Annotated in this window: 57 protein-coding genes (2 of these 57 cut by a window edge); 25 read left to right on the top strand and 32 right to left on the bottom strand. The window is 61.9% G+C overall.

All coding sequences use genetic code 11. The features are described from left to right. On the top strand, positions 1–1255 hold the 3' portion of the coding sequence (gene polA / locus ACX3VQ_RS08065; RefSeq protein WP_462580357.1) for a DNA polymerase I. The gene continues 1577 nt to the left of window position 1, outside the view; only the last 1255 of its 2832 coding nucleotides appear in the window; the start codon falls outside the window, past its left edge; its stop codon occupies positions 1253–1255. A gap of 64 nt (positions 1256–1319) precedes the next feature. Next, positions 1320–2414, top strand: a complete 1095-nt coding sequence (locus tag ACX3VQ_RS08060; RefSeq protein WP_462580356.1) for a mechanosensitive ion channel family protein — start codon at positions 1320–1322, stop codon at positions 2412–2414. Between the two features lie 24 nt (positions 2415–2438). Here the strand turns inward: ACX3VQ_RS08060 and ACX3VQ_RS08055 are convergent, their stop codons facing one another. Continuing rightward, positions 2439–4784, bottom strand: coding sequence for a CDC48 family AAA ATPase (locus ACX3VQ_RS08055; RefSeq protein ID WP_462580355.1), 2346 nt, complete (start codon positions 4782–4784; stop codon positions 2439–2441). A gap of 584 nt (positions 4785–5368) precedes the next feature. Here ACX3VQ_RS08055 and ACX3VQ_RS08050 point away from each other — a divergent pair. Genes ACX3VQ_RS08050 through ACX3VQ_RS08030 form a run of 5 tightly spaced genes read left to right on the top strand, consistent with a single transcriptional unit; the run spans position 5369 to position 9548 of the window. Continuing rightward, complete coding sequence (locus ACX3VQ_RS08050) at positions 5369–6091, top strand: CoA transferase subunit A (RefSeq protein WP_462580354.1); 723 nt, start codon at positions 5369–5371, stop codon at positions 6089–6091. After that, positions 6091–6966: a 5'-nucleotidase, lipoprotein e(P4) family gene (locus ACX3VQ_RS08045; RefSeq protein ID WP_462580353.1), complete on the top strand. Its 876-nt coding sequence runs from the start codon at positions 6091–6093 to the stop codon at positions 6964–6966. The genes ACX3VQ_RS08050 and ACX3VQ_RS08045 overlap by 1 nt, the downstream gene beginning before the upstream one ends. Beyond that, a complete protein-coding gene (locus ACX3VQ_RS08040; protein ID WP_462580352.1) occupies positions 6966–7622 on the top strand; it encodes a CoA transferase subunit B in 657 nt (218 codons plus the stop codon). The genes ACX3VQ_RS08045 and ACX3VQ_RS08040 overlap by 1 nt, the downstream gene beginning before the upstream one ends. 53 nt (positions 7623–7675) lie before the next feature. Next, positions 7676–8344, top strand: a complete 669-nt coding sequence (locus tag ACX3VQ_RS08035) for a ferritin-like domain-containing protein (protein ID WP_462580351.1) — start codon at positions 7676–7678, stop codon at positions 8342–8344. Positions 8345–8384: 40 nt separating this feature from the next. Further along, positions 8385–9548, top strand: coding sequence for a CaiB/BaiF CoA transferase family protein (locus tag ACX3VQ_RS08030; RefSeq protein WP_462580350.1), 1164 nt, complete (start codon positions 8385–8387; stop codon positions 9546–9548). Here the strand turns inward: ACX3VQ_RS08030 and metK are convergent. From metK to hisS, 6 genes are all read right to left on the bottom strand, one after another. Further along, a complete protein-coding gene (gene metK / locus ACX3VQ_RS08025) occupies positions 9545–10786 on the bottom strand; it encodes a methionine adenosyltransferase (RefSeq protein ID WP_462580349.1) in 1242 nt (413 codons plus the stop codon). The genes ACX3VQ_RS08030 and metK overlap by 4 nt on opposite strands. A gap of 42 nt (positions 10787–10828) precedes the next feature. Further along, positions 10829–12421 (bottom strand): apolipoprotein N-acyltransferase, encoded by a 1593-nt coding sequence (gene lnt / locus ACX3VQ_RS08020; protein ID WP_462580347.1) that lies wholly within the window; start codon positions 12419–12421, stop codon positions 10829–10831. A gap of 45 nt (positions 12422–12466) precedes the next feature. After that, positions 12467–13093 carry a DUF4167 domain-containing protein gene (locus tag ACX3VQ_RS08015; protein WP_462580346.1) on the bottom strand — a complete coding sequence of 209 codons (627 nt, stop codon included), beginning with the start codon at positions 13091–13093 and terminating at the stop codon, positions 12467–12469. Positions 13094–13321: 228 nt separating this feature from the next. Then, positions 13322–14143 (bottom strand): peptide chain release factor N(5)-glutamine methyltransferase, encoded by an 822-nt coding sequence (gene prmC, locus ACX3VQ_RS08010; RefSeq protein ID WP_462580345.1) that lies wholly within the window; start codon positions 14141–14143, stop codon positions 13322–13324. 108 nt (positions 14144–14251) lie between these two features. Continuing rightward, on the bottom strand, positions 14252–15319 hold the full coding sequence (gene prfA / locus ACX3VQ_RS08005; RefSeq protein WP_462580344.1) for a peptide chain release factor 1: 1068 nt from the start codon (positions 15317–15319) through the stop codon (positions 14252–14254). Positions 15320–15422: 103 nt separating this feature from the next. Continuing rightward, a complete protein-coding gene (gene hisS, locus ACX3VQ_RS08000) occupies positions 15423–16685 on the bottom strand; it encodes a histidine--tRNA ligase (protein ID WP_462580343.1) in 1263 nt (420 codons plus the stop codon). Positions 16686–16873: 188 nt separating this feature from the next. Between hisS and ACX3VQ_RS07995 the strand changes: the two genes are divergently transcribed. Together ACX3VQ_RS07995 and ppa are read left to right on the top strand one after the other, a co-directional pair. Further along, entirely contained in the window at positions 16874–18814 is a 1941-nt protein-coding gene (locus ACX3VQ_RS07995; protein WP_462580341.1) for a M61 family metallopeptidase, read from the top strand. Positions 18815–18871: 57 nt separating this feature from the next. After that, positions 18872–19399: an inorganic diphosphatase gene (ppa, locus tag ACX3VQ_RS07990; RefSeq protein WP_462580340.1), complete on the top strand. Its 528-nt coding sequence runs from the start codon at positions 18872–18874 to the stop codon at positions 19397–19399. Between the two features lie 3 nt (positions 19400–19402). Here ppa and ACX3VQ_RS07985 read toward each other — a convergent pair whose 3' ends face one another. Next, positions 19403–20776: a mechanosensitive ion channel domain-containing protein gene (locus ACX3VQ_RS07985; protein WP_462580338.1), complete on the bottom strand. Its 1374-nt coding sequence runs from the start codon at positions 20774–20776 to the stop codon at positions 19403–19405. Between the two features lie 56 nt (positions 20777–20832). Further along, complete coding sequence (locus ACX3VQ_RS07980; RefSeq protein WP_462580337.1) at positions 20833–21213, bottom strand: hypothetical protein; 381 nt, start codon at positions 21211–21213, stop codon at positions 20833–20835. Between the two features lie 163 nt (positions 21214–21376). Here ACX3VQ_RS07980 and lptB point away from each other — a divergent pair, with 163 nt between their 5' ends. Then, positions 21377–22162 carry an LPS export ABC transporter ATP-binding protein gene (gene lptB / locus ACX3VQ_RS07975; RefSeq protein WP_462580336.1) on the top strand — a complete coding sequence of 262 codons (786 nt, stop codon included), beginning with the start codon at positions 21377–21379 and terminating at the stop codon, positions 22160–22162. Positions 22163–22173: 11 nt separating this feature from the next. After that, a complete protein-coding gene (gene rpoN / locus ACX3VQ_RS07970; protein WP_462580335.1) occupies positions 22174–23631 on the top strand; it encodes an RNA polymerase factor sigma-54 in 1458 nt (485 codons plus the stop codon). Between the two features lie 66 nt (positions 23632–23697). On the opposite strand, the gene ACX3VQ_RS07965 is transcribed toward rpoN, so the two are convergent. Then, a complete protein-coding gene (locus ACX3VQ_RS07965) occupies positions 23698–25137 on the bottom strand; it encodes a hypothetical protein (protein WP_462580334.1) in 1440 nt (479 codons plus the stop codon). 84 nt (positions 25138–25221) lie between these two features. Then, a complete protein-coding gene (locus tag ACX3VQ_RS07960; RefSeq protein ID WP_462580333.1) occupies positions 25222–25809 on the bottom strand; it encodes a TetR/AcrR family transcriptional regulator in 588 nt (195 codons plus the stop codon). 749 nt (positions 25810–26558) lie between these two features. Between ACX3VQ_RS07960 and ctrA the strand changes: the two genes are divergently transcribed. Beyond that, the gene (ctrA, locus tag ACX3VQ_RS07955; RefSeq protein ID WP_462570560.1) at positions 26559–27254 is read left to right on the top strand and encodes a response regulator transcription factor; all 696 of its coding nucleotides are present in this window, start codon (positions 26559–26561) and stop codon (positions 27252–27254) included. A gap of 80 nt (positions 27255–27334) precedes the next feature. Beyond that, positions 27335–28036, top strand: a complete 702-nt coding sequence (trmB, locus tag ACX3VQ_RS07950) for a tRNA (guanine(46)-N(7))-methyltransferase TrmB (protein ID WP_462580332.1) — start codon at positions 27335–27337, stop codon at positions 28034–28036. A gap of 43 nt (positions 28037–28079) precedes the next feature. Here trmB and ACX3VQ_RS07945 read toward each other — a convergent pair whose 3' ends face one another. Both ACX3VQ_RS07945 and ACX3VQ_RS07940 read right to left on the bottom strand, forming a co-directional pair. Beyond that, positions 28080–28685, bottom strand: coding sequence for a carboxymuconolactone decarboxylase family protein (locus tag ACX3VQ_RS07945; protein WP_462580331.1), 606 nt, complete (start codon positions 28683–28685; stop codon positions 28080–28082). 48 nt (positions 28686–28733) lie between these two features. After that, positions 28734–29216: a MarR family winged helix-turn-helix transcriptional regulator gene (locus tag ACX3VQ_RS07940; RefSeq protein WP_462580330.1), complete on the bottom strand. Its 483-nt coding sequence runs from the start codon at positions 29214–29216 to the stop codon at positions 28734–28736. A 138-nt stretch (positions 29217–29354) separates the two neighbouring features. Here ACX3VQ_RS07940 and ACX3VQ_RS07935 point away from each other — a divergent pair, with 138 nt between their 5' ends. Then, positions 29355–31490 (top strand): TonB-dependent receptor, encoded by a 2136-nt coding sequence (locus ACX3VQ_RS07935; RefSeq protein ID WP_462580328.1) that lies wholly within the window; start codon positions 29355–29357, stop codon positions 31488–31490. A 10-nt stretch (positions 31491–31500) separates the two neighbouring features. Here the strand turns inward: ACX3VQ_RS07935 and ACX3VQ_RS07930 are convergent, their stop codons facing one another. Then, entirely contained in the window at positions 31501–32028 is a 528-nt protein-coding gene (locus ACX3VQ_RS07930) for a glycine cleavage system transcriptional repressor (protein ID WP_462580327.1), read from the bottom strand. A gap of 6 nt (positions 32029–32034) precedes the next feature. Next, on the bottom strand, positions 32035–34296 hold the full coding sequence (locus ACX3VQ_RS07925) for an NADP-dependent malic enzyme (RefSeq protein WP_462580325.1): 2262 nt from the start codon (positions 34294–34296) through the stop codon (positions 32035–32037). Positions 34297–34405: 109 nt separating this feature from the next. On the opposite strand from ACX3VQ_RS07925, the gene mutS reads away from it, so the two are divergent. From mutS to ACX3VQ_RS07910, 3 genes are all read left to right on the top strand, one after another. Further along, complete coding sequence (gene mutS / locus ACX3VQ_RS07920; RefSeq protein WP_462580324.1) at positions 34406–37081, top strand: DNA mismatch repair protein MutS; 2676 nt, start codon at positions 34406–34408, stop codon at positions 37079–37081. A 77-nt stretch (positions 37082–37158) separates the two neighbouring features. Next, entirely contained in the window at positions 37159–37485 is a 327-nt protein-coding gene (locus ACX3VQ_RS07915; RefSeq protein ID WP_462570570.1) for a hypothetical protein, read from the top strand. A 25-nt stretch (positions 37486–37510) separates the two neighbouring features. After that, positions 37511–37843, top strand: coding sequence for a YidH family protein (locus ACX3VQ_RS07910; protein WP_462570571.1), 333 nt, complete (start codon positions 37511–37513; stop codon positions 37841–37843). Positions 37844–37854: 11 nt separating this feature from the next. Here the strand turns inward: ACX3VQ_RS07910 and ACX3VQ_RS07905 are convergent, their stop codons facing one another. The 4 genes from ACX3VQ_RS07905 to gluQRS form a co-directional block, all read right to left on the bottom strand. After that, the gene (locus tag ACX3VQ_RS07905) at positions 37855–38724 is read right to left on the bottom strand and encodes a 3-hydroxyacyl-CoA dehydrogenase NAD-binding domain-containing protein (protein WP_462580323.1); all 870 of its coding nucleotides are present in this window, start codon (positions 38722–38724) and stop codon (positions 37855–37857) included. A gap of 61 nt (positions 38725–38785) precedes the next feature. Next, entirely contained in the window at positions 38786–39361 is a 576-nt protein-coding gene (locus ACX3VQ_RS07900) for a cob(I)yrinic acid a,c-diamide adenosyltransferase (RefSeq protein ID WP_462580322.1), read from the bottom strand. Positions 39362–39381: 20 nt separating this feature from the next. After that, positions 39382–39612 (bottom strand): hypothetical protein, encoded by a 231-nt coding sequence (locus ACX3VQ_RS07895; RefSeq protein WP_462570575.1) that lies wholly within the window; start codon positions 39610–39612, stop codon positions 39382–39384. Between the two features lie 9 nt (positions 39613–39621). Next, positions 39622–40452, bottom strand: coding sequence for a tRNA glutamyl-Q(34) synthetase GluQRS (gluQRS, locus tag ACX3VQ_RS07890; RefSeq protein WP_462580732.1), 831 nt, complete (start codon positions 40450–40452; stop codon positions 39622–39624). Between the two features lie 159 nt (positions 40453–40611). Here gluQRS and ACX3VQ_RS07885 point away from each other — a divergent pair, with 159 nt between their 5' ends. After that, on the top strand, positions 40612–41202 hold the full coding sequence (locus ACX3VQ_RS07885; RefSeq protein ID WP_462572522.1) for an HNH endonuclease: 591 nt from the start codon (positions 40612–40614) through the stop codon (positions 41200–41202). Positions 41203–41382: 180 nt separating this feature from the next. On the opposite strand, the gene kynU is transcribed toward ACX3VQ_RS07885, so the two are convergent. The 7 genes from kynU to dksA form a co-directional block, all read right to left on the bottom strand. After that, entirely contained in the window at positions 41383–42600 is a 1218-nt protein-coding gene (kynU, locus tag ACX3VQ_RS07880; RefSeq protein WP_462580321.1) for a kynureninase, read from the bottom strand. Continuing rightward, positions 42593–43240 carry an arylformamidase gene (gene kynB / locus ACX3VQ_RS07875; RefSeq protein ID WP_462580319.1) on the bottom strand — a complete coding sequence of 216 codons (648 nt, stop codon included), beginning with the start codon at positions 43238–43240 and terminating at the stop codon, positions 42593–42595. The genes kynU and kynB overlap by 8 nt, the downstream gene beginning before the upstream one ends. Continuing rightward, the gene (locus ACX3VQ_RS07870) at positions 43237–44028 is read right to left on the bottom strand and encodes a tryptophan 2,3-dioxygenase (protein WP_462580318.1); all 792 of its coding nucleotides are present in this window, start codon (positions 44026–44028) and stop codon (positions 43237–43239) included. Before ACX3VQ_RS07870 ends, kynB begins: the two co-directional genes overlap by 4 nt. Before the next feature lie 35 nt (positions 44029–44063). Further along, entirely contained in the window at positions 44064–44480 is a 417-nt protein-coding gene (locus tag ACX3VQ_RS07865; protein WP_462570581.1) for a DUF4112 domain-containing protein, read from the bottom strand. An 18-nt stretch (positions 44481–44498) separates the two neighbouring features. After that, positions 44499–45887: an ABC transporter substrate-binding protein gene (locus ACX3VQ_RS07860; protein WP_462570582.1), complete on the bottom strand. Its 1389-nt coding sequence runs from the start codon at positions 45885–45887 to the stop codon at positions 44499–44501. 207 nt (positions 45888–46094) lie between these two features. Beyond that, the gene (locus ACX3VQ_RS07855; RefSeq protein WP_462570583.1) at positions 46095–46367 is read right to left on the bottom strand and encodes a PilZ domain-containing protein; all 273 of its coding nucleotides are present in this window, start codon (positions 46365–46367) and stop codon (positions 46095–46097) included. Between the two features lie 130 nt (positions 46368–46497). Further along, positions 46498–46956 carry an RNA polymerase-binding protein DksA gene (gene dksA, locus ACX3VQ_RS07850; protein ID WP_462570584.1) on the bottom strand — a complete coding sequence of 153 codons (459 nt, stop codon included), beginning with the start codon at positions 46954–46956 and terminating at the stop codon, positions 46498–46500. Positions 46957–47257: 301 nt separating this feature from the next. Between dksA and ACX3VQ_RS07845 the strand changes: the two genes are divergently transcribed. After that, positions 47258–47587 carry an SEL1-like repeat protein gene (locus ACX3VQ_RS07845; RefSeq protein ID WP_462570585.1) on the top strand — a complete coding sequence of 110 codons (330 nt, stop codon included), beginning with the start codon at positions 47258–47260 and terminating at the stop codon, positions 47585–47587. On the opposite strand, the gene ACX3VQ_RS07840 is transcribed toward ACX3VQ_RS07845, so the two are convergent. From ACX3VQ_RS07840 to ACX3VQ_RS07820, 5 genes are read right to left on the bottom strand one after another with little or no spacing between them, the layout of a single operon-like run. Then, positions 47588–48736 (bottom strand): GNAT family N-acetyltransferase, encoded by a 1149-nt coding sequence (locus tag ACX3VQ_RS07840; RefSeq protein ID WP_462580317.1) that lies wholly within the window; start codon positions 48734–48736, stop codon positions 47588–47590. Beyond that, positions 48733–49461 (bottom strand): glycerophosphodiester phosphodiesterase family protein, encoded by a 729-nt coding sequence (locus tag ACX3VQ_RS07835; RefSeq protein WP_462580316.1) that lies wholly within the window; start codon positions 49459–49461, stop codon positions 48733–48735. The genes ACX3VQ_RS07840 and ACX3VQ_RS07835 overlap by 4 nt, the downstream gene beginning before the upstream one ends. After that, positions 49454–49915 (bottom strand): RidA family protein, encoded by a 462-nt coding sequence (locus tag ACX3VQ_RS07830; protein ID WP_462580315.1) that lies wholly within the window; start codon positions 49913–49915, stop codon positions 49454–49456. The genes ACX3VQ_RS07835 and ACX3VQ_RS07830 overlap by 8 nt, the downstream gene beginning before the upstream one ends. Further along, the gene (locus tag ACX3VQ_RS07825; RefSeq protein ID WP_462580314.1) at positions 49912–50541 is read right to left on the bottom strand and encodes an HAD family hydrolase; all 630 of its coding nucleotides are present in this window, start codon (positions 50539–50541) and stop codon (positions 49912–49914) included. Before ACX3VQ_RS07825 ends, ACX3VQ_RS07830 begins: the two co-directional genes overlap by 4 nt. After that, a complete protein-coding gene (locus ACX3VQ_RS07820) occupies positions 50538–50819 on the bottom strand; it encodes a DUF3572 family protein (RefSeq protein WP_462580313.1) in 282 nt (93 codons plus the stop codon). Before ACX3VQ_RS07820 ends, ACX3VQ_RS07825 begins: the two co-directional genes overlap by 4 nt. Positions 50820–50864: 45 nt before the next feature. On the opposite strand from ACX3VQ_RS07820, the gene ACX3VQ_RS07815 reads away from it, so the two are divergent. The 3 genes from ACX3VQ_RS07815 (at position 50865) to spt (ending at position 52835) form a co-directional block, all read left to right on the top strand. After that, positions 50865–51233: a response regulator gene (locus tag ACX3VQ_RS07815; RefSeq protein WP_462580311.1), complete on the top strand. Its 369-nt coding sequence runs from the start codon at positions 50865–50867 to the stop codon at positions 51231–51233. A 125-nt stretch (positions 51234–51358) separates the two neighbouring features. Continuing rightward, positions 51359–51601, top strand: a complete 243-nt coding sequence (locus ACX3VQ_RS07810; protein WP_462570593.1) for an acyl carrier protein — start codon at positions 51359–51361, stop codon at positions 51599–51601. Positions 51602–51614: 13 nt separating this feature from the next. Beyond that, a complete protein-coding gene (gene spt / locus ACX3VQ_RS07805; RefSeq protein ID WP_462570595.1) occupies positions 51615–52835 on the top strand; it encodes a serine palmitoyltransferase in 1221 nt (406 codons plus the stop codon). A 38-nt stretch (positions 52836–52873) separates the two neighbouring features. On the opposite strand, the gene ACX3VQ_RS07800 is transcribed toward spt, so the two are convergent. Continuing rightward, positions 52874–53530 (bottom strand): YqaA family protein, encoded by a 657-nt coding sequence (locus ACX3VQ_RS07800; protein ID WP_462580310.1) that lies wholly within the window; start codon positions 53528–53530, stop codon positions 52874–52876. A 248-nt stretch (positions 53531–53778) separates the two neighbouring features. Between ACX3VQ_RS07800 and ACX3VQ_RS07795 the strand changes: the two genes are divergently transcribed. The 3 genes in view from ACX3VQ_RS07795 to ACX3VQ_RS07785 are tightly spaced (at most 18 nt apart) and all read left to right on the top strand, a layout consistent with a single transcriptional unit that may run on beyond the window. After that, positions 53779–54258 (top strand): hypothetical protein, encoded by a 480-nt coding sequence (locus ACX3VQ_RS07795; protein ID WP_462570598.1) that lies wholly within the window; start codon positions 53779–53781, stop codon positions 54256–54258. Further along, positions 54248–55576, top strand: a complete 1329-nt coding sequence (locus ACX3VQ_RS07790) for a DNA-packaging protein (RefSeq protein ID WP_462580309.1) — start codon at positions 54248–54250, stop codon at positions 55574–55576. The genes ACX3VQ_RS07795 and ACX3VQ_RS07790 overlap by 11 nt, the downstream gene beginning before the upstream one ends. Positions 55577–55594: 18 nt before the next feature. Further along, positions 55595–56025 carry the beginning of a phage portal protein gene (locus ACX3VQ_RS07785; RefSeq protein WP_462580308.1) on the top strand. Its footprint extends 727 nt past the window's final position, so 431 of the gene's 1158 nt are visible here — the first part of the coding sequence; it begins with the start codon at positions 55595–55597; its stop codon lies beyond the right edge, outside the window.

The following is a 56025-nucleotide window of genomic DNA, read 5'->3' as shown; positions in this document are numbered from 1 at the left end:
AAAGCCGCGCCTTGCCGAAGAGGCCGCGACACGCGTCTACGAACGGGTCGACCGTCCGCTGATCCCGGTGGTGGCGCAAATGGAGCGGCACGGGATCAGGGTTGACCGCGCGCGGCTGGCCAGGCTGTCAGAGGAATTCGCCAAAGAGACCGCGCGGCTGGAGAAGCAGATCCACCAGCTAGCAGGCGAGGAGTTCACCGTTGGCAGCCCCAAACAGCTGGGCGACATCCTGTTCGACAAGCTGGGTTACAAGGGCGGCAGGAAGGGCAAGAGCGGCCAGTATTCGACCGACGTATCGGTGCTGGAAAAACTAGCGGCAGAAGGCGCGGAAATCGCCAGGCAGGTGCTCGAGTGGCGCCATATGACCAAGCTCAAGTCGACTTATACCGACGCGCTGCAGGAAGCGATCAATCCCGAAACCGGGCGGGTGCACACCAGCTACAGCCTGGTCGGCGCACAGACCGGGCGGCTTTCCTCGACCGATCCCAATCTGCAGAACATCCCGGTGCGCACCGCAATCGGGCGACAGATTCGCGAAGCATTTGTGCCCGAAGAGGGCAACGTGTTGCTGGCGGCTGACTATTCGCAGATCGAGCTGCGGCTGGCGGCGCATATGGCCGATGTGCCAACCCTGAAGGAAGCCTTCGCCAATGGCGAGGATATCCATGCCCGAACCGCGCGCGAAATGTTCGGCGAAGTGACGCGCGACACGCGCGCGCGCGCAAAAACAATCAACTTCGCGATCCTGTATGGAATCTCGCGCTGGGGCCTGGCGGGAAGGCTGGAAGTCGAGCCCGACGAAGCGCAGGCCATGATCGATACCTATTTTCAGCGTTTTCCCGGCATCCAGGCCTATATCCATTCCACGCTCGAAACAGTGCGTGAGCGCGGATATTCGCAGACCCTGTTTGGCCGAAAAACCTGGTTTCCGCGGATCAATTCAAAGAACCAGGCCGAGCGGCAAGGCAGCGAGCGCGCGGCGATCAACGCACCGCTCCAGGGCACCAGCGCCGATATCATCAAGCGGGCGATGGCGCGGATGATGCCCGCTCTCGCAGATGCTGGGCTGGGGCATGTCCGCATGCTGCTGCAGGTGCATGACGAGCTGGTATTCGAACTGCCCGAAGCCGACGTAGCGGCCGCCTCGCCAGTGATCGAACGGGTTATGGCGGAAGCGGCCAGCCCTTCGGTCAAGCTCGACGTTCCGCTTGGCATCGACATCGGAACAGGCCTGAGCTGGGACGCCGCGCATTAGCGCCGCACCTGCGCAGCCAGGCTTCGCCTTGAAAGCCAAGCGCTTCCCGCATAGGTGAGGCGAGATGCTTGAACAATTCAATCCCGCAAACTGGCGGATCGCCTGGGACCAGGTGATGCTCACGGCGATCTCGGTACTCGTGGCCGTAGCAATCGCCTATGCTCTTTACCGGCTCGTCTTCTCGGTGGTCGCGCGCCTGACCCGGTTTTCGGAAACCAAGGTTGACGAAATGGTGGTGGAGCGCGTCCGCCGCCCGGTCAAATGGGCATTCATCGCGATCGGCGTGACCGTTGTCGCCCAGGCAGATCCGCAGCTGCAAGGGATCTGGGAGCCGATCGCGCGCTTCGTCCGCCCCGCGCTGCTCGGCTGGATTGTCTTTACGCTGGTCAAGGCCTTTACTGCCGCGCTCGAATACCGGCTGGAGATTTCCGAAGATCCAGTGGCCATGCGCAGCCGCCGCACCCGCATCGCGATCCTTTCGCGCACCGCCACATTCGGCATCATATTTATCACGGTCGGCCTGATGCTGATGGGCATACCCGGCGTGCGCGATATCGGCACCACGCTGCTGGCCTCGGCCGGGCTTGCCGCACTGGCAGTGGGCGCAGCAGCGCAGCCCGCGCTCAAATCGCTGATAGCAGGCCTGCAAATGGCCCTGACAGAGCCTTTGCGGATCGGCGATCTCGTCAAGGTTGATGGCCAGGTCGGACGGGTCGAGGAAATCCGCATGAGTTTCGTCACGGTGCGGACCTGGGACGAGCGCGTTCTGCTCGTGCCGACCAGTCAATTCATCGACGAGAGCTTTGAGAACTGGTCGCGCAAGAGCGAAAGGCTGACCGGGCCGGTAATGCTGCATCTCGATCCGATCACCGATGTCGAACCGATCCGCACCGAATTCGAGCGCTTCGTCAAGGCGCATGAATTGTTCGATGGCCGCAACATGGCGCTCTTGATGACTGAAGCCTATCCCGAGAGCATCGAGCTGCGGCTGTCCGTCAGTGCGCAGACGATCGGCGATCTGTGGCAGCTCCGCTGCGACCTGCGCGAACATATGCTCAAGTGGCTGCGCGAGAACCAGCCCGAGGCGCTGATCCGTCACCGGCTCGAACTGCCTGGCGGCCATAGCAAGGCGGGCGAGCCAGCAGCCCCTGGCGCCTGATCCGGCTGGCGCGGCTAGTCGCCGCTATTCGATCCCGGTTTCCTCCGGCCCGCCATGCTTGCGATCGCGGACCGGCTCCAACATGCCTTCGTGGATGAAGCCGATCGGGTGGATTTCAGCTGCGCGTTTCTTCAATTCGCCGCGCATGTTGCGATATTCCTCTTCCATCTGCTCGGTCACCGTCGCGCGCGAATCCTTCAGCGCTTCGGCAAAGTCCTGTGCCGCAACTTCGCTCACCTCGTCGCCAACCCGGCGCATCGCGCTCATTCCAGCGCGCCGGACGACGTCCTCCAGATCAGCCCCGGTGAAGCGCTCTGTCTTGGCTGCGATATCGTCCAGGTCGACATCGCTCGCCAGCGGCATGGCCTTGGTGTGGATTTCAAGGATGTGCTTACGGCCACCCTTGTCGGGCGTGCCGACATAAACCAGCTCGTCAAACCGGCCCGGCCGCAGCAGCGCCGGATCGACCAGCGCGGGCCGGTTGGTCGCGCCGATCACCACCACCGATTGCAGTTCCTCCAGCCCGTCCATTTCCGCCAGGATGGTGTTGACCACGCGCCCGGTCACCTGCGGCTCGCCCTGCCCGCTGCCGCGCGCAGGCACCAGGCTGTCGATCTCGTCAATGAAGATCACGCAAGGCGCCACCGACCGCGCGCGTTGGAACATGCGCGCGATCTGCTGCTCGCTTTCGCCATACCATTTGCTGAGCAGATCAGAGCTCTTCATCGAGATGAAGTTGGCTTCAGCCTCTTTCGCTACCGCTTTGGCCAGCAAGGTCTTGCCGGTGCCGGGCGGGCCATAGAGCAGGAAGCCCTTGGCCGGGCGAATGCCCAGCCGCGCGAAGGCATCCCGGTTCTTGAGCGGCAGTTCGATACCTTCCTTGAGCTTGTCGATCGCGTCTTGCACCCCGCCGATATCGCTCCACGAGACATTGGGCATCTGCACCATCACTTCGCGCATCGCAGAAGGCTGGATGCGCTTGAGTGCCGAAAGGAAATCGTCGCGCTCGACGCACAGATCCTCAAGCACCTCAGGCGGAATGGTACGCTCATCAAGGTCGAGCCTGGGCATGATCCGGCGCACCGCGTCGATCGCGGCTTCGCGCGCCAGCGCAGCGATATCCGCACCGACGAAACCATGCGTGACACGCGCCAGCTCCTTCAGATCAACCTTTTCACCCAGCGGCATTCCGCGAGTGTGAATGCTGAGGATCTCGCGCCGGCCCATTTCGTCGGGCACGCCCAACACGATTTCACGGTCGAACCGGCCCGGTCGCCGCAGCGCCTCGTCGATCGCATCGGGCCGGTTGGTGGCAGCGATCACGACCAGATTGGCGCGGGATTGTAGCCCGTCCATCAGTGTCAGTAGCTGCGCCACCAGCCGCTTTTCCGCTTCGCCCGTCACCTGGGTGCGCTTGGGCGCGATCGAATCGATTTCGTCAATGAAGATGATCGAAGGTGCGGAACGCGCCGCTTCCTCGAACACTTCGCGAAGTCGCTTTTCACTCTCGCCATAGGCCGAACCCATGATCTCAGGCCCGTTGATGGTGAAGAATTCGGCATCGCTTTCATTGGCGACAGCCTGCGCCAAACGGGTCTTGCCAGTCCCCGGCGGGCCGTGCAGCAGCACGCCCTTGGGCGGATCAACGCCCAGCCGGGTAAACAATTCGGGATAACGCAGCGGCAGCTCCACCATCTCGCGCAATTGCTGGATGGTATCCCCCATGCCGCCGACATCGTCATAATTGACAACCGCGCGCCCATCGCGCGGCTCCTCGAATTCGGCGCGCAGTTCAACCTCGGTGTTCTCGTCGATATGCACGATGCCTTTGGGCGCGGTCGACACCACCGAAAGGCGGATTTGCGTCAATGCATATGCGGGCGCACGCAGCAGCTGCCGCACATCGGGCGGCATATTCTGCACCGGTTGCTGGCCGGTGGTCGCAACCAGGTCACCCGCCAGGACCGGGCGGCGGAAGAAGTTGCGCTTCAACGCCTGGCCCGGCCCCTGCAGCCGCATTTCGCGCTGCGCCGGGGCGAAAACCACGCGGGTCGCCGGGCGTGACTGGGCCACTGCAATGGTCACATGCTCGCCCGAACCAACCTGGGCATTGCCGCGCTGCAAGCCGTCAAGCCGCACCACGTCCAGCGCTTCGTCTTCGTCATAAGCTGCCATGGCAATCGCCGGTGTGCTGCGCTTGCCGGTAATCTCGATCACATCGCCCTCGGTGATGCCAAGCGCCTGAAAGGCCGATCGCGGCATGCGCGCGATGCCCTGCCCCGATTCCTCCTGCCGCGCAGCTGCAACCTGAAGGCGCACGGTCGCAGCTTCCTTGCTGACCTTTTTCGAAGGGGCATCGGCATCAGCCATGGGAAATCTCTCCGTCCGCAGCGGGGAATAGTAGAAGAATGTAAGCTAGGAAGCCTGAACCCGATGTGCAAACTTTGTTCGCCGCGCGGCCGCCCGATCAGCCCCGCAGCACCTGGTCGGGCGTGCCAAAAGAAAAAGGCCCGACCATGACGGCCGGGCCTGAAAGTCTTTGGGAGAGGATGCCTGAAAGGCAGGCTCTAAGTGCGGCGGAAGGGATTTTTGTGCAAGTGCGAAAAGAACATTGTCTGTTGCATGAAATGCAACTCTGAGCGGGTGATGTTATTTATCGCATTGTATTTGCTAAATTATGTTCCTTGCTTCATTCATTCCTGTTTGACCGTAAAGGTTGCTTTGGCGATCATTTTCGCTGCATCGCAGCAAAATGGGTTGCCGAAATAGCCTGTACTCCGCTCGGCCGCGTCAACTGCCACCATGTCAACGGCCCGGCCATCAGCGCCCTGCCGTAGCTTCGCGGATCTCGAGCGGCACGGGCAGGCAGGCAGAAACAGTCCGATACAGCGGATGACAGCCGCCCGGTGACACGCTATGCGGCGCGCATCTCTCCCTGCCTCCACGAGGAGCCGATGCAAAAGCTATTTCCAGATGCCGCCGCCGCCCTTGAGGGTTTGCTGCATGATAACATGATGATCGCAGCGGGAGGCTTCGGCCTGTGCGGCATTCCCGAACGCCTGCTTGACGCGATCCGAGACAGCGGGGTCAAAGGCCTCACCTTTGCCAGCAACAATGCCGGGATCGACAATGAAGGGATCGGCAAGCTGCTGCGCACGCGCCAGGTGAAGAAGATGATCAGTTCCTATGTCGGGGAGAACAAGGAGTTCGAGCGGCAATTCCTCTCCGGCGAGCTCGAAGTCGAATTCTGCCCGCAAGGCACGCTGGCAGAGCGCATGCGCGCCGGCGGTGCGGGCATTCCCGGCTTCTACACCAAAACCGGCGTCGGCACCCAGGTGGCCGAGGGCAAGGAACATAAGGAATTCCCCAATCGCGACGGGGTGATGGAAACCTATATTCTCGAGCACGGCATCTTTGCCGACCTCGCGATCGTCAAGGCGTGGAAGGCGGACGAGACGGGCAATGTGATATTCCGCAAGACCGCGCGCAATTTCAACGTTCCGGCCGCCACTTGCGGCAAGGTATGCGTGGCCGAAGTGGAAGAGATCGTACCCGCCGGCAGCCTCGATCCCGATTGCATCCATTTGCCCGGCGTGTTCGTGAACCGCATGATCCTGGGTGCGCCCTACGACAAGAAGATCGAGTTCCGCACGGTTCGCGAGAGGGAGACGGCGTGATGCGCACTTTGACACTGACGCTTGGCCTGCTTCTCGCTGGTTGCGCGAGCGCGCAAGGCGAGCCGCTGGCGGTTTCGCCGCCACCTCCGGCTCAAACCAGTGAAGCCGCAACGCCGCCAGCGCCGCTGCAATATCTCTATGGCTCTGCCGAAGCCGTAATCGCGGTGCGTGCGACCTACACCCGCATCGCCGACTTTGCGGCCTTGCGTATCACGCAGCGGCCACAGGACAGTGTTATCCTGACGGCCGAAGCCAGCATGGATGCCCCGCGCTTCGAGCCCTGCGGTGACAAGCCCTATGCCGCTATCTTCGATGCCGACGAGACGCTGATCTGGAACCTCGGTTCGATGCGCTGGTTTGCGCAGCGGGGTATCTCGTTCGATCCCAAAGTCTGGGACCAGTGGGAAAAGACCGGCGCGGGCAAGGCCGTGGCGATGCCCGGCAGTGTCGAGCTGGTGAACACATTGCGCGCCGCAGGCATCACCGTCATCGCCAACACCAACCGCAGCGCCGCCAATGCCAAGGGCAGCGAGGATACGCTGCGCGCAGCCGGGCTGGGCGAGTTCAGGCATGGGGAGACATTGTTCCTGCGCGGCGACGATGCTGGCGGATCGAGCAAGGATCTGCGCCGCGCCACTATCGCGTCGAGATATTGCGTTATCATCATGGCCGGCGACCAGCTCGGCGATTTCAGCCAGCAGTTCAACGAGCGCAGCCTGCCCGCCGCCAGCCGCATGAAACTGGCGACCGGCCCTGCAGCGAGCGCGCTGTGGGACAATGGCTGGTTCCTGTTTCCGAATCCCGTCTATGGCCCATGGGAAAGCCTGGGCTGGGACGACACCTTCACCACTGGCAGCGAATGGGAGCCGAATTGATGGCCGAGGCAACCAGCGGCTGGACCCGCGACCAGATGGCCGCCCGTGCGGCACGCGAACTCGAGGACGGATATTACGTCAACCTGGGCATCGGCATCCCCACGCTGGTCGCCAACCACATCCCCGAAGGGATGCAGGTGACGCTGCAGAGCGAGAACGGCATGCTGGGTATCGGGCCCTTCCCGTATGATGACGAGGTCGATGCCGACCTGATCAATGCCGGCAAGCAGACCATCAGCGAATTGCCGCATTCGGCCTATTTCGACAGCGCCACCAGCTTCGGGATGATCCGCGGCGGCCATATCGACCTGACGGTTCTGGGCGCGATGGAAGTGGCCGAGAATGGCGACATCGCCAACTGGATGATCCCGGGCAAGATGATCAAGGGCATGGGCGGCGCGATGGACCTCGTCGCCGGGGTCAAGAAGATCATCGTGGTGATGGACCACACCAGCAAGGATGGCAGCCCCAAGTTCATCCCATCCTGCACACTGCCGCTGACGGGCACCAATGTGGTCGACATGGTGATCACCAATCTCGCCGTATTCAGGCGCAAGGACCATTCCAGCCCGTTCCAGCTGATCGAGCTGGCGCCCGGCGTTACTGCAGACGAAGTGGCCGCAAGTACCACCGCCAGATACGAAGTGGCGCTTTAGAGACCCTGATGACGGAATTTGGTGCGACTCGCGTGCACGTGCAATAAAAGCGCATGGGTTTGCACGCCGCCTTTCGTGCCCGCTTTCTCGACGTCCTCGCGTCAATCTACATCTATAACGAACATCGCGGCTACACCTCGCTCGACCGGGTGCTGGAGGCGGTGCGTGCACGCTGCCCCGAAGACACCGGCTTCATCGGCGCAGTCGAAAAGCACCGCGCGGACGAAGAAAAGCATTATCGCATGTTCCGCCGCTGGTTCGAACTGCAGGGCCGAATGCCGCTCAAGGTCGATCGCACCTGCGGGCATATCGACCATTTCATCGAAAGCGTGTTCGGCTGCACGATCGAGGATCTGGACACTGACGGCGTGGTGACCGACACTGACGCGTTCGAGAAATTGTGCCGGGTGATCATGATCACTGAACAGCGGGGCATGAATCAGGTCGAAATCCTGCTCAGGAACCGGCACGTCCTTTCGGACCGGGGAATGACCAGCATTTTCAAGGTGGTCGAGCGTGACGAACCCAGCCATTGGATGCCCTATGAAGCCTGGCTACGAGCCAATGGTCGCCGCCCGCGGCCGCGCTGGCGCGAGTTGTGGACCGATTTCTGGATTCACAAATCGCTGATGCTGGCGAAATTACCCTCCGTCTTCCTCAATCGGCATTCACCGCGCCTCGCTGCCTGGCCGGACGAGAATCCGGCGGCTTACGCCATGTGAGAGCTTGACCTTGCTCGCCCGCTGCCGCAGCAGCGCGGTCATGTGGCTGAATGAACCCCGCAATCCCCACGCCCCACTGGCCGGGCTCAAGGTTGTCGAGCTTGCCCGGGTTCTGGCCGGTCCCTGGGTCGGGCAGATCCTTGCTGATCTTGGCGCCGATGTAATCAAGGTCGAAAGCCCTGACGGCGACGGCACGCGGCAATGGGGCCCGCCCTGGGTCGAACGCGCCGGGCCTGGCGGCGAAACGCTTCGCGAGGCGGCCTATTACCACGCCTGCAACCGGGGCAAGCGCGGGATCGTGGCGGATTTCGGAAACCCGCAGGATCTGGACCGGGTCAAGCAGCTGATCGCCGATGCCGATGTCGTGGTGGAAAATTTCAAGACCGGTTCGCTGGCGAAGTTCGGGCTCGACTATTCGGCGCTGGCCCGCGCCAACCCCGGCCTCGTCTATTGTTCGATCACCGGCTTCGGTCAGACCGGGCCGCGTGCGCACGAAGCGGGGTATGATTTCGTGATCCAGGCCATGAGCGGCTTCATGGCACTGACCGGCGAGCCTGACGGCGCGCCGATGAAGATGGGCATTTCGATCTCCGATCTCGTCTGCGGCCTCTATGCAGTGATCGGCATCCAGGCGGCGCTGACCATGCGCGAGCGAACCGGAACAGGCCAGCATGTCGACATGGCACTGCTCGATTGTTCGGTCGCACTGCTCGCGAGCCAGGCGCTGCATTACCTGACGACCGGCACCAATCCGCCGCGCATGGGCAATGAACATGCGCAGGTCAGCGCCTATGGCGTTTTCCCGACGCTGGACGATCCGATCATTCTTGCCCCCGCCAATGACGGGCTGTTTCGCAAACTGCTGCACGTGCTCGGGCGCGACGATCTGCTAGGTGACGCGCGCTTCGCCAGCAACGAGGCTCGAATCGCCAACCGGGGCGCACTCGATGCCATGATCGCAGCGGAAACCGGCCAGCACACACGCCAATGGCTGCTCGAACAGTGCCACGCGCACGGCATCCCGGCCGGGCCGATCCACACCATCGATCAGGTCTTTGCCGATCCGCAGGTGGTCGCCCGCGGTTTGCAGATCGAGCTCGATGGACTGCCAGGCGTGCGCAGCCCGTTCACCTTCTCCGGTGCCGAACTGGCGCTTGACCGGCCCTCACCCAGGCTGGGCGAGGACCAGGGCGATCTGGATTAGGCCAGCGCAGCCTTGAGATCATCGACCAGATCGGTGCGTTCCCAGGGGAAAAAATCGCCATCGGGCTTGCGGCCGAAATGGCCATAGGCCGCGCTCTTGCGATAGATCGGCTTGTTGAGGCCCAGGTGCGTGCGGATCGCGCGGGGTGTAAGCCCGCCAAGCTTCGCGATCGACTTGATCGCCGCCTCAAGCCGGTCGTCACCCACTGTCCCCGTGCCATGCGTATCGACATAGAGCGACAGCGGCTGCGACACGCCGATGGCATAGGCGATCTGGATCGTGCAGCGCGTGGCCAGGCCCGCCGCGACCACATTTTTCGCCAAATAGCGCGTGATATAGGCGGCCGAGCGGTCAACCTTGGTCGGGTCCTTGCCGCTGAACGCGCCGCCGCCATGCGGCGCTGCGCCGCCATAGGTATCGACGATGATCTTGCGGCCGGTCAGCCCCGCATCGCCATCCGGCCCGCCGATCACAAAGCTGCCGGTGGGATTGATGTGCCACATGGTTTCATCGGTCAGGAAGCCTTCGGGCAGGATTTCGGCCACGACGCGCTTCACATAGGCTTTGAGTTCGGCCTCTTTCTCGCCCTGGTCATAACCCTCCGCATGCTGGGTGCTCACCACCAGAGCGGTGCAGGCGACCGGCTTGCCATCCTTGTAGCGCAACGTAACCTGGCTCTTCGCGTCGGGTTCCAGGAAGGGCGCCGCACCGGAATGGCGGTCAGCGGCAAGTCGCTGCAGGATCTTGTGGCTGTAGTCCAGCGTCGCGGGCATCAGGTCAGGCGTTTCGTCGCAGGCGAAGCCGAACATGATACCCTGGTCGCCCGCGCCTTCATCCTTGTTCGACCCATCCTTGCCGGCATCGACCCCTTGCGCGATATGCGCGGACTGGCCGTGCAAGTGGTTTTCGAAATCCAGCGTCTTCCAGTGGAAGCCTTTCTGTTCATAGCCGATCTCGCGCACAGTGCTGCGGACAGCCTGTTCGATCTCTTCCTTGGCGCCGGGAGCCCATCCGCCATTGACCGCCCACTCTTCATTGTTCTCGTCATACATCGGCGCGCACCGGATTTCGCCCGACAGGATGACGCGCTGGGTCGTCGTCATGGTTTCGCAAGCGACGCGGGCTTCAGGGTCCTTCGCCAGCATCAAGTCAACGACGGCATCCGAAATCTGATCGGAAACCTTGTCTGGATGCCCTTCGGAAACGCTTTCGGAAGTAAACAGGTATTCGCTGCGCATGCTACCTCGATATAAAGAGTTCTTTATGTGTAAAACTGGCTCCTAGACGCGGCGGCGGCGCATGGCAACCAGAGATGCTGCCAATAACAGCATGGCCCACACGATCGGCAGGAAATTCCCCAGCTTTGCGAACAGGGTTGCAGCGTGCGGCGCGGGAATCATCCCATCAATCCTTCCGGCAACTCCGCTTCCCACATGCTGGCGCACCACGCCGTTGGCATCAATCACCGCGCTGATCCCTGTGGTGGTGGAGCGCAGCACCGGCAAACCCTCTTCGATCGCACGCATTCTTGCCTGCGCAAGATGCTGCGGCGGCCCCCAGCTTCCGAACCAGCCATCGTTCGAGGGGTTGAAGATATAGTCTGGCCGGTTGGTGCGGTCGACCACCTGCCCGGAGAACACGATTTCATAGCAGATCTGGATTCCGGCCTGCCCGAGCCTGCCAAGGTCGATAGTTTGCGGGCCCGGCCCCGGCAGATAGTCGATAGATCCCGGCACCAACCGCGACAGGCCCAGCGGCTCCAGAATCGGACGCATCGGCAGATATTCGCCATAGGGCACCAGATGCGCCTTGGCGTAATTGGCGAAAATACGCCCCTCGCCATCGATCGCGCTCACCGAATTGCGCGCGCTGACGGCCCGGACAATGCCGCCCGCCTGACCCATATCGAGATGGGCCAGGCCGGTGAGCAGCACCGACTTTTCGCCGATCAGCGCCCCGATCCTTTGACGCGCAAAACCGGGATCGGCGCCGGCGGTGCGCGCGCTGTAGTAACGCTGGGGATAGCCATCCTCGAGATAGTCAGGGATCGCCGCTTCGGGCCACAGCACCAGCCGTTCCTGCTCGTTGCCGGGCATGGTCAACTGCGCGGTGCGGATGAACTGTTCTTCGAACCTGGTCGGATCCTCGCGCTCTTCCTGCGGGATCAGCGGCTGGATAAGGGCATAGCGGATCGTCCCTTCGGCATTGGAAATGCTTCCAAGCGGAACATTCATCGCGGCCACCAGAGCAGCCGCAAGCACCGCTTGCCCAAGAATGCTGCGCCGCTCGACCGTAAAAATCGCCAACCCCGCGATCAATATCGCCAGGCCGGAAAGCGCATAGGTGCCCAGCCACGGCAGCAGCAGCGCGATGCCCGGGCTGTCAAAATCACCCAGCAGCATCAATCCCAGCGGAGGCCAGGGATATCCGGTGAAAACCCAGCTGCGCAGCCATTCTGTGACGATCCAGACCGCGGCAAAAAGCGCCGAAAAAGGCAGGATCGCTGCATTGCGCACCGCCAGATGCGCTGCGAGCGCCGCCAGAGCCGGATAGATCGCGAGATAGAGGCACACCAGCGGCACCGCGAACCAGCCGAGGATTGGCGGCATTTCCACCTGAAATGTAAAGGCGGTCGCGATCCAGCTATTCGCGACGGTCAGATGCGACAGGCCAAACAGCCATCCCAGCAGCGCAGCCGATTTCCAGCTTGGGGTTTTGCGGAGTAACGCGATGAACAGCGCCAGCGCGAACAAGCCAATCGGCCATAGGCCCAGCGGCGGGTATCCCGTCGCTCCAACTGCGCCGAACAGGGCCGCGGCCCAGCGCGGATGCGCCAATAACCATTGCCACAGCCTGACGACTTTATCGCTCATGCTGCGACCTGGCTTCCTGGTTGCGCTGGTTCGGCCCCCGGCGGGTTAACCGACGGCTTGCACGCCGTCATCGCTATTGTCGCTAATCTTGCGGCGGCGGCGCGGCTTGGGTGCTTCCTCGCCATCCTTCCGCGCCGAAATTGCGGGCGGCAGCACGGCAGCGTCGATTTCGCCGGACTGTTTGCTTGCTTCTTCGCGCGGCTTGCGGCGAGGGCGGCGCGGCTTGCGCGCTTCATCCGAATCTCCGCCGCTGCCAAACGATCGGTCATCCCTGTCGCGCTCTGTCTCACGCCTGCCTTCAGATGCCTCTGGCGCATCATCATCGCGGTGGTCCTGCGGCTTGCGATGACGGCGGCGATCCTCGCCCTCATCCTCATCGTCATCATCGTAGTTCGACTGGGAGCGTTCATCCTGCCGCTTGGTCCGACCATCGTCCTGGCGGGCCTTGTTGTCGGCGATCACACGGAAATAGTGGTCCGCAAACTGCAGATAGTATTCCATCTGCACCCGGTCACCATTGTGCTGCGCGTCCTGGGCCAGCTTCTTGTACTTGTCGAGCAGCTGCGGAGCGTTGCCCCTTGCGCGGCTGTCAATCCGGTTGGCGTTATTGCCGCCACCGCTCTGATTGCGGCTGCCGCGACCGCGGCGACGATTAATGCGATTATTGTTCAAGGAATGTCATCCTCATTGGAGTTGCCGCGCCGCCAGTTTCCGGCACCGGGCCATCTCACCCCTTTGCTTGAGCTTCGCCACAGGGCGGAGCAGTCCTATCCACATGATCTGGCGAGCGTTGCTGCGCTGCCTGGAAAACTGAAAATGCGGAGCTTTGCTTGTGGTTTGCACGCTGGCGAACCGGAAGCTGATTCGGAACTAGACTCCGAAATGCACTTTGCCAAGTGTTTATCTCAATATCAGGGCGCGCGGGTGGCCGCCAAGGTCATGGCGCAATGCAACACAAAACCCTGCTTCTTGCGAGAGTTGCGTAATATTATCCGCCTGAGTGGAACCGATTTCGAGCACAGCGCCACCTGAATCTGTCAACAACTGGCGCAATTGCGGGATGATGAGGCGGTAATCATCAAGCCCGTCAGGACCCGCGAACAGCGCCGAGGAGGGCTCGAAATCGCGCACATCGGGTTCAAGCGCGGCATCCTGTTCGACATAGGGCGGGTTGGCGATGATGAGCTCGAATTTTCCCAGATCCTCGGCCCAGCCAGCTGTGTGCCAGTCGCGGTGCAAAATCTGCGCCCGCTCCGCCACGCCCAGCATTTCCGCATTTGCCGCGGCGACAGCTACCGCGCCCAGCGAGAAATCGATGCCCACCCCCTTGAGGCCGGGCCGCTCCGCCAGCAAAGTCAGCAGCAAAGCGCCGGAACCGATACCCAGATCGAGCACGCGGCCTTCCTGCGGCGCTGCCTCGAGCGCGGCTTCGACCACGGTTTCGCTGTCGCCGCGCGGGATAAGGACGTCGGGGGTGACCGTGAAGGTGCGCCCGAAAAACTCCGCACGTCCCAGGATATAGGCCACGGGTTCATGCCGCGCGCGCCGCCCTGCCAGCGCGGCAAACTCCGGCGGCGCGGGCGCATCCATATGCCGCAAAAGCATATCGGAACGCGAAACCCCCAGCGCATGCGCCATCAGCAGTTCGCCGTCGAGCCGCGCGGTGTCGCTGGTGCCGGAGAGCTGCCGGGTCGCGGCGCGGATGGCTTGGGCGACTGTCATGAAATCACCGTCTGCGACTGTCCTTCGACAAGCTCAGGACGAGCGGAGTTTTCCACCACACACGCTCACCCTGAGCCTGTCGAAGGGTAGTCACAACGCCTTCCCCACTCATTCACTGAGCGCCGCCAGCCGCTTGGCCTCGTCCTCGGCAGTCAGCGCGTCGATGATCTCCCCAAGCCCGGGTCCAGCCAGCACTTCCTCAAGCTTGTGCAGCGTCAGGCCGATGCGGTGATCGGTCACGCGCCCTTGCGGGAAATTATAGGTGCGGATGCGTTCGGAACGGTCGCCCGAGCCGACCATGGCCTTGCGCGCCTCGGCCTCGGCCCCCTGCGCCTCGTCACGCATTTTTTCATAGAGCCGCGCGCGCAGCACCTGCATCGCCTTGGCGCGGTTCTTGTGCTGGCTGCGCTCATCCTGGCAGATCACCACCAGCCCGCTGGGCAGATGGGTGATGCGCACCGCGCTATCGGTGGTGTTGACGTGCTGCCCGCCCGCGCCCGAAGCGCGGTAGATGTCGATCTTCAGGTCCTTGTCCTCGATCTGGACATCGACCTCGTCCGGCTCGGGCAGCACCGCCACGGTCGCCGCCGAGGTGTGGATGCGCCCGCCGCTTTCGGTCACCGGCACGCGCTGGACGCGGTGGACCCCGCCTTCGAACTTGAGCTTGGCGAACACGCCCTGCCCGCGCACATTGGCGACCACTTCCTTGAAGCCGCCGACTTCGCTGGCGTTCATGCTGACCGGCTCTACCTTCCAGCCCTGCTCCGCGGCATAGCGTTCGTACATGCGGTAAAGGTCGCCCGCGAACAGCGCGGCTTCATCACCGCCGGTGCCGGCGCGAATTTCCAGCATCGCTGGGCGCATGTCGGCGCTGTCGCGCGGCAGCATGGCGATGGCGAGCTGCCGTTCGGCCTCAGGCAGCTTCTGGCGGATTTCCGCCAGTTCCGCCTCTGCCATTTGTTTCATCTCAGGGTCCGCGAGCATCTCTTCGAGGCCCGCGATCTCATTGCGCATTTCCCGCACTTCGCGCGCGGCCTTGGCCACCGGCTCGAGCTCGGCATAGTCGCGGCTCGCCTGGACGAATGCCTCGCCCTCGAGCGTGCCCGAGGCCATGCGCGCCTCAAGCTCGGCGAAGCGATGGGTGATCTGGTCAAGGCGGGCGGCGGGTATTTGCATGTGTCACTTCTCATATCGTCATTCCCGCGCAGGCGGGAATCCATTTGTCAAAGGGCGGTGGCTCCGCCCTGGATCCCCGCTTTCGCGGGGATGACGAAGGGGGCTAATGGCCGCTCAAGATGAAGTCTTCAACGGCTGTAGCCACCTCGCTGCCGTCACCCATCACGCGAACTGGCGAACCGCTTTCAGTAACTGTAAAAGAAACGAGTGTGTGAGATGGAATTTTTTTGGCTTTGTCGAAACGTTTACGTGGGGATCCGGCAGCAAAAAGTTCAGAAGAAAATCCGGCGCCACGCAGCTTTGTCACCAATGTGACGGCATCAGAAAGACGATCGTCATTCTCAACAACCACAATAACATCGGCCGAAGCCTCCCCCCTCTCCCCCACCAGCATCGCGAGCCGTTCGATCCCGGCGGCCCAGCCGACCGCAGGAGTGGGCGGCCCGCCGAGGCTTTCCAGCAGCCCGTCGTAACGCCCGCCGCCCAGGATGGTGCTCTGGCTGCCGAGCTTGCCCGCCGCCTCGCTGCCCTCATCGGGCACGAACTCGAACGCCGTATGGCGGTAATAGTCGAGCCCGCGCACCAGGCTTTCGGCGCGGGTCCACTTCACCCCCGCCGCATCGAGTCCGCTGGTCACCGCCGCGAAGAACGTCTGCGCCTCGTCTGACAGGAACGCATCGATCTTCGGCGCGCCAGCCACATGCACGCGGTCACGCGGGTCCTTGCTGTCGAGAATGCGCAGCGGGTTCTTCTCGAGCCGCTCCTGCGAATCTTCGGACAATTCGGCCCGAACCGCCCTGAAATACTCCACCAGCGCGGCGCGCCAGGCCTCGCGGCTTTCCGCATCGCCCAGCGTGTTAAGGTGCAGCGTCACACCCTCGATCCCGAGCTCGCGGATCACCTGATCAGCCATGGCGAGCAGTTCGACATCGGCCTGCGGCTCCGCTGCGCCGATGATCTCGGCATCGATCTGGTGGAACTGGCGATAGCGGCCCTTCTGCGGGCGCTCATAACGGAACAGCGGGCCGTGTGTCGCCACCTTGAGCGGCGCATGCTGCTGCCATCCATTGGTCAGGTAAGCGCGCGCGATCCCGGCGGTGAATTCGGGCCGCAGGGTGAGCGATTCCCCGCCGCGATCCTCGAACGAATACATTTCCTTCGATACGACATCGGTCGTCTCGCCAATGGCGCGGCTGAACACTTCGGTCTTCTCGAACACCGGCATTTCCACCCGGCGGAAGCGATAGAGCCGCCGCACACGCTCGAAGGTTTCGACCACAAAGGCGAAAGCCTCGGCATCGGCGCCGAAAATATCCTGTGTGCCGCGAATGGCGCCTGGCGTTCTGGCGGAAGTGTTCTTGCTCATCAATTCCTCGTTTCGGTGGGCGCTTAGAGCGAATTCGAGTGAAATGGAACATTTCACGGCTTGGGAGCAGTAGGCGTGCACAGCACAAATCGCGGCGACACAGGTTTGACGCTTTCGGCGGAACGGGGAAAGCCGCTCGTCGATCAAGCGCTTGCACTTGACCCGAACCCTCTGCAAAAGCCGCGCCCATGAAAAAAGTAACAATTGCGGTCGCCCTCCTTTCCACTGTTGCATTCGCCGGACCGGCACAGTCGCACGCCGCGGAGCGCTCTGCCCCGGTTGCCACGCCGCTTGCCGATGCCACGCCGATGCCGGCCGATATGCCGTGGCCCGGCGGCACGATCACGCTCGATATCGACGCCAGCGATACTTCGCGCGGGGTCTATTCGGTCACTCAGACATTTCCCGTTGCGCCGGGTACCAGCAAGCTGACGCTGCTCTATCCCGAATGGCTGCCGGGCAATCACGCCGCGCGCGGGCCGATCAACCTTGTCAGCAACATCCGCTTCTACGCCAATGACAAGCCGCTCGATTGGAAGCGCAACCCGCTCGACGTCTACCAGTTCGATATCGTGCTGCCGCAAGGGACCAGCGAGGTTACCGCGCGTTTCGTCCATACTTCACCGGTTACGGGCCGCGAGGGCCGCATCACCATGACGCAGGAAATGCTCAACCTGCAGTGGGAGAAGATGAGTTTCTACCCGGCGGGGCATTACACGCGCCGGATCGCAGTGAAGCCGAGCGTGACTGTGCCCGAGGGATGGAGCACCTTCACAGCGCTCGACGGCAAGGCGCAGCAGGGGAGCCGCGTGAGCTGGGCCGTGACCGATTACGAAACGCTGGTCGATTCGCCGATCTTCGCCGGCAAGTATGCGCAGCAATGGGAAATCGGCGAAAACGTACGCCTTGGTGCGGTGGGTGATGCGCCCAAATACCTTGCCCTGGCGCCAGCAAACCTCGCCCGTTTCGAAAAGCTGGTCGACGAGGCCGATGTGCTGTTCGGCACGCGCCAGTTCGACCATTACGACTTCCTGCTGGCGATGACCGACCGGATGGGCGGGATCGGGCTGGAACACCACCGCTCTTCCGAGAACCAGTATGAGCCGACCGCGCTGATCGACTGGGAAGCGATGGACTGGGATCACAATGTCGTGAGCCACGAGCTGGTACACAGCTGGAACGGCAAATTCCGCCGCCCGGCGGGCCTGTGGACGCCCGATTTCCGCACGCCGATGCAGAACAGCCTGCTGTGGCTCTATGAAGGGCAAACGCAGTTCTGGGGCTGGGTGCTGGCGGCCCGGTCCGGCCTGCAACGCAAGGACACGATCCTGGGCACGATTGCGCTGGCCGCAGCCAATTATTCCGAAGGCCAGCCGGGTCGCGAATGGCGATCGGTCCAGGACACCACCAATGATCCGATCATCAACTCGCGCCGCCCGCTACCCTATTCCTCGCTCTCGCGTAGTGAGGATTACTATGTCGAAGGAGCATTGACCTGGCTCGAGGCGGACCAGATCATCCGCCAAGGGACCGGCGGCAAGGCCGGCCTCGATGATTTTGCCAGGGCATTTTTCGGCAAGGCGGACGGCGATTGGGGCGTGCTGACCTACGACTTCGAAGAGATCGTCAGCACGCTGAATGAGGTCTATCCCTATGACTGGGCCAGCTTCCTCGACACGCGCCTGCGCCAGCCGAACCAGCCTGCACCGCTGCGCGGGATCGAGATGGCAGGCTACCGCCTGGTGTGGAAGGAAGAACCGAACAGCTACAGCGCCGGGCGGATGAAGGGCAGCAAATATCTCGACCTGTTCTATTCGCTCGGGATTAACCTTGATTCGCAGGGCAAGGTGATCTCGACGCTGTGGGATGGCCCCGCCTTTCGCGCGGGCATCGTCAACGGCTCAATCGTGGTCGCGGTCAATGGCGCGGCCTTTTCGCATGACGTGATCAAGGAAGCGGTGACCGCGGCCAAGGGCAATAGCGCGCCGCTAGAGCTATTGGTCCGCCGGGGCGACAATTTCGCCACCGTCGCGCTCGATTACCACGGCGGGCTGCGTTATCCCTGGCTCGAGCCAGCCATGGCTGGTGAAACAGGGCTTGACCGTCTGTTCGCAGCACGGGCGAAATAACGCGCGGCCAGATCATTGATATTGCAGCGCAGCAATGCCGCCAGTAAAGGAGCTGCCATGCAAATCGACAAGATCCCCACCGGTAGCAATCCGCCTGAAGAGCTCAACGTCATCATCGAGGTGCCGACCGGCGGCGAACCGGTGAAGTATGAATTCGACAAGGAATCGGGCGCGCTGTTCGTTGACCGTATCCTGCACACGCCGATGCGCTATCCCGCGAATTACGGCTTCGTGCCGCACACGCTTTCCCCGGATGGCGATCCGCTTGACGCGCTGGTGATCGCACGCAGCCCGTTCATCCCCGGCTGCGTAGTGCGCGCCCGCCCGATCGGCGTGCTCAACCTTGAAGACGAGCATGGCGGCGACGAGAAGCTGATCTGCGTGCCGGTCGACACGACCTTTCCCTATTATTCGGATGTCGGCGAGACCAAGGACCTGCCTTCGATCATCTTCCAGCAGATCGAGCACTTCTTCACCCACTACAAGGATCTGGAAGCCGAAAAATGGGTCCGCGTGGGCAGCTGGGGCGATGCCGAGGAGGCGCGCCGGATCGTGGTCGAGGCGATCGAGCGTTACAAGGGCTGAGCGCTATTCAACCGGGCGATCTGGATCGAGCAGGTCCTCGGACTGCTTTCCTCTGGTTTGCCTTTCCTTCTTCACCATATCGGTAATCTCGCTTTCAGGCCGCACATCCTGTTCGAGCCTGGCCGCGGGTGCGGCGCGTCCGGCGGATGACTTCTCTTCCGGCGCAGGTGCGGATCGCCCGATCTGCAATGCTTCGCTGCGCGCATCGACCCGCAACCGGTAGATCGGCTCTGGCAAGGCGAAGCCGGCCTGCTCCAGCGCATCCTTGACCGCTGCAATCGCCTGGCTGCGCGACTTGTACCAATCGGCTTTCTCCTGGTCGATCCAGGCAAGGAAGCGGATCTCGATATTCGAATTCCCGACACGCTCGATCCGCGCCTGCGGTTCCGGATCGCCCAGCAGAAAGGGCAACCCCGAAAGCGTATCGATGCCCACCTGCATCGCCACGCGCGGATCGTCATCGGCGTCCACCCCCAGCACGAAATCGAACCGGCGCTGCGGGTTGCGCGTGTAATTGAGGATTACCGCCTTGAAGACCTGTGCATTGGGAATGCGCAAATGATTGCCGTCGAGCGTCATCAGGATGGTGGCGCGGCTCGTCAGGCGGACCACCCGCCCTTCCAGTTGATCGATCACCACCCAGTCATTGGCGCGGAACGGCTGGCGGATGCTGAGCATGAGCGAAGCGACATAATTCTCGACCGTGTCGCGCATGGAAAAGCCCAGCGCGATGCCGATCACCCCCGCGCCGCCCAGCACAGCGCCCATCAATGCCCCTGCGCCCAGCATATCCAGCGCGATCAGCATCCCGCCGACCACGAACAAAAAGCGGATCGCGCTGCGCACCAGTTCGGACAGGAATGGGTTGGGCGTGATGCGTGCCCAAACCCCTTTGAGGCCGGCAATGAGATAGCCAAGCCCGCCGATCAGGACCGCCGTGATCAAGGCCACCAGAATCAACGGCAGCGCCTTCAGGAAATTTCCGCCGAGATCAGCGGTCTGGCCAATTACGGAAAGGTTTTCCTCTACCGAAAGATCGCGCTGGAGCCGGTTCTCGACCGTGACCACGCCTGATACGCGAGCCGCGATGTTGGCCGCACGCGCGATCGCCGCCGCGTCCGAAACCTTGCCCGAAAGCGTGACCACCCCCTCATTCACTTGCACCGCAACGTCGGAATAGGCGGGCAGTTCGGCGAAAATTCCGCTGATCCGTTCTGCGATACGCGCATCCTCGCCCGCATCGCGCGTGGCCTCGATAATCTGCTCTGGCGGTTCAGCTTGGGGAGACGGCGCGGTTACCGAGGGAACAATCGCCAGTGCAGGCCCGCTGACAAGCAACAGCAGCAGCGCAGCGATCGGGCTCAATATTCTACGCATAGGTTGGCACTCCCACGGCCAGCCTATCGCGGATCGGCACGAAAGCGAAGGAAGGATCAGAGAAGCGCCGAGATGCCCTTGAACAGACCGGTAAGGACAAAGGGCAATCCAACCGCCAGGCCCCACAGCGCAACAACGTCACGCCGAAAAGCCTGTGAATAGGATGTATCTCCAGCCTGCTCGTCGCTCAAATCGCTCCAGCGCCGTTCGAACCAGCGGCAAGCCGGGATGATGCCGGCCACCAGCACGACAAGGGCAAGATAGGGAATGATCGAATGCGATCCTTCCTTGAGCGCTTGCACCGTAACGAAAATCTGGAGCCCGGTGTAGATCAGCAGCGAATAGGCGATATGGTCGCTCATTGACTTGCGCCAGTCGCGTGTGCGGCCCGTCACTTGCGAGCCATGCGCCCCGTCATGCGAGTATGCATCGTTCATCGAGGTCCCCCCTCAATTCCTTACCGACTCGGGAATATCACAGAGAGAACCCGTTTGCGCAAGAGCGCTAACCATTGCGCCGTAACAACTGCCATGCATAAATCCTGCCAGATTGGCGATGACAGGGGTTTTCTGGGCCGCACACACTGCTAAGGCTGGCGCAATGGACGACCCGACCACTCTTGCCGACGCACCAGCCGAACGCGGCAATGCCGAAGCCATGGCCAATGGCGGACTCGAAGTCATCTCGATCGCCAAGAGCTATGACAAGCGCGCGGTGCTGACCGACATATCGCTGCATGTCGCCAAGGGCGAAGTGCTGGGCCTGCTCGGCCCCAATGGCGCGGGCAAGACGACCTGCTTCTATTCGATCATGGGCCTGGTGCGGCCGGATTCGGGCCGCATCCTGATGGACGGCGAGGATGTGACGCACCTGCCGATGTATCGGCGCGCGATCCTGGGCCTGGGCTATCTGCCGCAGGAAACCAGCATTTTTCGCGGCCTGACGGTGGAACAGAACATCATGTGCGTGCTCGAAATGGTCGAGCCCGATGCCGAAACTCGCAATGCTGAGCTGGAGCGGCTGCTTGACGATTTCGGCCTTACGCGGCTGCGCGAAAGCCCGGCCATGGCGCTTTCGGGGGGCGAACGGCGGCGCTGCGAGATTGCGCGGGCATTGGCGGCGAAGCCTTCGATCATGCTGCTCGATGAACCTTTCGCGGGGATCGATCCGCTGTCGATCAGCGATATCCGCGATCTGGTGAAGGACCTGAAGGAACGCGGCATCGGCGTGCTGATCACCGATCACAACGTGCGCGAAACGCTCGATATCGTCGATCGCGCCTGCATCATCTATGGCGGGCAGGTGCTGTTTTCCGGCTCGCCGCAGGATCTGGTGGCTGACGAAAACGTGCGGCGGCTGTATCTTGGAGAGGGCTTCACGCTCTAGGGGCCAGACTGATGGCGCTCGGACCTCGCCTCGATCTCCGCCAATCGCAATCGCTGGTGATGACGCCGCAGTTGCAGCAGGCGATCAAGCTGCTGGCGCTGTCCAATCTCGAAATCGAGGCCTTCATCGGCGAAGCGCTGGAATCCAATCCGCTGCTCGATGCGGGCGAGGTTTCGCGCGATGACGAGGGCGCCGGTGAACCTGCCGGGGGCGCTGCCGAGGAACCAACGGCAGATTTCTCGATCGGCGATGACAGCGCGCTCGACATCGACCCTGCGGCGCTTGATCGCGACTTCGACACCGGCGATGCCGACTGGGGCGCCGCCTTGTCCCGCTCGGTCGATCCCCAACTGCCGGGGATCGAGGAAACCAGCAGCGCCGATGCGAGCCTGGCCGATCATCTGCACGAACAGGTCGGCGCGCTATGCCGGGATGCGCGGCAGGAATTCATCGCGCGGCACATCATCGGCCTGCTCGACGAGGCGGGTTATCTCCGCTTCGACCTGCGCGAGATCGCCGCCGATCTGGGCGTCAACCTTGCCGAGGCAGAGCAGGCGCTGGGAATCGTCCAGCAGCTTGACCCCAGCGGAGTGGGTGCGCGCTCGCTCAGCGAATGCCTCGCGATCCAGGCGCGCGAGGCCGATCGCTATGATCCCTGCATGGCGCGGCTGATCGACAATCTTGAGCTGGTCGCGCGCGGCGAACTCGCCCGCATCAAGCGCATGTGCGGCGTGGATGACGAGGATTTCGCCGACATGCTGGCCGAACTGCGCAGCTATGATCCGAAGCCCGGCCTCGCCTTCGGCGGCGCCCGCACGCAAGCGGTGGTGCCCGACATATTGATCGGCGCATCGCGCGATGGCGGCTGGGACATCAGGATAAACGAGGACACCCTGCCCCGCCTGATCGTCAACCGCGGTTATTACCTCGAGCTGCGCCAGGGCGGCGCCGACAAGGCAACGCGCCGCTGGCTGAAGGAGAAGCTGGCCGATGCCAACTGGCTGATCAAGGCGCTCGACCAGCGGCAGAAGACCATCCTCAAGACCGCGGCCGAGATCGTGAAGCGGCAGGAGGGTTTCTTCCGCCGCGGCGTGTCCGAACTGCGCCCGCTGACCCTGCGCGAAGTGGCCGAGGCGATCGAAATGCACGAAAGCACGGTCAGCCGCGTCACCAGCAACAAGTTCCTACACTGCGATCGCGGCACGTTCGAGCTCAAGTATTTCTTCTCCAGCGGGGTCGGCTCAAGCGATGGCGAAGGCGCCAGCTCGGAAGCGGTCAAGGCGCGGATCAAGGCGCTGATCGATGCCGAGGATCCGCGCAAGATACTCTCCGATGACACGCTTGTAACGATGCTCAAGGCCGAAGGGCTCGATCTTGCGCGGCGCACCGTGGCCAAATATCGCGAGGCTATGGGGATCGGCTCAAGCGTCCAGCGGCGGCGGGCGAAGAAGCTGGCCGCAGGGGGGTGAATGGAGAATTAGGGTGGGGGGATTAGGTGTGCGTTCGCCGGAATTACCGGAATTATGCGCTGAGAATTACAAGGCATCGTTGATATACGAAATATAGACCCTTCTAAACCAATCCCCTGCTAATCCCTCCATGCCACTTATTGCCGGATAAAGCGTCCTCAAAGCATCGCAGGCTTCAGTTGGGGGGGCTGCTTCCAAATTTTCTAGTACTTCCAAGAACCGAAGAATTCCTTCGTCGCTCCTGCTCGTCAATTTTTCGGCAAGGAGTTCGGCCCACGCATTTTCGGCAATTGCGATCTGGTCTTGCCGCAAACTTATTGGTTTAGGTACGCCTTCAATCTCAGCAATTATTGCCTTTCTTATCAATGCAAGGTGCTGGTCGAGAACATTCGGACCGAGAGCATAGACCTTTTCGAACTCTGCTATGTTTGCCTCGCCGGTCATTCCCAAATAACCTTGGCAATTATCGTCGCCAACTTGCACAGCAGCAGCCAGGACCTGAAAGAAGCGGTTGACGTCTGCTTGCGGGAGACGAGTTAAACCTTTGAATATCGAGCCAGTCGACAATCTGAATATAACAGTTCCTGCAGCCTCAGGATTGGTTCTTGGGTTGATACGTGCAGCGTCTAGTTCTTCAGTAATACGCCTAACTAAGGAATCTTCTGCATAAAGCAGCTTCAAATGCTCAGTCAATGGAAACAAAAGAGCTCCGTTTGCCCCTATTCCTCTTGCTCCGTCTACTGCAAAGCTTGGCTTTGTTATTTGTGATTTAAACCAATCGTAAGTCGAAGATGCATCTGCCGCGTGCAAGATGTGTCTGGTTTTAATCGGGGGCGGAGCCGCGATTTGGGCCTGCGCAGTATCTGAGGACTCGTAAACTTCGAAGGAAATCGGTGATTTCTGCCAGTCAAGCGATGTCAGCCAAGCGACCTCATCGGGTGCAGCGGAGGTGGCAAAAATGACCGCTCCTTGCGAAAGATTCAGTTGCGAAAGAAAGTGGCCAACTAAAGCATTTGCGACACCACTTTCCACTTTTGTCCCGCTTGTGTCGATATAGGACGCGTGGAATCCGACCAAGGCATCTTCGGAAAGAATGCGCCGCTCGCCGGCGACCCAGATCAGGGCGCAAGAAGAGACACAGACTTCCCCATCAAGAACGACTGTCGTATAGCCCCTCAATCGTATCATACGACCGATTTCAAGCGCTGGAACCAGCGCACCGCCAAAGCTTGAGAGTGCGACCACAGCTTCGGGATATTTGACCGATAATTCTCTAAATCGTTCTTCGTCGCCTGCTACAATGTCGCCATTTATGATGATTGCCTCCGAGCCATCATCTAAGGTTTGATTGTAGAAGTCTGCTGCGCATACTGCGCTTGCAGACAGCGAGGCAGCTGCCGAAATGGCGACTTTAGCTTTTAGAAAATTTGCCAAGACCGTATTCATTTTGCCCCCAAAATTCAACCCGGATACAAAATAGATTGGTATCATATGATAAAGATTCATTAAAGTCAGAGCATTAGTATGGCGCATTTGGCGATGTGATGAGATCGCAATTTCGCAGACAGGGAGTTCGCCGGCCCAGGTACTTTATTGCGCTAACATTAGGTCCAGCATTGCCGCAGCACGGTTTGCTCCTGAGACTTCGTCGCTTCGGTCTTTGAATACCCCGTTCAGCCTGAGTGTCACATAGCCATGGATCATGGACCATAGCGAAATCGCCAGAGTATGTGGATCGCGCCCACTTTGGCGGGGTAGATTTGCCAGCTCATTCACAAATGAATCGTAAAGCGCATCCATGCAGGCGCTAAGTGCGTCATCGTCCCAATCGACAAGATCTTGGCGCCACATCAGCAGATAGCGATTGGGATGGCGCAGGCCAAATTCCAGAAGCGCTTCCATATAGGCTCGCGCGCGATCCGCAGATTCAGCCTCCGATAGCTTCCTGCGGACATCAGCGTCGAGCATCTGAAACAGGCGAGTAGCCAGCTCTGTGAGCAAAGCTGTGCGATCATGGAAATGATTCGCGGGCGCCGCATGAGAAACCTGCGCTCGGCGCGCTACAGCTCGGATGGTCACGGCATCAGGCCCAGCTTCATCCAGCAGGTTAAATGCCTGCAATATCAGCGACTCTTTGAGTGATCCGTGGTGGTATCCGCTTTTCTTATCCTGGTTCATTATCCGATATTGACACCGCCAACTTTGCTTGTAAATTGACAGCGACAACATAAGAGCCCTCGGGTCGTTCGCATATCAAACCTACCTAAAGAACTCCGGAGACGAATTCCGGGGGCAGTATAGTCAATTCAGTTTGGCAGGCGCACCCACGCCTCGACCCCCTCCCCTTTAGGGAGAAAAGGGTCAGGCTCTGTCTCCCGGTGCGAAACAATGGCTTGCCCCGGCACGGGTCGCAGGTGACGGCAGGAGGGGCGGGTCGCAGGTTGCCCCTCCACCACCCTGCGGCCAAAGCCTTGGATGGTCCCCCTCCCCGTGCCGGGGAAGTACACTTGCGCTTCCGCCCTGTTTTCCTACGCGGGCGTGCATTGCTATCCCTGCGCCATGACCATCGCTATGCCCCATCATCACCGCCCATCCTTGCCCGATCGCGCGCCGCTACGGCCCCTGTCCGCGCCATCATGCGCACGCACCGCGACGGCGGCGGAATTTCTTTTCTATAAGTGTGTTCCATGCGTTCCAACCGTGCCCTGCGTGCGGCGAACCGAGTGGCACCATGGCAGGGCCGCGCGTTCACCATGCCCTGTGGATAAGTGTGACTCAAAAGACTCACAATTGCCCACGACCCGCGGCTTTCCAGCGGTTTACGCTAAATTAACCTTTTCCGTTCAGACCTTGTGTGGTTAATTCAAGGCAACCCTTCCTGACGGGAGGTTACTGGCCAGGCTCTAGGGCAAAGGGGGGAACCACCCATGCGCGTGCTGTTGATTGAGGACGAACCGACAACCGCCAAGGCGATCGAGCTGATGCTCACGACCGAAGGCTTCAATGTCTATTCGACCGACCTGGGCGAAGAAGGCCTGGATCTGGGCAAACTGTATGATTACGACATCATCCTGCTCGATCTGAACCTGCCCGATATGCATGGCTATGACGTGCTCAAGAAGCTGCGCGTGGCCAAGGTGCAGACGCCGGTGCTGATCCTTTCGGGCATTTCCGAAATGGACAGCAAGATCCGCAGCTTCGGCTTTGGCGCTGACGATTACGTGACCAAGCCGTTCCACCGCGAGGAGCTGGTCGCCCGCATCCACGCCGTGGTGCGCCGTTCGAAGGGCCACAGCCAGTCGGTCATCCGCACCGGCAAGCTGGCGGTGAACCTCGATGCCAAGACTGTGGAAGTCGATGGCGCGCGGGTGCACCTGACCGGCAAGGAATATGCCATGCTGGAGCTGCTTTCGCTGCGCAAGGGCACCACGCTGACCAAGGAAATGTTCCTCAACCACCTTTATGGCGGGATGGACGAGCCCGAACTCAAGATCATCGACGTGTTCATCTGCAAGCTGCGCAAGAAATTGAGCCATGCCTGCGGCGGTGACAATTACATCGAGACCGTGTGGGGCCGCGGCTATGTGCTGCGTGACCCGGACGAACAGGCCGAAGCCGCCTAAGGCTCGATCCGGCAAGATCAGCGGGAAATCGCCTCGTAGCGCTTGCTACGGGGCGATTTTTGTTTAGTCCGCCCACCGTCATGAGTGCATTCAAGCAAGGCGATCCTACAACCCTTGGCAGGCTCTACGGCCGCAGCCAGGGCAAGCCGCTGCGCGCGCGCCAGCAAGGCCTGGTCGACAATCTGCTGCCGCAGATCGCGGTGCCAGCCGAAGGCCCGGTGACTTCGGAACGGTTGTTCGGGGACTCGCGTCCCCTGCACTTCGAAATCGGCTTCGGCGGCGGCGAACACCTGGCCTATCGCGCCGATCTGCTCCCCGATCACGGGTTCATCGGGGCGGAACCTTTCGTCAACGGCGTGGCGCAGGCGCTGACCCATATCGAGGAACGGCGGCTCGCCAATGTGCGGCTGCACATGGGCGATGCGCTGGAGGTGCTGGCGCGCGTGCCCGATGGTGCGCTGGCCATGATCTACCTGCTCCATCCCGATCCCTGGCCCAAGGCGAAGCATGCCAAGCGGCGCATGATGAACGATGGGCCGGTGCAGATGTTTGCGCGCAAGCTCAAGCCTGGCGGCGAGTTTCGCTTCGGCACCGATCATCCGGTGTATCTGCGCCATGCACTGATGGTGATGCAGCGCCACACCGGCAGCTTCGAATGGCTGGTCGAAGGGCGGTCAAGCTGGGAAAACCGCCCCTCCGGCTGGCCCGAGACGCGCTATGAAACCAAGGCCCGCACCGTCTATGGCCACGAGGTCTGGTACTTCAGATACCGGCGCCGCTGACGCAGAGGGGCGGAACTTGGCGGTTCCGTTCACGCAGCTATGGTCAGCCGTGCTTGCCCTTTTCCCAGCCGTGATCCGCCAGAACTTCACCGGCAAATGACGCCGCACCAGCCTCCAGCGAAGTGCCCATGCTGTCATTCCAGCGGTTGAGGAAGCCGAACAGGGCGACCACGCCCAGTATTTCGACGATCTCCTCGTCATTCCAGTGAGCCCGAAGGTTCTGGGCAATTTCCGGCGTTACGGCATTGGGAATGCTGGCTGCGCTGACAGCAAAATCGAACGCCGCGCGTTCGGCATCGCTGAACAGGGGGCTGGTCTGATATTCCCAGATCGCCTCCAGCCTTTCGGCGGATGCGCCATAGCGCTGGGCCGCAAGCGCAGTGTGCGCCTGGCAATAACGGCATCCGCTGGCCAGGCTCGCGAGCATGCCGATAAGGCGCTTCTGCTCCGAGGTGACCCTGCCCTCATTGGCCATCACTGCCTTGTTGAGGTTGATGAATGCCTCCGCGATCTTGGGGCGCCGCTGCATTGTCAGAACGCTGTTGGGGGTAAATCCGAGAGTTTCATCGAAGAAGGCAGCAAGTTCCTGCACCTCTGGCGATGATCCTTTTTCAAGCGGCGCGACAAGCAACATGCGCAAAATCTCCATTCAAATATACACTGCGATCAGGAGACTGTAGCAATTATAATTGCAAATTCAACTATTGCCAGTGTCGTCCTCAAAGATTTCCTGTGCGACAATGGCGGAATCGATGCGGTCCAGGAATTCGATCAGTAGTGCGAATTCGCCGGCCGAGAAAAGCGAACGGCATTCTTCGCCCGAGTGCTGCATACGCGGCACGATCGCCTGGCAGTAAGCGTCCCCTGCGGGAGTCAGCTCGATCGTCTGGCTGCGGTTATCCTTTTCGTTTGGTCGGCGTCTGACGCAATCAAGTTTGACCAACCGCGCCACTGCCCGGCTGATTGTTGCGCGATCCATTCCCGTGAGGTTCGCAAGTTCCGACGGGGTGCATGAGCCAGTTATGCCCAGCATGCCCAGAACGCGCCATTCGCGCGCAGACATCCCGGTGTGCCGCACGTATCGATCGGTTGTCGCGTTGCGGATACGCAGGGAAAGCCTGGCAAGGCGATAGGGCAGATGAAGCTCAAGATCGACGGTCATGCCCCACCGTTCCATCATCTGATTGTAGTTGCAAGCAGTTACCGCTCATGATAGTTGTATATGCAACTAAATTAGAGTGATCGATCATCAGTGGGGAAGTTCATGATGCAAATTCGGACAAAAGTGTTGCTCGCACTTGGCACTAGCGTTTGGGCAATGCCCGTGGCGGCACAGGAAAGCGAGGGCGCGCAAACCGGTAATACAGTCCCCGAGATTCTCGTCACCGCCCAGAAGCGCGAGGAAACGCTTTCAAGCGTTCCGATCGCGGTAACCGCCGTCAGCGGGGAAGCCTTGAGCGAAAGGGGTGCCTATGACACCTCGGCGATCGCTTCGCTCTCTCCCAACGTAAACTTCGCCAATGAAACCAGCCGCGATGCCGTTTTCATTACCATCCGCGGCATTTCGGGAACCGACAACCGCAATGAAGCCGATCCGACCACAGCATTCCACATTGACGGTGCCTATGTTCCCCGCCTTTCTGGCGCCAACGCATACTTCTACGATCTTGACCGCGTAGAGGTTTTGCGCGGCCCGCAAGGCACGCTTTACGGCCGCAACAGCACGTCTGGTGCCGTGAACGTGGTCAGCGCCAAGCCAACCGGCGAGCTCGGCGGCCATGTCGAGATGCTCTATGGCAATTTCGACCGGTTCCTGGTCACGGGTGCTGTGAACCTGCCGATCGCCGATGATCGTCTGGCCCTTCGCGCAGCCTTCATCTCTGAGGACAGGGAGGGGTTTCGCGACAATACGCCAGCACTGCAGAAGGGCGACGACATCGATGATTTTGCCGCTCGCGTGCATCTGTCGGCCAAGCCGACCGATGCGCTTGACCTGCTTTTCACCTATGAAGTCTATACCCGCGAAGGTGTCGGCGGTGTCCAGGGATTGCTGCCGTTCAGCGGCAATCCGCGCCCCAATCAGGTCGTCACGGATCGCCGGAAATTCCCGCTCGACACGCAGGGTTTCCGCAACAACGACACCGAATCCTTCCGCGCCCAGGCGAATTTTGACCTTGGTGTGGCAACTGCCACCTATCAGTTCGCCTGGCGCCGCGAAGAGCGCGAATCCTTCAACGACCTTGACGGCACCGCCATTTCGGATTCGACGCTTGGCGAAGTGTTCAAGTCCGGCGCCAAGACGCACGAATTGCGGCTGACGTCGAACGGAGACGAAGCGTTCGACTGGATGATCGGGGGCTTCATCCTCGACGAAACCATCAACAGCGTATTCAACATCCAGATTCCGACCGCGATCGGCGCGTTCAGCAGGCTTGATTTCGATTTCATCGACCGCGACCAATCGAACGAATCCTGGGCGGCGTTCGGGCAGGCCAATTTGGCATTGTCGGATCAGCTCGATCTGACGCTGGGAGCCCGCTATACGCGTGACGACAAGGACAAACCTGACAGCGCGCAAATCATTCGCCGGCTCGATGCGAACGGGCCACCGCCGCTGCAAACCATCGTGCAGAACCAGAGCGCAGACTGGGACAAGGTCACCTGGCGGGCAGCACTCGATTACACGCTAAGTGATGACACCTTGCTCTATGCCAGCGTCAGCACCGGCTACAAGGCCGGCGGGTTCAACCGCGGGGCGAGCCAGGCGATCTACAATCCCGAAACAGTCACCGCTTATGAAGTGGGCGCCAAAACCAATGCTTTTGACAACCGGCTGCGGCTGGGCGTTGCAGCCTTCTATTACGATTACAAGAATCTCCAGCTGGCTCAGGTCGAGACCGCTGCAAACAATGTGATCGAGAACATCACCCGCAATGCAACTTCGGCCACAATCTGGGGCCTGGAAGCTGAGGGCGAGGCACGTTTCGGACAGAGCACGAAGATCGACTTCGCCTTGGGCTATCTCAACGCCGAGTTCGATTCCTTTCCCAATGTGCTTGACGATCTGACCGGCGCGATCGAAGACCTGTCCGGCAATCGGCTGGTCAACGCACCCCGCCTTTCCGGAACCATCGGGCTGGAGCCCCATGAATTCGATCTTGGCGGCGGAACGCTGACACCGCGTGTCCAGGTGCATTATGAAAGCTCGGCATTCCTGCGCATCCAGAACCAGCCGCACGACCGCCGTGGCAGCTACACGCGCAGCGATGCCCGGTTGCGCTACGAACAGGCAAATTCACGCTGGTTCGCTGAGGCCTATGTCGAGAATATCGAGAACCACAATGTCGTGTCATCGGTCTCCGCCGGGACGCTCATCATTGGCGTGGGCCCCAGCTTCAAGGGTGTGTTCCTTGCTCCGCGCACATATGGCATGCGGATCGGCGCCAAGTTCTAGGGTGTGATACTCAGCCCGCGGCGGCGAAGGTGAAATCGACCATGATCTCGCTGGAAATATCCTCCAGCGAGGTCTGGACTTCCTCGGGCGAGACGCCCTTGGGCAAGGTCACGCGCACCTGAGCGCGGAACAGGTGCTCGCCGCCCCAGGCGCCGGTTTCCTCGCCGCTCGACAGGCTCTCTATATTGGCGCCCAGCCCGGCCAGCACCGCGGTGACCTGGCGGATGATGCCGGGCCGATCCTGGCCGATCAGCTCGAACAGCAATGAAGCCTGCGGCGGCGCAGGCTCCTCGCCCGCCGGATTGATCACCACGCTGAGGCCATCAGCATCGATTGCCTGGACCTGTCGTTCCAGCACGGCGACATTTTCAGCCGGCAGTTCGACCAGTACCGAGCCGACATAGAGCCCGCCCAGCCGGCTCAGATGCCCTTCCTTCCAGTTGCCGCCAGCCGCGAGCACCGCTTCGGACAAGGCAGAGGTCAGGCCAGGGCGATCGCTGCCGGTAACCGAGAGGACGATACGCGCCGTCTCGCTCATCCTGCTTCAGCCCACCACGCCAGCCGCCGCCAGCACGGCCAGCGTCAGCACTTCAGGCGCGATCGCGGTCATCGGCGCGATCTGGACCGGTTTTTCCATCCCGATCAGCATCGGGCCGATGGTGGCATTGCCCGCCAGCTCGCGCAGCAGCTTGGCCGATAGATTGGCCGATTGCAGCCCCGGCATGACCAGCACATTCGCCGGGCCAGACAGGCGGCTGAAGGGATAGAGCTGCATCACCTTGGGGTTGAGCGCGGCATCTGGCGCCATTTCGCCCTCATATTCGAAGCCCGGCTCCTCAGCGTCGAGGATCGCCACCGCATCGCGGATATTGCCCAGCCATTGGCCCGAGGGATTGCCAAAGGTCGAATAGCTGAGGAAGGCCACCCGCGGTTCGTGCCCCATGCGCCGGGCCACCGCCGCCGTCTCGCGCGCGATCTGTGCCAGCATCTCGGCGGTCGGCCGCTCGTTGATGGTGGTGTCCGCAAGGAAGGTGGTGTGGTTCTTGCCCACCATCATGTGAATACCGAACGGCACCGAACCCGGCTTGGGATCGAGCACCCGGTTCACCTCGCGCGCGGTCTGCGAGAATGTACGGGTCAGGCCGGTAATCATCGCATCGCCATGGCCCAGCGCCACCAGCAAGGCAGAGAAGACGTTGCGTTCCTGGTTGACCATGCGGCGCACGTCGCGCTCGGTATAGCCCTTGCGCTGAAGCCGCTTGTAGAGATAGTCGACCATCTCCGGCACATATGACGAATCCGCCGAGTTCTGGATCTCGAAGCTGCCGGGATCCGACACGCCGAGAATATGCAGCCGGTCAACCACCTGCTTTGTCCGCCCGACCAGAATCGGCGTGCCATAGCCAAAGTCGCGATACTGGATTGCTGCACGCAGCACGACGTCTTCCTCGGCTTCGGCGAACACCATCCGCTTGGGATTGGCCTTGCACACCTCGTACACGCTGGTCAGCGCGGCGGTGGTAGGATTGAGCCGCGCCTTCAACGACAGGCGATAGGCATCGAAATCCTCGATCGGAGCCAGCGCGACGCCAGAATCCATCGCCGCCTTGGCCACGGCCGAGGAAACCACCTCGATCAGCCGCGGATCGAACGGCGCGGGGATAATGTAATCCGTGCCGAACTTCTGGTTGATACCATAGGCGGCGGCCACTTCGTCTGGCACACGCTGGCGCGCCAGATCGGCAATCGCGTGCGCCGCTGCAACCTTCATTTCCTCGTTGATTGTGGTTGCCTGCACATCAAGCGCACCACGAAAGATGAAGGGGAAGCCAAGCACATTGTTGACCTGGTTAGGGAAATCGCTGCGCCCGGTGGCGATGATCGCATCGGGCCGCACGGCCTTGGCTTCATCGGGCATGATCTCGGGCGTGGGATTGGCCATGGCGAAAATGATCGGCTTGTCCGCCATCTTCTTGATCCATTCGGGCTTGAGCGCGCTGGCCGCGCTGAGGCCAAGGAAGATATCCGCGCCATCCAGCGCTTCCTCGAGGCTGCGCGCCTCGGTCGGCACGGCATGCGCGCTCTTCCATTGATCGACACCCTCGCGGCCCGGATAGATCGGGCCTTGCCGGTCGCACACGATCACGTTTTCATGCGGGACGCCGACCGACTTGATGAGCGCGGTGCAGGCCAGCGCCGAGGCGCCTGCCCCGTTCACCACCATGCGGCAGTCCTTCAGATCGCGCCCGGTCAGCAGCGCGGCATTGATCAGGCCGGCGGTTGCAATGATCGCGGTGCCATGCTGGTCATCATGCATCACGGGGATCTTCATCCGCTCGCGCAATGCCTGTTCGATGATGAAGCATTCGGGTGCGGCAATATCTTCCAGATTGATCCCGCCGAAAGTCGGCTCCATCAGCGCGACCGCCTCGATGAACTTGTCCGGATCCTCCGTGTCGAGTTCGATATCGATCGAATCCACATCGGCGAAACGCTTGAACAGCACCGCCTTGCCTTCCATCACCGGCTTGGCAGCGAGCGCACCGAGATTACCCATGCCCAGGATAGCCGTGCCGTTGGTGATTACTGCCACGAGGTTCGAACGGGCCGTGTATCTGGCGGCCATCGAGGGATCGGCGGCGATCGCTTCGACCGGTGCGGCAACGCCGGGCGAATAGGCCAGGCTGAGGTCGCGCTGCGTCGCCATCGGCTTGGAGGCGATGATCTCGATCTTACCGGGGCGGATCGTCTCGTGATAGAACAGCGCTTCGCGCGTCGTGAATGTGGTTTTGCTCTCGTCGGCCAAGGCGTTCCTCCTGTCTGCCGCTTCCCCTAAACGAGCCTCTGCAAGAGCGATAGGGGAAAGCTTGCCCAAAGCCGTATCGAATCGGTCAAGTCGGCGTTAGTCCGGGGCAATGGCCGCCACCCAATCCGCCAACAACCCGCCGGGCAAGGTCACCCCGATGATGGAACAATACCTTGCGCTCAAGCAAGAGGCGGGCGGATCGCTGCTGTTCTACCGGATGGGCGATTTCTTCGAATTGTTCTTCGACGATGCGCGCGAAGCCGCCGCAGTGCTTGACATCGCGCTCACCAGCCGCGGCGAGCATGGCGGCGAACCGATTCCGATGTGCGGCGTGCCGGTGCATGCAGCAGAGGGATACCTCGCCCGCCTGATCAGGGCCGGGTGCCGCGTGGCGATCGCCGAACAGGTCGAAACACCCGAACAGGCGAAGCAGCGCGCCAAGCGCGAAGGCACCCCTTCCTCCAAGGCGTTGGTCAAGCGCGATATCGTGCGCTTCGTGACCGCCGGCACGCTGACGGAAGAGGCACTGCTCGAACCGCGGCGCGCCAATCTGCTGGTCGCGCTGGCCGAAGTTCGCGGCACTATCGGGATTGCCAGCTGCGACATCTCGACCGGCGAGATGGTGCTGGAGGAATGCGCGCCCGGTGCCCTCGACGCAGCGCTTTCGCGGCTGGATTTCAGCGAATGCGTGGTGCCCGAAGGCTGGGACTACGGGCCACAGGGTGCGACCGGGCGGGCCCGCTCCGAATTCGCCAGCGATGGCGGCGAACAGATCCTTCAGCGCATACATCGTGTGGCAACGCTTGACGGGTTCGGCACCTTTTCGCGCGCCATGCTGGCCGCGGCGGGCGGCCTCATCGCCTATCTCGAACATGTCGGTCGCGGTTCGCTGCCGCTGCTATTGCCGCCGCGTGTGCGCGAGGCGGGCGCGGTCATGGCGATGGATGAGGCGACGCGCACCAGCCTTGAGATACTCGCCAGCCAATCGGGCACCCGCGAAGGCAGCCTGATCGCGGCGATCGACCGCTGCGTTACCGGAGCGGGCGCGCGCCTGCTGGCAGAGGATCTTTCCGCACCGCTGCTGGATCGTGCTGCGATCGAGCGCCGGCTGGTGCTGGTGCATTGGCTGCATGACGATCCGCTTAGCCGCGCCGAGCTGCGCGAAGCGATGCGCAATCTGCCCGATCTGGGCCGCGCCCTGGGGCGGATCGTCGCCGCGCGTGGCAGTCCGCGCGATCTGGGCCAGATCCGCGACGGTTTGGTCGACGCGCGGCGCGTCCAGCAATTTCTTGCCGCCCGGCCCGATACGCCCGCATTGCTGGCTGACTTGCTGCCCCGGCTGGGCGGGCACGGCGCACTGACCGATCTGCTCGAACGCGCGCTGGTACCCTCGCCCCCCACCGAGCGTTCGAATGGCGGCTTCATCGCCGAGGGTTATGATGCCGCGCTTGACGAACTGCGCGCCATTTCGGGCAACGCGCGCCGCGCCATCGCCGCGATGGAGGCGCGCTACCGCGACCAGACCGGCATCGCCTCGCTCAAGATCAGGCATAATGGCGTGCTCGGCTATTTCATCGAGGTGCCGAGCAAGCATGCCGATGCGCTGATGGCACCGGACAGCGGCTTCACCCACCGCCAGACCATGGCAGGCGCAGTGCGCTTCAACTCGGTGGCGCTGCATGAAGAGGCGAGCCGCATCGCCGAAGCGGGTGGGCACGCGCTGGCTGCCGAAGAGGCGCATTTCGAGGAACTGGTTGGGGAAATCTGCGCTGCCGCACCGCGCATCGCGGCCACCGCAGCTGCGCTGGCGCGGATCGATGTCAGCGCCGGCCAGGCCGAACGCGCTGCCGAGGGCGGCTGGTGCCGCCCCGAGATCGACGATGACCCCGTGCTGGAGATCACTGGCGGCCGGCATCCGGTGGTCGAGGCCGCGCTGGCGAAATCGGGCGAGCGCTTCGTCGCCAATGATTGTTATCTGAATGTCGCCAAAGGCGAGCGGCACCGGCCCGCATCACGCCTGTGGCTGATCGGCGGACCGAACATGGGCGGCAAATCGACCTTCCTCAGGCAGAACGCGCTGATCGTATTGCTCGCGCAGGCGGGCGGCTTCGTGCCTGCCGAAAGCGCGCGGATCGGATTGGTCGACCGGCTGTTCAGCCGGGTCGGCGCGTCCGACAACCTCGCGCGCGGGCGCTCCACCTTCATGGTCGAAATGGTCGAGACCGCCGCCATCCTGAGCCAGGCGAGCCCGCGCAGCTTCGTGATTCTCGACGAGGTTGGCCGCGGCACTTCCACCTATGACGGGCTGGCGCTGGCTTGGGCCGTGGTCGAGGCGGTGCATTCGCAGATCGAGTGCCGCTGCCTGTTCGCCACCCATTACCACGAACTCGCCCGTCTGGCGGAAAGCTGCGAGGCGCTGTCGCTCCACCATGTCCGCGCGCGCGAATACAAGGGCGAACTGGTGCTGCTGCACGAACTTTCCGAGGGGCCGGCAGATCGCAGCTATGGCCTGGCGGTGGCGCGGCTGGCAGGAGTGCCGGGGCAGGTGGTGGCGCGCGCCAAGCAAGTGCTCGACAAGCTGGAGAAGAATCGCGCCGAGTCAGGCGGGCTGGCCGCAGGGCTGGGCGATTTGCCGCTGTTCGCATCGGTTAAGGAAGAAGCGGAGGAGCAGGCTGACTCGCTTGCCGAACGCTTGCGGACGATCGATCTCGATGCGCTGTCCCCGCGCGAAGCGCTTGAATTGCTGTATGAACTTACCGCCGAAGCCAGGGCTACGGAAAGTTAACGGAGGGGCGACTACACTCGCGCACCATGGCAAAGGGGTTATTCGCAAGTCCCAAAAAGGCGTTGTTGTTCGCTGGCATGACGGTGTTCACCGTGGTGATGCTGGTGGGAACCAAGGATGATAAAGGCGCCCTTACGCTGGCGACTTCGGGCGTTGATCAGACCGATGCAAGGCTTGCTACACAGCGCGAACTCGAGAAGATTGAACGCCAACGCCGGGATTCCGGCTGGGAAGGGAGCGACATGTCGGCCTTTGCGGCCGATGAGGAGCTGATCGACACCACTGAGGGTTTCGATCCGACGCCCGAAGACGTAATACCCTACGAGCCAGAGACCAATCTCGGCGCGAGTGACGCACAGGTTGTAAGGGTTGAAGACGGTGACGGATCAGGAGAGCAGTTCTAACTACTTCGACAAAGAGCGTACCGATATGGCGGAAGATCGCACGGTCATGGCGGCCGAGCGGACCTTTGCCGGCTGGATGCGCACCGCCTTTGCCGCGATCGGCATCGGCCTTGCCTTCCATGTGATGTTCGGCGAGCTCGAACCGCCCTGGCTTGCGCGCGCGATCGCGACCGGCTTCATCCTGCTTGGCGCAATCATTGCCTTCACCGCGGAACGGCGCGCGCGAAGGACGCTGGGCCGGCTCACTTCGCATCAGGCTGATCCGCCCGAGATTCCCAGCCTCAGCTGGATGGGCTGGAGCGTGACTGCCGGGGCATTTTTGCTGGCGGTCGCGTTGTGGCTCCTGCGCAACGGCTGATCGCGCAATCCTCAGCGGGTCGGAACCGGTGTCTCGCCCGTATAGTCATAGAAACCCCGCCCGGTCTTGCGGCCTAGCCAACCCGCTTCGACATATTTCACCAGCAGCGGCGCTGGGCGATACTTGCTGTCGCCGGTGGTGGCATAGAGCACCTTGATGATTTCGAAGCAGGTGTCGAGCCCGACAAAATCGGCCAGCTCGAGCGGCCCCATGGGGTGGTTGAGGCCCAGGCGGCAACCCTTGTCGATATCCTCGATATTCGCGGTCGACTGGCCAAGCACGAAGATCGCCTCGTTGATCATGGGCAGGAGGATACGGTTGACGACGAAGCCCGGTTCGTCCTGGCTCAGCACCACCTGCTTGCCCAGCCCTTCGGCGAAGGCGGTGATCGCATCGGTCGTAGCCTGCGCGGTGGCAAGGCCGGGGATCACTTCGATAAGGCCCATCACCGGAACCGGGTTGAAGAAGTGCAGGCCGATGAAGCGCCCCGGATCGGGAGAATAATTCGCCATTCGCGTGATCGGGATCGAACTGGTGTTCGATGCCATCACGGCATCGCCGCGCAGCACCTTGCCTGCCGCCTCGAAGATTGCCTGCTTGATCTCTTCACGCTCGGTCGCTGCCTCGATGATCAGATCGGCATCGGCCATCGGCTGGTAATCGCTTACTGCGGTTATCCGGCCCAGCAGCGCCTCGGCATCGGCGATTTCCATCTTGCCGCGCCCGACCAGCTTGCCCAGCGCCTTGTCGATATTGGCCTTGCCGGCCTCTGCACGGGCGAGATCCACATCGGCCAGCAGCACCTGCATGCCATGCTGGGCAATTGTCTGGGCAATGCCCGTCCCCATCTGCCCGGCACCAATCACCGCCACTGTCCGCATATCGTCGATCCCTTCGCAACTGCAGCAAAGGGCGCCTGTTAGCGAGGGATGGCCAGCTTGGCTAGCGGTTAGCGCCCGGCACCCATTTTACGTCATCTGCGCCGTTGCCATTGCACACGCGCGCCAGCACGAAGAGATAGTCTGATAGCCGGTTGATATAGGCGAGCGCTGCCGGATTGACCGGTTCTGCCGCGGCCAGCGCCACCACGGCGCGCTCTGCCGCGCGGGTCGAAGCGCGCGCCACATGGGTGCGCGCCGCCGCTTCGCTGCCACCGGGGAGCACGAAGCTCGTCAAAGGCTGAAGATTTTCATTGAGCCCGTCGATCGCCCGTTCGAGCCATAGGGCCTGGCCCGGAACCACGCGCAGGATCATTTCCGAGGGCGCGAAATCACCATCCGCCGCAGGTGTGGCAAGATCGGCACCGAGATCGAACAGATCGTTCTGGATGCGCAGCAGCGCATCGGCATGTGCGCCCTTGCCCAGCGCGGCGGCCGCAAGCCCGATCACGCTATTGGCCTCATCGACCTTGCCGATCGCCGCGATCCTGAGTGACGCCTTGGCCACGCGCGAACCATCTACCAGCCCGGTCGAGCCGTCATCACCGGTGCGGGTGTAGATCTTGTTGAGCTTGACCACGGACCGCGCGCAAATCGCGCCTACTGGCCGATGGCAAGGATGATCGCGACCACCGCCACAGCCAGCGCCTGATACTTGATGCGGGCGAACATTGCCCGGTTCTGCATCAGCTGCATTTCCTTGACGGTTTCGCCTTCACCCGATTCAAGATCGATCTTGGTCGTCTGCAGGAAAGCCACGATCCCGCGGACCAGCGAGAACACCACCAGTCCCATCAGGACTACGAGCGCAATGATAAGAAGAACTGTCATGCGCTCCATTTAGGCCTTCGAGAGCGAGATACCAGCAGGAAAACACTGCAACCGCAGTTGCGCTGCAAGCAACACCCCGTCTTCACCCGCCTTGCGCCGATCTCCAAGCGAAGTGCTGCCCCTGCGTTTTGCCAGCTTTTTCCCGCTCTCGTCGAGTAGCAATGCGTGGTGGTGCCAGCGCGGCACGGGCAGATCGAGCAGCGCCTGCAGCAAGCGGTGGATATGCGTCGCATCGAACAGGTCTGCCCCGCGCGTCACCAGCGTTACTCCGTCCGCCGCATCGTCGAGCGTGACCGCGAGATGATAGCTGGCGGGCTCATCCTTGCGCACCAACACCACATCGCCGAACTGGCCCGGATCGGCCTTCTGCAGGCCCGCAAGCTCGTCGTCCCATTCAAGCGGCCCCGCCAGCGCCAGCGCCTTGTCCATATCGAGCCGCAGGGCAGCTGGCCGCGACGTATCGGGCGGACTTCGTTTGCAGGTGCCGGGATAGACCGGACCGTCAGGCCCGATGCGCGGGCTGGTCGCCGCAACCTGCTGGCGGGTGCAGGTGCAGCGATAGAGCAGGCCCATATCGAGCAGGCGCTGCGCTGCCGCCTGATAGCTTTCCAGCCTGCCCGATTGCGCGGGCACTTCCTCCCACTCAAGTCCCAGCCATGCAAGGTCGCGCCGAAATTCCTCTGCCAGTTCGGGCCGGCTGCGCGCGCCGTCGATATCCTCGATCCGCAGCAGGAAACGCCCACCGGCATTCTTCGCCAGATCATGCGCGATAATTGCGCTATAAGCATGCCCTAGATGCAGCATGCCGTTGGGGCTGGGCGCGAATCTGGTGACGATCATGCTTGACTCGAATTTCCGGTAAACTGCCGCATGGGTCAAACCATGCTTGTGGAAACACATTTTGTCACGGGGTTGACGCTTTCATCGGCAAGTGATTCTGTGAGATCAATCAGGGAGGACACATGACCGTGTGGCGTCAAAGTGTTTAAGGCCGAACTGATCGACCAGGCCGCGCGATACCGCAGCCCGGGCGGGGATCCAACGCGGAACCTTTCGTCCTGCCCCGCGCTCGTGCTCAACGCCGATTACACTCCGCTGTCCTATTACCCGCTCAGCCTGTGGCCGTGGCAGACCGCGATCAAGGCGGTGTTCCTCGACCGGGTGGATATCGTTGCCAGCTATGAGCGCGAAGTGCACTCGCCCAGTCTCGACATGAAGATCCCCAGCGTGATCGCGCTGCGGCAATATGTGCGTCAAAGCGAATTTCCCGCCTTCACGCGCTTCAACCTGTTCCTGCGCGACAGTTTCCAGTGCCAGTATTGCGGCGCGCATGACCACTTGACCTTCGACCATGTGATCCCGCGCCGGATAGGCGGCAAAACCACATGGGAAAACATCGTCACCGCCTGCGCGCCCTGCAATGCCAGGAAGGGCGGGCGCACGCCGAAACAGGCCCAGATGCACTTGCACGAAAGGCCGATCCGCCCGACCAGCTGGCAATTGCAGCAGCGCGGGCGGCTGTTCCCGCCCAACCACTTGCACGAAACCTGGCTCGACTATCTCTATTGGGACATCGAGCTGGAAGAGTGAGGAGTTCCATCCTCGTCACTGCCGCCCTTTGCCTGAACATCTCGTACTCGTCATTGCGAGGAGCGCAGCGACGAAGCAATCCATGGCCTAACCGTTGATCTCGAAGAACAGATCGCACCATTCAGAGTTCGACGCCATGGATTGCTTACCCCCGTTTAAGACCGGGGTCGCAATGACGAATTAGGTGACTGCTGCGCGTTGCAAGAATTCGGGCCGATTCCATTCCCCGCTCGCTATCACCTCGGCCAGATGCCGCGCGGCTTCAGCCATGTCCGCGAACCGCAAGTATGCGGGCGCAAAGCCCAGTCGCAGAATGTCGGGATCACGGAAATCGCCGATCACGCCCCTTGCGATGAGGGCTTGGCAGATAGCGTAAGCCTCAGGATGGCGGAACGAGAGCTGGCTGCCGCGCGCCGCACTATCAAGCGGGCTGACGAGTTCGAGATCGAGGCCCCATTGGCGCAAGGCTTCGAGGAAGAACTCGGACAGCGCCTGCGACTTGGCATAGAGCCGCTCCACGCCGATTTCAGCGATCAGATCGACCCCCACTTCTAGCGCCGCCAGCCCGAGGATCGGCGATGTGCCGCATTGCAGCCGGTCGATGCCGGGCGCGGGCGCATAATCGTCGCTGAAGGCAAAGGGCGCTGCGTGCCCGAACCAGCCGGTCAGCGGTTGGTTGAGCGCTGCATGGTGGCGCTCGGCAACGAAGGCATAGGCAGGCGCGCCGGGCCCGCCGTTCAAATATTTGTAGCCGCAACCGACCGCAAAATCGGCCCCGCACGCATTGAGATCAACTGGCAGCGCGCCGCCAGAATGCGACAGGTCCCACAGCACCAGCGCGCCTACCTCATGCGCCGCGCGGGTCAGCGCCGCCATGTCGAAGACTTCGCCGCTCTTGTAATGGACATGGGTCAAGAGCAGCAGCGCGACGTCGTCGCCCAATGCTTCGGCGATTTGCCCACGATCGGCCAGCCGCCGCTGCGCCAGCCCCTGCCGCTCAAGCCCCGCGATCATGTAGAGATCGGTGGGGAAGTTGCCGGGTTCGCTCAGGATCACCTTGCGTCCGGGACGCATGTCGAGCGCGGCGGCGATCAGCTTGAACAGGTTGACGCTGGTGCTGTCAGCGGCAACGACTTCATGCCCCTCCGCCCCAATCAAGGGCGCAATCTTGCCCCCCACGCGCCGCGCAGCGCCGATCCAGTCCGCATCGTTCCAGCTGCGGATCAACCCTTCGCCCCATTCGCTGCGGATTACCTGTTCAAGCCGGGCGGGCGTCGCGCTGGGCAGCGCGCCCAGCGAATTGCCGTCAAGATAGATCACACCTTCGGGCAGGGTGAAGCGCGTGCGATATTCGCCGAGCGGATCGGCGGCGTCGAGCTCCTTTGCCTTTTCAAGCATCGGGCAGCTCGCGCAGGATTGCCCGCACCGGCGAGGCATCGCCGCCGACGATCGGCAGCGGCAGGGCGATCAGCTCGTATCGCCCAGGCGGAACATCGTCGAGCACCAGCCCTTCGAGCACGCGTATATCCGCCTTGAGCACCGCCTTGTGTGCATCCATTGACTTGGAATCCTGCGGGTCGAGCGAGGGACCATCCATGCCTACGAGAATCACTCCCGCAGCAGCCAGTGCGTGAATCGTCGCGGGCGCAATGGCTGTGTGCTGGGCGTCCCATGTCTCGTGCGGGAAGCGCTCATAGGTGCGGAACACAACGCGGCGCACGCCGTCCAGCTTGGGCAAGTGCTCCGGTTCGACCAGCCGCCTGCAGCCTCGCGCATCGACCACCAGGCATTCACCGATATAGGCATCCAGTTCGACCGAAGCGATGTCAGGCGCGTCAGCATCGTAATGCAGCGGGGCATCGGCATGCGCGCCCGAATGGGTCGACATGGTGAGCGCCGAGACATTGACCGGAGAGCCCTCCCCGATCTGCCAGGTGGCCGACTGCCCGAATGCGGTATCTCCGGGCCACACCGGCAGGCCGGGCCGCAACCGCTGCGAAATGTCCCAAATGCGGCGGGCGGAATTCCAGCTGCTCATATCGCGGTCCGCACGCTCAGCAGTTCGGGGAAGAAGGCCTGCTTGAGCACCCCGGCGAGGTAGGGCACGCCCGGCGTCCCGCCCGTTCCGCGCTTGAAGCCGATGATGCGCTCGACGGTCTTGAGGTGACCGAAGCGCCAGCGCTGGAAATGATATTCGAGGTCGACCAGCTTCTCAGCCAGCTCGTAGAGATCCCAGTGCTCCTGCGGATTTCGGTAAATTTCGGCCCAGGCTGCCTCGACGCTGGTTGAGTGCCCGTAGGGTGCCGTTATGTCCCGCTCCAGCACGGTCTTGTCGATCGCGAATCCGCGCCGTGAGAGCAATCTCACCGCCTCGTCATAAAGGCTTGGCGTTTCAGACTCTTGCCTCAATATTGCGGCGGCTTCGGGCAGCTTGTCATGCAGCGCGATCATGTCGGGATTGCGCCCGCCCAGCATGAATTCCATCATCCGGTATTGCCACGATTGAAACCCGCTCGACGAGCCCAGGTGCGGCCGAATGGTGGAATAGTCATGCGGGGTCATGGTGCTGAGCACGTCCCAGCTCTGGATCAGCTGGCCCTGCGCGCGCGCCACACGCGCCAACATCTTGAAAGCCGAACGCAAATTGTCCGCCGCTATGTGTTCGCGCGCCTCGGTCAGCTCGTGCAGGCAGAGCTTGAGCCACAGCTCGCTGGCCTGGTGAACAATGATGAACAGCATCTCGTCATGCGCGCCCGATGCGGGATGCTGCGCACCAAGGATGCGATCGAGATCGAGATAGCTGGAATAGGTTACGTCCTGCGTCATGCAAAATGCCTAGCGCGGGACGTTCACAAATGAAACTACCCCTCGATCACCCGTGTCGCTGGATGATGTTTGTCGAGATGCTTCCTGATGATCCTGAGGTTTCGGGTGTTCGATCGGAACACAAGGTCAGCCGCATCACCCACCAGCGGCACAAAGCCCAGCGCCGCGTCGAAGGCCACATTCGCCCCCATGCGCCAGAGCTTCCACTTGGGCACGCCGAGGTTGCGCGCTTCCCACACCAGATAGGCACCCATCGCCGCAGTCACGACATCACCCAGCACCGGGATCAGGCCGACAATCGCATCGAGCCCGACGGGGAAGTTTATTCCCGGGATACGGAAGCTGCGCTCAAGCAAGAACTCCAGCGCTTCCACCCGCTGGCGTACCGACTGCGGATCGCTGCCGACAGGCAGGTTGAGGCCGACTGGCCGCGGGCGTTGCTGATCAGGCACGTTTTTCTCCTGTTCCCGCTAATTAGGCGGGAGAGACAGCGGGAACAAGGGATGCATGCCCCATTCATTCGCCTCGAAACCAAATACGTCGCCTCGAACGAGCGACCATCGTATCGGCGCGCCTAGCGGGATGAACACCTCTCTACCGATCAGGACACGGTGCGCCTGGACCAGCAGTTGCGTTTGCGCGGAAGGATCGGTCAGCGCAATCGACTGCGCAACCAGTTCATCCGCTTCGGGCGAACACAACCCCAGCCGGAGACTGCAATTGAACTGGTCAAGATACCAGCGCGGCGAGTAATACCTCGCAAGCCGATCGCGCAGTTCCAGATCCGCACTTTCACCTGGGCGAACCTGCACTGCGGTCACTCCGACAAGGCCGAAGTCCCCCGACAACTGGGCAAACAAGGCATCGCTTCCCGGTCCGGCAGGCAAGGCAATCCGGACCACTGCCTGCTTACCCTGCGCGCTTTCCCAAGCTGCAACGCGTTGGCGCGCCAAAGCGCGCCGCTGCTGCAGCGAAAGGTTTTCCCACCGGAGCTGCTGTGGGCCGCTCTCGCCAAGCGAGCCCAGCGGTACGATCCATGTCGCGGCCTGCCAGCCGCCAATATTGAGCGGTTGCATCAGCCCGTCGCGATCAATCGCCATCGACAGGGCCTCACGGCGCGACGGATCGCCCAGGAAACCATCGTCGTTCCTGACAACCAGGCCAAAAAGGCCGTGCGCGCCGTCAACCCGGATCGTCCCGCGCGTGAGCGGCCCGGTGTCGGCCAGCGGAAAGCTGGCAATCTGGCCGTTGAGCACCAGATCGGCCTCGCCGGCAGAGAATGCTTCGACTGCATCGGGTGCCGCCATGGCGCGCACTATGAGCGGGCGCGCGGATTCATCCCACTGCGCGCGCGCGGGCAGCCCCCGGCGTTGCGGCGGCAGGGCCACAAGCCTGATTCCGCCGCTAGCGTCATCCGGGCTCGCCTCCATCGGGCCAGCTCCCATTCCGCCGCGCATGATCCCCAGCTCAGGTTGGGCCAGCAAGCGAAGAAAATCGGGCATCGGGCTTGAGAGCCGCATCTCGATCACGCGGCCCGTCATCGCCCGCACATCTTCAACCTTCTGCAAGTCCAGGCCGAGCGAGCTGCCCCTGAGGCTGCGCAATGCAGCGCGCAGCGATTGACGCACTTGGTTGGCACTGATCGTTTCGCCGTCAGGCCATTCCGAATTGCGCAGGCGGAAGATATAGCTGCGTCCGTCATCGGTGATGATCCAGCGTTCGGCCAGCGCAGGGACAATCTGCCCGCTGGCATCAAGTGCGACCAGCCCCTCAGCGGTCGCCGCGCGCAAATGCTGGCCGGCTGGCGAGAGCCGCACACCGGTATCCGAAAGTTCGCCCGATTCCCCGATTATGGCCACCTGAACCGGGCCTTCCGGCCCGCTGGGGCCACAGGCAGCCAGAAGAAAGACAGATATGGCGAACAAGAATCGCATCGCCAAGCCGGTTAGCAGCTTGGGAGGCGCGGGTCAGCGATGAATAACACCGCACGGCCACTTAGCTGATTTCGCGCTGGTCGGCGGCTGTTGGACGGATAATGGCTGGCCTGGCCGACCGGCGGCCTCAGATCAAGCGCTCAGCCGTTCGACTTCCTCGTCAAAGGCCACACCGAACCGCGGTTGCTGCACCCACACAACAGTGCCGACCACACTGCCAACCTCAGGCAAGTCGATCGACACCCGCGTACCGCTGGCAACCTGAACCGGACCCTCGCCCATCAAGCCGCGCTGGGAAAGATTGCGCACCTTGATCCGATGCTGCGCAGGGTCCCGCCCCACGCGTGCTTCCGCCAAAAGGAAGACGCCCTCGCGTTCGACACTGCGCCTTTGGACACCGCTCATGTTTCGGTTTGCCCCCGCATTCTCGGTTAACCATTCACACACCGGATTGCCGGCGCAATCGTGCCTTATATCTGGTGTTTGCTAAAGAAAGGCTAACCGCGATTCAAGGCACAGTCCGACGCAATACAGGTCAATCGTCGCGCGAAATCTTCTCGCGCCGTTCATGCGCTTCCTGCGCTTCAACTGTCATGGTTGCCACCGGGCGCGCGATCAGGCGCTTGAGCCCGATTGGATCGCCAGTCACTTCGCAATAGCCGTATTCACCCTGATCGATCCGGCGCAGCGCCGCGTCGATCTTCGAGATGAGCTTGCGCTGCCGGTCACGCGTGCGCAATTCGATGCCCCAATCGGTCTCGCTTGAAGCGCGGTCATTGAGATCAGGCTCGCGGATCGGGCCATCCTGCAGCGACTGCAAGGTTTGATCCGCCGCGTGATAGATTGAGCGCTTCCATTCGAGCAGCAGCGTGCGAAAATAGCTCTGCTGCCTTTCGTTCATGTAGGGCTCGTCCTCACTTGGTGTGTAGTCCGGTCCCAGAATACGCTTCGCCTTTTCGAGAATGTCGATTTCTTCAGATGCCGCAGTGGCCATGTAGTCCTCTCAACCAAGTCATCCCGTGCCTGACTGTTCCATGTCCTGCTACCCCGCATTTACGGTGGCGAGGGGGTGACCCTCTGCGCGGCCCTATAGGCGCGGCCCATGGCACGCACAAGCCGTTTCGATTTGCCCCCCAATAAAGACTGAGGATTAACCTGCGGCAAACATGCAGCAGTCTGCGGGAAGGACAAAAAGTTCCGCTTCGCGTTAACGAATTGTTGACCATGTTCAGGCGAATTCTCCCCAAGCGGATCGGCAGGGGAGCGGATCTGCTCAAACAATGGGGGACCGAACAATGGATCTCAAGGGTATCGACGCTAGATCAGCCAGCACGCTGAACACTGCCGAAGCAAACCGCATTATCGCGCAATGCCTCGCTGCCGCTTCGCAAGGCGAGATCACCGCCTACTTCGACCTGGGTGTTGCTTATTCGACCGGCAGCCACGGCATGGAATGCGATCTGATAGAAGCGCACAAGTGGTTCAACCTCGCGGCTTCCAAGGGCCACGAAGAAGCTTCCTGGTGCCGCGCTGACATCTCCGAAGAGATGACAGCGCGCGAGATTGCCGAAGCACAGCGCCAGGCTCGCGAATGGCTGGCGAACGAGCGCCGCAAAGCCGCCTGATCAAGCTTTCCTGAAGGGCGTACGCTGGACAAGATAATTCTGGTCGAGCGCCACGCCCTGGCGTTCGCGCGCGAGGAAATCGGCCACGGCAGCGCGAAATCCGGGATCGGCGAGCCAATGCGCAGACCAGGTCTTGACCGGTTCGTATCCGCGCGAAAGCTTGTGCCCGCCCTGTGCCCCGGCTTCGACCCGCTTTAATCCGCGTTCGATCGCAATTTCGATCGCCTGATAGTAACACAGCTCGAAGTGCAGGAAGCGCTTGTCCAGGCTGCACCCCCAATAGCGACCGTATAAAGCGTCCTTGCCGAGGAAATTGAGCGCGCCCGCAATCGGCAATCCGTCCATATAGGCCAGGATCAGGACAATCCGGTCTGCCATCCGTTCGCCAATCAGTGTGAACGCTTCGCGCGTGAGATAGGGCGAGCCCCATTTGCGCGCACCGGTATCCTGATAGAAGCCCCAGAATGCATCCCAATGATCGGGCCGGATGTCATCGCCCGACAATCGTTCGATCCTGACCCCTTCCTGCGCGGCGGCGCGTTCCTTGCGTAGCGCGCGGCGTTTGCGCGAAGCAAGCTCACCAAGAAAATCGTCGAAACTCGCATAGCCGCGATTTTCCCAGTGGAACTGGATATCGCTGCGCATCAACCAGCCAGCCTGTTCGAAGAGATGGCGTTGGTCCGGCTCAATGAAGGTCGCATGGGCCGAGGAAAACCCATTCTGCAGGCACACGGTTTCTGCCGCTTTCAGCAGGTGAGGCGCAAGGCTTTCATCGCGCAGCAGCAGCCGCGGTCCATTGGCAGGGGTGAATGGCGCGGCGATTTGCAGCTTGGGATAGTAACGCCCACCGGCCCGTTGCAACGCGTCAGCCCAGGCATGGTCGAACACATATTCGCCCTGGCTGTGCCCCTTGACGTAGCTAGGCAGGGCGCCAAGCAGCCGCTCTTCAGCATCCATCACCACGATCGGTACCGGATCCCAGCCCGTGCCTTCTCCCACGCTGCCGGAATCTTCCAGCGCGGAGAGGAATTCATGGCTCATGAAGGGATTGCGATCACCGCCAAGCGCGTTCCACTGATCGGCGGGAAGCGAGCCCACCGACGGCGCGAGCCGCACCGTCAATTCGCCAGGGGGATCGCCTTCGCTCATGCCAGCCCCGCCCCTTCGCTGATCAGGGCATCGGCATGCTCGAGCGCGCGAGCGCGGGTCTCAGGCGAATTGACCGTCCAGGTGAGGATGGGGAGCCCCCCGGCGCGCAGCCCCCTGACCCAGGGATTGGGCAGCGCCGCGATATGATAGGCGAGGAAATCGGGTTTCGCGAACCACAGCGCCAGCCGCCGCTGCCACAGTTTCTGCGTCTGCCCATGCTCGTCTTCGCGCATCACCAGACCGGCGCAAGTTTCCGGCGAGTTTCGCCGGAACCAGCGCGCCACGCGCGGATCGAAGCTCATTACGGCATGGTTCCCGGAATATGCCTCAAGCGCTTGTTTCACGATCACGCAGCTTCGCTCTACGTGATAGCCGCGCTTAGACTTGATCTCGATCAGAAGCGGAACCCGGCCCCCGATCAGCGCCAACAGATCCTTCAGCGAAGCAATGTGCTCATTGCTTTCGAGATAGCGATACGCCCTCAGTTCGTCGGCGGCCATGCCGCCGAAATCGCCCTGCGAGCCAGTCAGCCGCTTCAGCTCCCAATCGTGAAACACCATCGGGTGATCGTCGGCGCTGCGCTGGATATCGCATTCGATCCCCAGTCCCGCTTCGATCGCCAGCCGCGCGCCTTGCAGCGAATTCTCGGGCACGCCAACTCCATGCAGCCCGCGGTGGGCATATTCCCACTCGGTTAGCCAGGCGGGAGCCTGCCGATTACTCACCTTTGAGCGCGACCACCGCATCTACTTCGACCGCGGCGCCAAGCGGCAACACCGGCACGCCCACCGCAGCCCGCGCATGCTTGCCGGCATCGCCGAACACCTCGGCCATCAGGTCGGATGCGCCATTGGCGACCTTGGGCTGATCGGTAAAATCGCCGGTTGAGTTTACGAAAGCGCCCAGCTTGACCACGCGCGCCACCTTGTCGAGCGAGCCGAGTTCGGCCTTGAGCTGGGCCAGGATCATCAAGCCGCAAGCGCGCGCGGCCGCCATACCATCTTCCAGGCTTACATCCTCACCCAGCCGCCCGGTCACAAGTTTGCCGCCCACAAATGGCAATTGCCCCGAGACATGGGCAAACCCGCCCTGCACCACCACCGGCACATAGCTGGCGACCGGCGCCGCTGCCTGGGGCAAGGTGATCCCCAATTCCTGCAGGCGTGCTTCGATAGTCATCGTGGATCCCTTTCCAATTCTTCGAGTAGCCAGGGCAATGCTTCTGCCCAATTGTCTATTCGCGCGTGCGCATGGCCTTGTTTGTGGGCACAATCGATATGCTCCGAGATCATCGGCTCTCCGCACAGATGCAACCGGCTCACCCCTGGTACAATTTCGGCAACGGACTGGTGGTGCTGCGGCAGATCGTCGATGAAGATCGCCCTGCTTGGCGCGAACTCCTCGAGAATTGCCTGCAAGGCAGGCCCCTTGGGGCCCTGGTTGGTGAACACCCTGGCGTGGATCCCGCAATCGGCAAGCTGGCGCGTGCGCCGCTCCTGCCGCTCATCATTGAGATTGGTCAGGATCACCACATCGGCATCTTCGGCAAGGCGATTGATCCCCGTTACCGCACCTTCGATCGGCAGCTGACGGTGCATCTCGGTATCGAAAAACCCACCGAGAAAGCGCCAGATGTCCTTTTGCTCAAGCGGCTGGCCATTATCGGCCCAACGCATGGCGGTGTTGAAATTGTTGCCCTTGAGCTCGAAGTGCACGCCCTGGCTTTCTTCGAGCCATTCCTTGAAATGTGCGACCATGTGCAACAGAACTTCGTCGCAGTCGCTTATCACAAGCGGGCGGCTCATCGGGATAGCTCCTTGCCGGCAATGACCAGCTCTTCAGGTGTTACGGCCAACGCTTCCGCACAGCGCAGCAGATCGGGTTCGTGATTCGCCAGAAATTCGAGCACTGACATATGCAGCGCCGATTCGCCCAGCCTCGCGCGCAGGCCATCGGGATCAAGCCCGGTCAGGGCCAGAAACCGCTCGGCGCGATCTTCGCCCTGCAGAATCCAGCCGAGCGCAGCCAGTGCAAGAGTGGCCGCATCGGGGGATTGGGCGGGATTGTGAATTGTGGCGCGCATGTCGTTAATCTAGTTAGGCAGAAATGACGGGAGTGCCAGAGGGCAGTGGCAAAGAGAATACTGGTTGTCGAGGATAACGACCTTAATCGGAAATTGTTCTGTGACGTATTGAAGGCCAATGGCTTCGAGGTGGCGCCGGTGGGCGACGGGGCGACTGCACTCGATACGGCGCGACAGCTTTCGCCGGACTTGATCATCATGGACATCCAGTTGCCCGAGGTTTCCGGCCTGGATTTGATCGAAGAGGCCAAGCGCGATTTGCATCTGCGCTCGATCCCCGTCCTGGCTGTAACGGCCTATGCCGCGAAGGGTGACGAAGAGAGGATCCGCGCGGCCGGCGCATCGGGATATCTCGCCAAGCCGATTTCCATATTGCCGTTCATGAATGCCGTGAAGGAGCTGTTGCCCGATTGAACAGCCGGTGCAACAAACCCGTCACAAAGCCGGCAACGCTTGACAATTGGTGCCAAGAGCCGCTTTTCCGCCGCAATCGCGTGGCACGCGCCGCGCACAGATATTGAAAGAAGGTATTGCCCCCGATGGACCGCGCCGAAGTCGACACCAGGATCCGCTCATTGATCGAACCCTTCAACAAGAAGGGCGTCGAAATCACCGAAGCGACGACCTTTGCGAGCGATCTTGAATTCGACAGCCTTACAGTGATGGATTTCGTCGCTGAAATTGAAGACGAATTCGACATCATCATCAGCATGAACCAGCAGGCCGAGATCGAGAATTTCGGGCAATTGGTGGATGCGGTGACCAAGCTGCAAGACCAGTAAGAAGGCCGCGACGATGAGCGAACAGACCGGCCAGGCAGGCGATCTCTTCTCCAAATTCGACGATCTCATCGCCATGCGCGAGGGATTGCTCGCCAGCGGGGTGGAAGATCCGTTCAATCTCGTGATGGAGAAAGTGCTCTCGCCAACAAGGGCGATCTGCAATGGGCGCGACACCATCCTGCTCGGCACCTACAATTACATGGGCATGACGTTCGACGAGGATGTTATCGAGGCCGGCAAGCAAGCGCTCGACCAGTTCGGTTCAGGCACCACCGGCAGCCGCGTGCTCAACGGTACGTACCAGGGCCACAAGGAGTGCGAGGAAGCGCTCAAGGAATTTTACGCCATGGACCATGCCATGGTTTTCTCGACCGGGTATCAGGCCAATCTCGGGATCATCTCGACCATCGCGGGCAAGGGCGATTACATCGTGCTCGACATCGATAGCCATGCCTCGATCTGGGATGGCTGCGCATTGGGCAATGCCGAAGTGGTGCCGTTCAAGCACAACGATATCGAAGCGATGGAAAAGCGCCTGCGCCGCATTCCCGAGGGAGCGGGCAAGCTGGTGGTGCTTGAAGGCGTCTATTCGATGCTGGGAGACGTTGCGCCGCTCAAGGAAATGGTCCGCATTGCCAAGCAATACGGCGCCATGGTGCTGGTCGACGAGGCGCATTCGATGGGCTTTATCGGCGAGCACGGGCGCGGCGTGGCCGAAGCGCAGGGCGTGATCGACGATGTCGATTTCATCATCGGCACCTTTTCCAAGAGCGTCGGCACGGTCGGCGGATTCTGCGTTTCGAACCATCCCAAATTCGAGATCATGCGCCTGGTGTGCCGCCCCTATGTCTTCACCGCATCGCTGCCGCCCAGCGTGGTGGCGACCGCGGAAACCAGCATTCGCAAGCTGATGCATGGTTCGAACAAGCGGGCGCATCTGTGGGAGAATTCGAAGCGGCTTCACGGCGGGTTGAAGGCGCTGGGTTTCCAGCTTGGCACCGAAGAGCCGCAGAGCGCGATCGTGGCGGTAATCATGCCCGATCTGGAAAGGGGCGCCGCCATGTGGGAGGCGCTGCTCAAGGAAGGGCTCTACGTCAATCTGGCGCGTCCGCCGGCGACCCCTGCCAATATGACACTGCTGCGCTGTTCGCTGTGTGCCGAACACAGCCATGAGGAAGTCGACACGATTCTCGGCATGTTCGAACGCGCAGGCAAGGCCGTGGGGATTATCTGATCCGCCTGGTCAGGTGCAGGTTGCCCGCCGCTGTCTGATCAGATCTGGTCGAGGCTGGTTACCTGCGCGCACGCGTCTGAGGGATCATCCTCGCCATCGCCATTGCTCAACTGTGTCAGCAGCACGAAACCGCCAATCACCAGCACCACGAACACGGTGGTGACGGTGCCGAGAAATTTGTCGATCAAGGCCTTGATCGGCGCGCCGAACAGGCGGAACAGCACGCCCACCACCATAAAGATCGCTCCCCGCCCGGCAATCGCCGCCAGGGTGAAGGTGACAAGGTTCATTTCGATGAAGCCGGCAGTGATCGTCAGCAGCTTGAACGGCACCGGCGTGGTTCCCGCCACCACAATCACTTCCCAATCATATTCGCGCAGGTAACAGGCGGCGGGCGGGAAGCTTTCGGTAAGGCCAAGCGCGCCGAGCAGCCAGGCGCCAACGGCTTCGTAGAGGAAGTATCCAATGGCATAGCCAAACAGCCCGCCCAACACCGATGCCACGGTGCAGATCAGCGCAAAACGGATCGCCTTCTTCGGCTCCGCCAGGCACATCAGGCCGAGCAAGGGATGCGGCGGAATCGGGAAGAAGCTCGATTCGACGAAGGCGAAGAACGCCAGCCACCACTCCGCTTTGGGATGCGCAGCCTTGGCCATGGTCCAGTCGTAGAGGCCGCGCAGCGGTTTCATGATCATGAAGAGTGCATTCCCTTGGACGTTTCTGGCCCTTCGGCTTTCCGCGGCGATTACGGCAGGCAGCAAAACCGCGCAACCGATTTGAGAACTAACCTATTTGGCACTTTTATATTGACATTGTCACGCTAATTGGTTAGAGAAACGGAACATCGCGATAGTGTGATTCGAACGGCAGGCGGCACCACGGGCAACCGGGGTGGCCGCCTTCGCTTTATTCCGGCCATGCTCGCGAACCAGGAGACCCGCTCATGACAAAACGGCGCGCCAGCCGCACCAAGATCAAGCCGAGCCAGAAATCCGGCGAAAAGTCCGGCCTCAACCGCCACTGGCGGGGCTTGTTCCTCGATTGCCTGGCGGAGACATCCAATGTTTCCGAAGCGGCGCGCAAGGCCGGGATCAACCCCAGCCGCGCCTACAAGGTGCGGCGCGCCGAAAAGGAATTCGCCCAGTATTGGCTCGAGGCGCTCTGGGAAGGGTACGAGCATCTTGAACTGGAAGTGCTCCGGCGCCTGCGTGAAGGCGATCTGCAAACGCCCGATGGCGGCAAATACGATTTTGCCAACGCCATCCGGCTGCTCTCATCGCATCGCGAGAATGTTGTGCAAGCCAAAGCGCAACACGGCAATGTCAGCCCGTCAGAGGTGCGCGCATCGATCGACCGAAAGGTCGAGGAAATCCGTCGGCGCGTCATGCAACAACAGGCCGCACGAGCCGGGAATGACGGCTGACCGCTTCGACTGGCTGGCCGATTCCAGCCCCGAACTGAGAGAAGAGCTGGTTCAATGGCTAAGCGCAAGCGAACGGGAAGAGTTCATTTATGACTGGCGCTTCTGGGCACGCACTTCCCAGCTTGCCCCTGCGGGCGACTGGCGGGTGTGGCTCATCCTGGCGGGCCGCGGCTTCGGCAAGACCCGCACGGGCGCGGAATGGGTCCGCTGCGTTGCTGAGGGCAACCCGGACGCGCACATTGCGCTGGTTGCCGCATCCTTGAGCGAAGCCAGGGCGGTAATGGTCGAAGGCGAAAGCGGAATACTCGCCTGTTCTCCGCCCGGCAGAATGCCGGTGTTCGAACCTTCGCTCAGGCGCCTTCGCTTTGCCGGCGGGGCGCAGGCGACGCTCTATTCGGCAAGCGAACCCGAAAGCCTGCGCGGGCCGCAACACAGCCACGCCTGGTGTGATGAAATCGGCAAGTGGCCACGATCCCACGACCGTGCGACGCGGTGCTGGGACAATCTCCTGCTCGGCCTGCGGTTGGGCGGGGAGCAAAAGGTAGCCGTCACCACCACACCGCGCAATGTGCCACTGCTCACTCGCCTGCTCGCAGGCGAGGCAAGCTCCACCACACAGGTGACGCGCGGCACAACCTGGGAGAATGCCGCCCACCTGCCCGCCCGCTTCATCGCGGCGATGGAGCAGGAATTCGGCGGAAGCCAGCTTGCCCGGCAAGAACTGGCCGGTGAATTGCTGACGGATATAGAAGGCGCGCTGTGGAGCCGCAGCCTGATCGAAGGCCTGCGCGAACCGCAACCCGCATCACAGGCGGTGCGCGTGGTGGTTGGGGTGGATCCCCCGGCCTCCTCGTCCGGGGATGCCTGCGGCATCATCGTGGCAGCGCGATGCGCCGATGGCACCGCCAGGGTGTTGGCCGATTGCTCGGTCGAGAAGGCCAGCCCCGAGCGCTGGGCCAGGGCAGTGGCCGAAGCCGCCAACGCCTGGGCCGCCGAGCGGGTTGTCGCAGAAGCCAACCAGGGCGGCGAAATGGTCGCCAGCGTGCTGCGCGCTGCGGACATTCGCATGCCGCTGCGGCTGGTGCGTGCCAACCGCGGCAAGACCGCCCGCGCCGAACCGGTCGCCGCGCTCTACGAAGCGGGCCGCGTCAGGCATGTCGGTGTGTTTCCGCAGCTTGAAGACCAGCTCTGCGGATTCATGGCGGGCGGCGAATATGCCGGGCCGGGCCGCAGCCCCGACCGTGCCGATGCGCTCGTCTGGGCGCTGACCGAACTGATGCTCGGGCCGCACCGCGCACCGCGTGTGCTGCAAGTCTGATTCAACGAAAGGGACCGTATGTCATTCCTCGAAACGATTGCCTCTGCCTTCAAGGGCGGGGGTGGCAGCCGCATGCCGCTCAAACCCGGATTTGTCTCCCCATGGGCCGTTGCCTTTGGCAGTGGGGGCAATTCCGGTTCGCTTGACTATGGCGAAGCGATCAAGCGCGGCTTCGTGTCCAACCCGATCGCCCAGCGCGCGGTGCGCATCGTGGCCGAAGGCGTTGGCCAGGTGCCCTTGCTGCCTTCGGACGTAGGACTGATGCGGCTCGTTACCGCAACCAGCGCAGGCCAATCGCTGATCGAAACCCTTGCCGCGCAGCTGATCCTGCATGGCAATGGCTATGTCCAGATCATCAAGGATGGAGCAGGCAAACCGGTCGAGCTGTTCGCGCTGCGCCCCGAGCGGGTCAGGCTGGTCCCCGGCCTCGACGGATGGCCATGCGCCTA

The sequence above is a fragment of the Altererythrobacter chaiwopuensis genome, from assembly GCF_054957735.1.
Note: the sequence above shows the minus strand (reverse complement) of the source record. Positions and strands in the feature narration are given on the sequence as shown.

Bases quoted from the DNA above. Each gene is read 5' to 3' on its own strand.
- ACX3VQ_RS07995 (WP_462580341.1), top strand. From the start codon at position 16,874: ATGAAAAAAGTAACAATTGCGGTCGCCCTCCTTTCCACTGTTGCATTC.
- ctrA (WP_462570560.1), top strand. From the start codon at position 26,559: ATGCGCGTGCTGTTGATTGAGGACGAACCGACAACCGCCAAGGCGATC.
- metK (WP_462580349.1), bottom strand. From the start codon at position 10,786: ATGCGCAGCGAATACCTGTTTACTTCCGAAAGCGTTTCCGAAGGGCAT.
- ACX3VQ_RS07870 (WP_462580318.1), bottom strand. From the start codon at position 44,028: ATGACGCAGGACGTAACCTATTCCAGCTATCTCGATCTCGATCGCATC.
- ACX3VQ_RS07855 (WP_462570583.1), bottom strand. From the start codon at position 46,367: ATGAGCGGTGTCCAAAGGCGCAGTGTCGAACGCGAGGGCGTCTTCCTT.
- ACX3VQ_RS08045 (WP_462580353.1), top strand. From the start codon at position 6,091: ATGCGCACTTTGACACTGACGCTTGGCCTGCTTCTCGCTGGTTGCGCG.
- ACX3VQ_RS07825 (WP_462580314.1), bottom strand. From the start codon at position 50,541: ATGAGCCGCCCGCTTGTGATAAGCGACTGCGACGAAGTTCTGTTGCAC.
- ACX3VQ_RS07910 (WP_462570571.1), top strand. From the start codon at position 37,511: ATGGCGGAAGATCGCACGGTCATGGCGGCCGAGCGGACCTTTGCCGGC.
- dksA (WP_462570584.1), bottom strand. From the start codon at position 46,956: ATGGCCACTGCGGCATCTGAAGAAATCGACATTCTCGAAAAGGCGAAG.
- mutS (WP_462580324.1), top strand. From the start codon at position 34,406: ATGGCCGCCACCCAATCCGCCAACAACCCGCCGGGCAAGGTCACCCCG.
- ACX3VQ_RS07845 (WP_462570585.1), top strand. From the start codon at position 47,258: ATGGATCTCAAGGGTATCGACGCTAGATCAGCCAGCACGCTGAACACT.
- ACX3VQ_RS07965 (WP_462580334.1), bottom strand. From the start codon at position 25,137: ATGAATCTTTATCATATGATACCAATCTATTTTGTATCCGGGTTGAAT.
- rpoN (WP_462580335.1), top strand. From the start codon at position 22,174: ATGGCGCTCGGACCTCGCCTCGATCTCCGCCAATCGCAATCGCTGGTG.
- ACX3VQ_RS07810 (WP_462570593.1), top strand. From the start codon at position 51,359: ATGGACCGCGCCGAAGTCGACACCAGGATCCGCTCATTGATCGAACCC.
- kynU (WP_462580321.1), bottom strand. From the start codon at position 42,600: ATGCTTGAAAAGGCAAAGGAGCTCGACGCCGCCGATCCGCTCGGCGAA.
- ACX3VQ_RS07960 (WP_462580333.1), bottom strand. From the start codon at position 25,809: ATGAACCAGGATAAGAAAAGCGGATACCACCACGGATCACTCAAAGAG.
- ACX3VQ_RS07795 (WP_462570598.1), top strand. From the start codon at position 53,779: ATGACAAAACGGCGCGCCAGCCGCACCAAGATCAAGCCGAGCCAGAAA.
- trmB (WP_462580332.1), top strand. From the start codon at position 27,335: ATGAGTGCATTCAAGCAAGGCGATCCTACAACCCTTGGCAGGCTCTAC.
- ACX3VQ_RS07980 (WP_462580337.1), bottom strand. From the start codon at position 21,213: ATGAACGATGCATACTCGCATGACGGGGCGCATGGCTCGCAAGTGACG.
- gluQRS (WP_462580732.1), bottom strand. From the start codon at position 40,452: ATGATCGTCACCAGATTCGCGCCCAGCCCCAACGGCATGCTGCATCTA.
- ACX3VQ_RS07915 (WP_462570570.1), top strand. From the start codon at position 37,159: ATGACGGTGTTCACCGTGGTGATGCTGGTGGGAACCAAGGATGATAAA.
- prmC (WP_462580345.1), bottom strand. From the start codon at position 14,143: ATGACAGTCGCCCAAGCCATCCGCGCCGCGACCCGGCAGCTCTCCGGC.
- ACX3VQ_RS07985 (WP_462580338.1), bottom strand. From the start codon at position 20,776: ATGCGTAGAATATTGAGCCCGATCGCTGCGCTGCTGCTGTTGCTTGTC.
- ACX3VQ_RS07930 (WP_462580327.1), bottom strand. From the start codon at position 32,028: ATGAGCGAGACGGCGCGTATCGTCCTCTCGGTTACCGGCAGCGATCGC.
- ACX3VQ_RS07800 (WP_462580310.1), bottom strand. From the start codon at position 53,530: ATGATCATGAAACCGCTGCGCGGCCTCTACGACTGGACCATGGCCAAG.
- ACX3VQ_RS07935 (WP_462580328.1), top strand. From the start codon at position 29,355: ATGCCCGTGGCGGCACAGGAAAGCGAGGGCGCGCAAACCGGTAATACA.
- lnt (WP_462580347.1), bottom strand. From the start codon at position 12,421: ATGAGCGATAAAGTCGTCAGGCTGTGGCAATGGTTATTGGCGCATCCG.
- ppa (WP_462580340.1), top strand. From the start codon at position 18,872: ATGCAAATCGACAAGATCCCCACCGGTAGCAATCCGCCTGAAGAGCTC.
- ACX3VQ_RS08030 (WP_462580350.1), top strand. From the start codon at position 8,385: ATGTGGCTGAATGAACCCCGCAATCCCCACGCCCCACTGGCCGGGCTC.
- ACX3VQ_RS07940 (WP_462580330.1), bottom strand. From the start codon at position 29,216: ATGATGGAACGGTGGGGCATGACCGTCGATCTTGAGCTTCATCTGCCC.
- ACX3VQ_RS08060 (WP_462580356.1), top strand. From the start codon at position 1,320: ATGCTTGAACAATTCAATCCCGCAAACTGGCGGATCGCCTGGGACCAG.
- ACX3VQ_RS08035 (WP_462580351.1), top strand. From the start codon at position 7,676: ATGGGTTTGCACGCCGCCTTTCGTGCCCGCTTTCTCGACGTCCTCGCG.
- spt (WP_462570595.1), top strand. From the start codon at position 51,615: ATGAGCGAACAGACCGGCCAGGCAGGCGATCTCTTCTCCAAATTCGAC.
- ACX3VQ_RS07820 (WP_462580313.1), bottom strand. From the start codon at position 50,819: ATGCGCGCCACAATTCACAATCCCGCCCAATCCCCCGATGCGGCCACT.
- ACX3VQ_RS08040 (WP_462580352.1), top strand. From the start codon at position 6,966: ATGGCCGAGGCAACCAGCGGCTGGACCCGCGACCAGATGGCCGCCCGT.
- lptB (WP_462580336.1), top strand. From the start codon at position 21,377: ATGGACGACCCGACCACTCTTGCCGACGCACCAGCCGAACGCGGCAAT.
- ACX3VQ_RS07790 (WP_462580309.1), top strand. From the start codon at position 54,248: ATGACGGCTGACCGCTTCGACTGGCTGGCCGATTCCAGCCCCGAACTG.
- hisS (WP_462580343.1), bottom strand. From the start codon at position 16,685: ATGAGCAAGAACACTTCCGCCAGAACGCCAGGCGCCATTCGCGGCACA.
- prfA (WP_462580344.1), bottom strand. From the start codon at position 15,319: ATGCAAATACCCGCCGCCCGCCTTGACCAGATCACCCATCGCTTCGCC.
- ACX3VQ_RS08050 (WP_462580354.1), top strand. From the start codon at position 5,369: ATGCAAAAGCTATTTCCAGATGCCGCCGCCGCCCTTGAGGGTTTGCTG.
- ACX3VQ_RS07830 (WP_462580315.1), bottom strand. From the start codon at position 49,915: ATGACTATCGAAGCACGCCTGCAGGAATTGGGGATCACCTTGCCCCAG.
- ACX3VQ_RS07895 (WP_462570575.1), bottom strand. From the start codon at position 39,612: ATGACAGTTCTTCTTATCATTGCGCTCGTAGTCCTGATGGGACTGGTG.
- ACX3VQ_RS07945 (WP_462580331.1), bottom strand. From the start codon at position 28,685: ATGGAGATTTTGCGCATGTTGCTTGTCGCGCCGCTTGAAAAAGGATCA.
- kynB (WP_462580319.1), bottom strand. From the start codon at position 43,240: ATGAGCAGCTGGAATTCCGCCCGCCGCATTTGGGACATTTCGCAGCGG.
- ACX3VQ_RS07840 (WP_462580317.1), bottom strand. From the start codon at position 48,736: ATGAGCGAAGGCGATCCCCCTGGCGAATTGACGGTGCGGCTCGCGCCG.
- ACX3VQ_RS08055 (WP_462580355.1), bottom strand. From the start codon at position 4,784: ATGGCTGATGCCGATGCCCCTTCGAAAAAGGTCAGCAAGGAAGCTGCG.
- ACX3VQ_RS07905 (WP_462580323.1), bottom strand. From the start codon at position 38,724: ATGCGGACAGTGGCGGTGATTGGTGCCGGGCAGATGGGGACGGGCATT.